This window comes from Rhodococcus sp. Chr-9, assembly GCF_000801125.1.
Taxonomy (GTDB): Bacteria; Actinomycetota; Actinomycetes; order Mycobacteriales; family Mycobacteriaceae; genus Rhodococcus; species Rhodococcus pyridinivorans.
Genome location: NZ_JTIZ01000106.1, coordinates 115,344 through 172,326, shown reverse-complemented (window position 1 = coordinate 172,326; position 56,983 = coordinate 115,344). Strand labels below are relative to the sequence as shown.

Below are 56,983 nucleotides of genomic sequence, written 5' to 3'. Positions count from 1 at the left end.
GAAGTGATCGGCGACGAGTGGGCCCAGCTCACCGCCGACCGCGCCGATCAGCTCGGCGGATACCGCATCCTCGAACTCACCCGGGCGCTCGACGCGCTCGGCGTCGAGCGACCGCGTTTTCTCGGCGGTGCCGGGCACTGGCGCGACTCCGGGATGGCGGGCACCCCGTCCGCCGACAATCCTCGCGCCTGGGTCAACGCCGACCGCGACGAGGCGATCGAGGCGCTCGTCGCCGTGATCCGCGAGACGCGTCCGCACGTGGTCGTCACCTACGACCCGTTCGGTGGCTACGGGCATCCCGACCACATCGCGGTGCACGAACGGGTGACCGCGGCCGTCGAAGCGGCCGGCACCGAGGACTATCCGTCCGCCGGGGCGGCGTGGACCCCCGCGAAGGTGTACTGGACCGTCGCCGAACGGTCCGCGCTCGAACGCGGCATCGCCGCCATGGGCACGCTGCCCGACGGCTGGCGCCGACCGGAGGCCGGCGAACTGCCGAGCGTGCCCGACGACGAGGTCACCACCGTCGTCGACGTCCGCTCGGTTCTCGACGCGAAGCGGACCGCGATGACCGCGCACACGACCCAGGTGCTGGTCGCGGAGGACGGCGAGCAGTTCGTGCTCTCCAACCTCGTCGCCCAGCCCGTCTTCGACCAGGAGCACTTCGTGCTCGTGCGCGGGCAGCTCGGCCTGACCGACTCCACGGGACGAGAGGACGACCTCTTCTCCGGCATCGGCTAGTGTGACCCGAGTCATCAACGAGGCTGTGGGTGGTTCGCGTCACCCGGCCTCGCGTACCACGCAGGCACACCGTCAGGGGGTTGTCGATGTACAACTGGTCCGTCCAGAACCAGATCGTCGCGTTCGTGGAGTCGTTGAGGCCGTACGCCGACGAGATCCGGGCCGACTACTGGCACGCTCTGTACTCCTTCGCCGACCAGCAGAGCGCGCTGCTCACCATGCTCGGATACCCGCCGGTTCCCTGACGTCCCGTGCGTGGGTCGCGGATGGTTCCGCGGACCCCGGTTGTGCTCGGGCGCGTCCGGTAGCGCACCATCGAAGCATGACGGTCGATCCAGCAACCGCTGCACCCCTCGCGTCACCGGTGGACGTCCAACCCCGCCGGGGGCTCGTCGCGCTGCTCGTGCTCGACGGTGCGCTGTGCGCCCTGTTGTCGGTCTTCTATCTCGGCGTGTACATCGCCGGAGTGCCCTTCCCGATCACCATCCTGCTGGCCGGCCTCGTCAACCTGCTGCTGGTGATGGCCCTCCGCGCCGAGACCGGATCCCTGCGCAGCGCGACCCTGCCGCTGCTGGCCTGGGCCGTCGTCTTCCTCGTCTGCCTCGTGGGCGGTCCGGGCGGCGACCAGCTCGCGCTCGGCGACTGGCGGACCCTGCTGCTGCCCGTGGCCGCGCTCGCCCCCGCCGGCGGCTACCTGTTCTCGGCCCGCATCAGGGAGATCACCCAGGCAGTGGGAGGGACGCAGCCCGCGCCGCGTCCCTGAGCACCTCGGTCACCATCTCCTTCGTCAACCGGCCGGTGAAGGTGTTCTGCTGGCTGACGTGATAGCAACCGAACAGGTGCAACGGGTGCTCCCGCGCCTCGGTGGCAGCGAGCAGCACATGTGCGCCGTGCCCGAACTTGGGGCGGGGAACCGGAATCGTCCACCCCGCCGCCGACAGGACCGGCAGTAATGCCTGCCACCCGAACCCGCCGAGCACGACGACCGACCTCAGCGTGGGGGAGAGCAGGTCGAGTTCCTGTTCGAGCCAGTGCCGGCAGGTGTCGCGTTCGACGACCGTGGGGCGATTGGCCGGTGGCGCGCAGTGCACCGGCGACGTGATGCGCGTGCCGAACAGTTCGAGGCCGTCGCCGATGTGCGTCGCGGTCGGTTGCGACGCCAGTCCCGCGTCGTACAGGGCCGCGTACAGCACGTCGCCCGACCGGTCGCCCGTGAACATCCGTCCTGTGCGGTTCCCGCCGTGCGCGGCGGGCGCCAGCCCGACGATCAGCAGGGACGCATCGGCCGGGCCGAAGCCCGGGACGGGCCGGCCCCAGTACTCCTCGTCGCGGAAGGCCGCCCGTTTCTCCCGCGCGACCTGCTCACGCCATGCGACCAGCCGCGGACACGCGTGGCAGTCGACGAGCGCGTCGTCGAGCTCGGCCAGCGTCGCCGGGGGAGTGCCGTGCAGGGGGCCTTTGCCGGATGTCGGCTTCATCGGTCGATCCATGCTTCTCCCATACCCGGTGTGACCTCCTGGACAAGCGCCCACGCCTCGTCCACGGGGATGTCGATCACCTCGTAGCGTCCCGCACCCGCCGGCGTCGCCGCGACGACGGTCGCGAGACCGGCACGGCGCTGGAAGAGGGTCTGCCGCACCGTCCAGCCGATCACACCGTCCGCATCGAGACAGATGCGCTGCCGGTCGATCGAACCGCTGCGGGCGACGAGATGTCCGTCGACGACGGCGTGGCCGAGACCCCGGTAGCGGTCCTGCGCCAGCGCGCACGCCCCCGCGACCAGCACCACGACCACCGTGGCGATCACGGCGAACGGCACGTGCCGGTCGGTGACGCTCAGGGCGACGAGCCCGGCGGCGACCACGACGGCCACCGGCCACAGCGTCCGCGTGTAGCGGCGACGCCGGGCACGGGGACCGTGACTGCGCAGCGGAACGTCGAGCGGCAGCCCCCCGGTGAGCACCTCGGCCGCGACCCGCCGGACCTCCCCGTCGGGCGCCGACGGCAGGACCAGTGACGAACCGCCCTGTTGCGCGGTTCTGCCCGTCATGACGGCGTCGAGCCGTGCGGCGCCGACGAGCCGCAGCGCCAGCGGTTCGTGCAGCGCGATCCCGCGCAGCCGCGCCCGGTCGAGGGTGGTGTGACGGGTCGTGAGCAGGCCGTGCGCGATGCGCAGGACCCGTTGGTCGTCGGTCACCCGCAGATCGCCGTAGAGCAGCAGGTACCGCACGCACGCGGCCGGGCTGGCGACGAGCACGACGACCAGCACGAGGATCACGAGCGCGACCACCAGGCCGAGGTCTTCCGCGGTCTCCACCGCGCGGCGGACGACCTGCGATTCGGCGATCGACCGGCCGAGCCCGAACTGGAAGGCGGCACCGGCGACGGCCGCGACGGCGAGCAGTCCCGTCGTGGAGAACGGCGCGTAGCGCACCCAGGCCGGGTCGAATCGCGCCAGCTGACGCTCGGTGACGGCAGCGGTCGAGGTCGTCTCGACCGGCACGTCGTCCTGTTGCCCACCCCTCAGGAGAACGGCACGGAGCTCGGGGACTGCTGCGATCGGAAGGCCGTTGAGTTCGAACCGGTTGCGATCGGCGCCCCCGCTCTGACCCGTGCCGATCTTCACGACCGCGAGGCCCAGCACGCGATGCAGGAGGCGTTGCTCGACGTCCACCGACCGGATGCGGCTGCGGGGGATCGACAACTCGCGTCGTTGCAGCAGGCCGCGGCGGAGTTCGACGTGCTCTGGTCCTACGCGGTAGGTGGTGGTGAACCAGCGCAGCAGACCGACCAGCACGAGCACGCCCGTCGCTGCGAGGCCCCACACGGGATTGCCGCTGGTGGACCCGATGACGAACGAGCCTGCGAGGACGGGCAGCAGGCGCAGGATCTCCTCGATCGGGTGGATCAGCAGCATCCGGCGATCGAGACGCGACCACGGCACCTCCTCGTCCGTCCCGGCCACGAGGGCGTCGTTCATGTCGCGTCCGTCTCCGAGCTCGCCGCGAGTGCGGTCAGGCGAGCGACGGTCTCGTCGGCGACCCGGCTGTCGAGCCCGACGATCTCCACCGCACCCGCCGCCGAGGCGGTGGTGACGGTGACGGTGGTCAGGCCGAGCCACCGGTCGAGCGGTCCACGCTCGGTGTCGACGGTCTGGATCCGGGAGATCGGTGCGATGCGGTGCTCCTGCGTCCACCAACCCGAACGCGTGTAGACCGCGGTCTCGTCCATCTCCCAGCGATGGACGCGGTATCGCCAGACCGGCACCACCGCGACGTGCAGTCCACCGAGGACGACGGTCGCGGCCGCGGCGGCGACGTGCCACCCGGCGCCCACCGGCGTGACGAGCACCCACACGACCTGCGCGACGACCAGCGGCAACCACATCAGCGCTGCACTCACGGCCCACAGCACACGCGCCTTCGGGCTCGGCCGCCACGACGGTTCCCTCATCACCACGCTCGTCGCTGCCGTGTTGTCGGCCGACCCCGCCGGCGAACTCTCGTCGTCCTCCACCCGCACCTCCTGCTCCATCGGGCCCCGTGTCCGGTTCCACGCTAGGCTGGGATCCGTAGAACCCGGCCGGACTCGCCCGATCCGATCTCACGATCGGGCCCTATCAGGAGGAGATCGCAATGACGGAGTCGAATGCGCTCGGCATCGAGATCCAGTCCGACAACGATTCCGAGGCCGACCGGCTCGAGCAGGCCATTCCCGTCTACGACGATCCTGCCGACGACCTGCCTTCGGACGTGCCCCTCGAAGCCGACCCGGCAGACACCTACGAGCAGTCCCGCGAAGTCCCGGCGGACGACGACTACCCGCGCGGATAGACCCCGAAGTGGCATGGGGGTGCTCGTAGGCGCATGATCGGGCCCATGACCGATTCCGCAGACGACACCCCGCAGTCCGCGATGCTCCCGACCCCCACCGTGCGTCCCGGCGCTGCGCACCGATCCACGGCGACTCCCTCGGGAATGCGTCGAGCGTTGCGTCGGGCTCGCGACGGGGTCGCACTGAACGTCGACGAAGCGGCGGTCCTGCTGCAGGCCCGGGGTGCCGATCTCGAGGATCTCTGTGCGTCGGCGGCGCGGGTGCGCGATGCCGGCCTTCTCGCGGAGGGTCGACCCGGCACGGTCACCTATTCGCGCAAGGTCTTCGTCCCCATCACCCGGCTGTGCCGGGACCGATGCCACTACTGCACCTTCGTCACCGTCCCCGGCAAGCTCCGCGCCGAGGGTCACGGCATGTATCTCGAACCCGACGAGATCCTCGAGATCGCCCGTCAGGGAGCCGAACTGGGTTGCAAGGAAGCCTTGTTCACACTCGGCGACCGGCCCGAGGACCGGTGGCCCGAAGCGAAGCAGTGGCTCGACGAGCGCGGCTACGATTCCACCCTCGACTACGTGCGAGCGATGGCGATCCGCGTCCTCGAGGAGACCGGTCTGCTGCCGCACCTCAATCCCGGGGTGATGAGCTGGGCCGAGATCTCGCGGCTGAAGCCGGTCGCCCCGTCGATGGGCATGATGCTCGAGACCACCTCGGAACGGTTGTTCACCGAGAAGGGGCAGTGCCACTACGGCAGCCCCGACAAGGATCCGGCGGTGCGGCTGCGGGTGCTCACCGATGCGGGCCGACTCGCGGTGCCGTTCACCACCGGCATCCTCGTCGGCATCGGTGAGGACTTCACCGAGCGTGCCGAATCGATCCACGCGATCCGTAAGTCGCACAAGGCATTCGGTCATATCCAGGAAGTAATCGTCCAGAACTTCCGCGCCAAGGACGACACCGCGATGCGCGAGCACGACGACGCCGATCTCGACGAGTTCCTCGCCGCGATCGCCGTCGCGCGGCTCGTCCTCGGGCCGGGAATGCGCATCCAGGCCCCGCCGAATCTCGTCTCGCTCGACGAGTGCCGCGCGCTGCTCGGGGCGGGTGTCGACGACTGGGGTGGTGTCTCGCCGTTGACGCCCGATCACGTCAACCCCGAACGGCCCTGGCCGAATCTCGACACCCTGGCGCGCCTGAGCTCCGAGGCCGGCTTCGAGCTCACCGAGCGGATCGCCGCGCAGCCGAAGTACGTGCTCGCCGGGCAGCCGTGGATCGATCCGCGCATCACCGCGCACGTGCACGCCCTCGCCGATCCGGCCACGGGCCTCGCGCGCGAGGTGATCCCGTCCGGACTGCCCTGGCAGGAACCCGACATCGACTGGGAGTCGTCGGGTCGCGTCGATCTGAACTCCGAGATCGACGTGACCGGACGCAACACCGAGCACCGGTCCGATCTCGGGAGCGCTTTCGGCGACTGGGAGACCGTCCGCGAACAGGTGCTCCAGCTGGGCGCCTCAGCACCGGTGCGGCTCGACAGCGACGTGCTCTCGGCGCTGCGCTCCGCCGAACGGGATCCGGGCGGTTGCACCGAAGCGGAGTACATCGCCCTCGCCAACGCCGACGGCGCCGGTCTCGAAGCACTCGTGGCGCTCGCCGACCAGCTGCGCCGCGACACCGTCGGCGACGACGTCACCTATGTCGTCAACCGGAACATCAACTTCACCAACATCTGCTACACCGGCTGCCGGTTCTGCGCCTTCGCGCAGCGCAAGGGCGACGCCGACGCGTTCACCCTCTCGGCGAGCGAGGTCGCCGACCGGGCGTGGGAGGCGCACGTCGCCGGCGCCACCGAGGTGTGCATGCAGGGCGGTATCGATCCGGAACTGCCGGTGACCGGCTACGCCGATCTCGTCCGCGCCGTCAAGGCGCGGGTGCCGTCGATGCACGTCCACGCGTTCTCGCCGATGGAGATCGTCAACGGTGTCGCGCGCAGCGGCACGTCGATCCGGGACTGGCTCACCGAACTGCGTCAGGCCGGGCTCGACACCATCCCGGGCACCGCCGCGGAGATCCTCGACGACGAGGTGCGGTGGGTGCTCACGAAGGGCAAGCTCCCGACCGCCGAGTGGATCGAGGTGGTGACCACCGCGCACGAGGTGGGCCTGCGATCGAGCTCGACGATGATGTACGGGCACGTCGACCAGCCGCACCACTGGGTCGGCCACCTCGAGGTGATCCGCGGGATCCAGGACCGCACGGGCGGATTCACCGAGTTCGTGCTGTTGCCCTTCGTGCACCAGTCGTCGCCGCTGTATCTGGCCGGCGCGTCGCGTCCCGGCCCGACCATGCGCGACAACCGTGCCGCGCACGCCCTCGCCCGGGTCATGCTGCACGGCCGGATCGACAATATCCAGACCAGCTGGGTCAAGCTGGGTGTCGCCGGGACGCAGGCCATGCTCGAGGGCGGGGCGAACGATCTCGGCGGCACGCTCATGGAGGAGACGATCTCGCGCATGGCGGGCTCGCAGCACGGTTCGGAGAAAACCGTCGCCGAACTGGTCGCGATCGCCGAGGGCATCGGGCGGCCGGCGCGCCAACGGACCACCGCGTACACGCCGATCGAGCTCCCGGTCACCGCGGGCTGACCCGCCTCGACGGTCTGCACTCTGAAGTAGGGGACCCTTACTCCGGTGTGTGGCACGGGCACGGGGGATACTGGAGGACCGTGGGCGCCGAGGGTGCCCGCTCGGGCGAGACCGCGCAGGTCGGCGGGCTTACAGAGAGGCAGGGAGAACAGCAGTGACGTACACGATTGCGGAACCGTGCGTGGACGTGTTGGACAAGGCATGCATCGAGGAGTGCCCCGTCGACTGCATCTACGAGGGCGGTCGCATGCTGTACATCCACCCCGACGAGTGCGTCGACTGCGGTGCGTGCGAGCCCGTGTGCCCCGTCGAAGCGATCTTCTACGAGGACGACGTCCCGGACGAGTGGTCCGAGTACGTCAAGGCCAACGTCGACTTCTTCAACGATCTCGGCTCGCCCGGTGGCGCCGCGAAGCTCGGCAAGGTCGACTACGACCCGCCGTTCGTCAAGAATCTCCCTCCCATGGGCGAAGAGTGACGAACGGACCGGTGGAACTTTCGTGAGCACGCGTGTCCGCCGTTCGGTGGCGAAGAGCCTGCCGGACTTCCCCTGGGATTCCCTGACCGACGCGAGAACGAAGGCAGCGGCGCATCCCGACGGCATCGTCAACCTGTCGGTGGGCACACCGGTCGACCCGGTCGCCCCCGTGATCCGGGAGGCGCTCGTCTCCGTCGCGGAGGAGCCGGGCTACCCGACCACGCACGGCACCGCCGAACTGCGGCGGGCGGCCGTGGGTGCGCTCGAACGTCGCTACGGCATCACCGGTCTCGACGACTCGGCGATCCTGCCGGCGATCGGCACCAAGGAGATGATCGCCTGGCTGCCGTCGCTGCTCGGCCTCGGTGCCGACGATCTCGTCGTGATCCCCGAACTGGCGTACCCGACCTACGAGGTGGGCGGGCTGCTCGCCGGTGCCCGCATCATCCGCGCCGACGGGCTGACCCGCCTCGGCCCCGAGGTCGCGTCGCTGGTCTTCGTGAACTCGCCGTCGAACCCCACCGGCAAGGTGCTCGGACCCGACCACCTGCGCAAGGTCGTCGACTGGGCGCGCAGCCGCAACGCGATCGTCGTCTCCGACGAGTGTTATCTCGGGCTCACCTGGGAGTGTGAGGCCCTGTCGATCCTGCACCCGAACGTGTGCGGGGGCGACCACACCAACCTCCTCGCGGTGCACTCGCTGTCGAAGACCTCCAATCTCGCGAGCTACCGGGCCGGTTTCGTCACCGGCGACGCCGACCTCGTCGCCGACCTGCTCGAGGTCCGTAAGCACTCCGGCATGATGCTGCCGCTGCCGATCCAGGCCGCGATGACCGCGGCACTGAACGACGACGAACACGAGAACGCGCAGCGCGAGAAGTACCGCAAGCGTCGCGAGGTGCTCCTCGAGGCCGTGCGCGGCGCCGGCTTCACCGTCGACCATTCGGAGGCGGGCCTGTACCTGTGGGCGACCCGCGGTGAGGGATGCCGCGCGACCGTCGACTGGTTCGCCGACCGCGGCATCCTCGTCGCACCCGGCGAGTTCTACGGTCCCGGAGGTGTCCTGCACGTCCGGATCGCGCTCACCGCGACCGACGACGCCATCGACGCCGCCGCTGCCCGACTGCGCCGATAGAGCGCGCCGACGCACCGCTCAGCGAGCAGCTCGCCGGTAGATTGGCCCCGTGAGTTCGTCCGGTGAGGATCCGCTGCTGTGGGTGCTCTACGTCGCCGTGGTGGCCATCGCTGCGGTGAGCGCGTCACGCTCCCATGCGGGAAGTTCCGCGCACGCGACGACGCGATCGTTCTGGTGGCCTCCGCCGGTCGCGGCGACGATCCTGTGGTCGGTGGTCGCGGTGGCCTCGCTCGCGCGACTGGTCTTCCCGGGACTGCTCGACGTCTTCCGGCGGCAGCCGGTCCGCACCCGGGACTCGGGGGAGTGGTGGCGTGTCCTCACCGCAGGTCTGATCGAGGACGGCGGCGTGCTCCTCACCGTCGTGAACCTGCTGTTGCTCGCGGTGGTCGCCATCGCGATCGTGCGGGTGTGGGGGTGGTACCGCGCACTCGGGTTGTTCCTGGTCGGCCAGGTGCTGTGGGGGTTGTTCACCACCTTCGTCTTCCCGTCCGACGGCGCGGGAACAACCGGCGCGACGCTCGCGGCGGCCGCGACTCTCGCGGGACTGTGGCCGGTCGTCGGAGCGACACGCTCGCTGCTCGTCGCCTCCGCGGCGACCTTCCTTCTCGGTGTGGTCCTCGTGATCGCGGGCGATGCGCACGGCGTGGCCGTCCTCATCGGAATGCTGCTGGGCGCGGTCCTGGCCACCGTGCTTCCCCCGGCACATCTGGCGCGGACATCGATGTCCGCGGCGCGCGGCGACATCCACACCTGACCGCCACACCCGACCGCCCCCGCGAGGCTGCGGCATCGATATGGAATCGTGGCTGTCGTGTCTGCACTGCTTCGTTCGCTGAATCCGCTGGCCGTCGCGCGCGGCGACGATCTCCCGGACGTCGTCCGTATCGACGGCCACACCTTCTCCCGCAGCGGTCTGCTCGGCGCGGCCACCGCCGTCGCGGCGCGGGTGGCGCGCGCCGATCGGGTGGCCGTGCTCGCGACTCCGAGCGCGACCACCGTCGTCGCCGTGACCGGTGCCCTGCTCGCCGGGACGACCGTGGTGCCGGTGCCACCGGACTCGGGGCCCGCCGAACTCGCCCACATCCTGACGGACTCGGACGCGCAGGCCTGGCTCGGTCCGGCGCCGGAGGTGCAGCATCCCGACGTTCCGCAGTTGCCGAGCCTGCCGGTCCGCCTGCACGCCCGCGACTGGCACCACCTGCCCGAGCCGAACCCGGCGCGAATCGCGTTCGTGCTCTACACCTCCGGGACCACCGGCGCTCCGAAGGGTGTGCTGCTGAGCCGCCGGGCGATCGCCGCGGGCATCGACGCGCTCGCCGAGGCGTGGGCCTGGACCGAGCGCGACACGCTCGTCCACGGGCTGCCGCTGTTCCACGTGCACGGACTCGTGCTCGGTGTGGTCGGAGCCCTGCGGGTGGGCAGCCGGCTGATCCACACCGGGAAGCCCACTCCGCAGGCCTACGCCGAAGCGCAGGGATCCCTCTACTTCGGGGTGCCGACGGTGTGGACACGCGTCGTCGAGGACGAGGACTCCGCCCGCGCGCTCAGCGGCGCGCGACTGCTCGTCTCCGGCAGCGCGCCGCTGCCGGTGCCGGTCTTCGAACGACTGCGTGAGCTCACGGGACTGGTTCCGATCGAGCGCTACGGCATGAGCGAGACGATGCTGACGCTCAGCACGCGCGTCGACGGCGAGCGCCGTCCCGGCTGGGTGGGCACGCCGGTGGCCCGGGTCGAGACGCGCCTGCGCGACGAGCAGGGCCGCGACGTGCCCCACGACGGGGAGAGCATCGGCGTCTTGCAGGTGCGTGGACCGATGCTCTTCGACGGCTACCTGAACAGGCCGGAGGCCACCGCGGCCGCGTGGACCGAGGATGGATGGTTCGTCACCGGCGACGTGGCGGCCGTCGACGAGGGTGGATTCCACCGCATCGTGGGTCGCGAGTCGACCGATCTGATCAAGACCGGTGGGTTCCGGGTGGGTGCGGGGGAGATCGAGACCGTTCTGCTCGGTCATCCCGCGGTGCGGGAGGTGGCCGTGGTGGGCCTGCCCGACGACGACCTCGGTCAGCGGATCGTCGCGTTCGTGGTGCCCGCCGCCGACGGCCCCCAAGTCGACGGGTCGGAACTGATCGACCTTGTCGCACAACAGCTTTCCGTGCACAAGCGGCCCCGGGAGGTGCGTGTGGTGGGTGACCTTCCACGCAATGCGATGGGCAAGGTGCAGAAGAAGAAACTGGGCTGACAGGGTCGGTGGGGGGCGCCCGCGGGCAGGTTCCTGTCACCGGAACTTCGTGGAAAATCGGTCACAGGGGTTGCATGTGTCACACTGCGAGGCGGATTCTCTACTGCACCGTATGTAGATCTACTCACTTCGATGGGGGTTCGAGGGATGTCTGTAACGGATCAGGTCCGGGTGACCGGGCACGATCGTCGGGGGGACGGTGACAACGCTCCGCTCTTCCTGGTGGACGGGAAGCCCGCGTCCGTTCCGCTGCGCGATCTGCCCGCCGTGGCTCGCAAACTCGTGGCGCACTTCGCCGACAACGTGGCGCCGTGTTCGCTGCGACCGGGCGAATCGCTGCGCGGTGACGTCACCGAGGTCACCGTGCGCTGCCTGCGCATCGCGATCCATCTCCTCGACTCCGGAGAACTACCCTCCGACGCGGAACTCGCCGACCTGCGCAGCAGCGCAGCCCAGTGGGCCCGCGCCGGCTTCCGGCTCGAATACATGCTCCGGATCTATCACGAAGGCATCCGTCTCGGGTGGGAGCTGGTCACCGATCGGGCCCGGGAGGGCGATGTCTCCTCCGTCGCCGACGCGTCCCGCCTGTGGATGGCGCTGCTCGAGAAGGTCACCGTCGCCGCGACCACCGGTTTCGTCGCCGAACTCGACGCCATCCGCCGTGAACGCGACGTCGCCGCGCAGGAACTGGTCGCCGCGCTGCTGAGCGGGCAGGACGCCGCGGCCGTGGCGCAACGCTCCGGGCTGGTGCTCGCCGACACCTACACCGTGCTCGCGGTCTCGCTCACCCGACATCCCGACGAACGCAATCCGCACGTGCGGCCGGAGGTCGTCGCGCGGCGCACCCTGCGCCGGGTCGAGACCGAACTCGAGGCGATCTGCGAGGGCCGCCACCTCGCGATGCTCGGCCCCGAGGGCGGCACCGTCCTGCTCCCCGAATCGCCCTCGACCGAGGCGATCGAGGAATTCCGGCAGCGCATCGAGACCGTCGCGGGCGTGTCCGTCACGATCGCTCTCGTCCACGCCCCCGTACGGGAGGTGCCCACCGCGGCGAAGCAGGCCCACGAACTGCTCGATCTGGTGCGACGGCTCGGCCGTGCGGTCGGGGCCTACGGTATGCAGGATCTGGCCCTCGAATACCAGCTCACGCGGCCCGGACCGGCGCGCCGTCACCTCGCACGCGTCCTCGACCCGCTCGACGAATCACCCGAACTCGTCGAGACGCTGGAAACGCACATCGCCCACGACCTGAGCCGCCAGCTCACGGCCAAGACCCTGCACGTCCACGCGAACACTGTCGACTACCGCCTCAAGCGGGTCGCGCAACTCACCGGATTCGATCCCACCCGGCCCTCCGGACTGCGCCAGCTGCAGGCGGCGCTGATCGCTCGACGACTCGAACTGGAGAGCTCCGAACAGGGCTGATATCGCGTCGGATTCGGCTTCCCGAGGCGTGCCGGTCTATATCATCGGTCTCGGGCGACCGAGGGTCGTCACCCGGAGTGAGCACGAGGGGGCCGACGCATGGCGGGGGAGTCCGGACCGTCCGAGTCGGATCCGCCGAGCCGTCGTGGCGGCGTGAGTGGGGATGCACGGCCGGGCGAGGGTCGGGCGCGCTGGTTCGTCGTCGCCGTGATCCTCGTCCTCGCGGCCGGATCCGTCGCCTTCCTGTTCGTGGAGCGACGGAGTGGGTGCGACGACTCCGAGCGCTACACCGTGGCGGTCACCGCCGACCTCGCACCGGTGATCGAGGGGACCTCGGTATCCGGATGTACGGAGTTCGAGGTCGTCGAACAGGAACCGGGGGAGGTGTCGGCGCGACTGGCGACCGACGACGTTCCCGACCTGTGGCTCCCGGCGGGCGGTTGGTGGGCGTCGTGGGCGGGTGAGACCGCCACGGGCCCGGTGCGCACGGTGTCGACACCGCTGGCCACCACGCCGCTCGTGATCGCGGGTGCGCCGGGCACCGTCGAACCGGCGGCCGACTGGCAGGAGGCCCTGTCCGATCCCGGTCTCGTCTTCGGCAATCCATTGCGCTCCGGTCCCGCGGCAGGTGCCATCCGCGCCGTGCTGGCCGAGGCCGCCGACGATCCCGTCGCGATGGGCACGGTCCGTCCCGTCATGGCGCCGCTCGCCGAGCGGGAGGGGGTTCGCGACGAGGAGGTACCTACCGGATCGACCTTGCTCGAGGAGACCGTCGCCGATGGTGGGACGGTGGTGAGCACCGAACAGCAGGTCGAGACCTATCGCAGCGTCCACAAGCGCGAACTGGGCATCGAGGTACCCGTCACCGGGACGCTGCTCGTGGACTATCCGGTGGTCGTGACGGCGCGCGGAGAACGGCACGACGCCGCGGCGGCGGCCGCCACGGCGCTGACCGACGCGCTGCACACGTCCGAAGGACTCGACAGGCTGACCCGTCACGGCTTCCGGGACGGAGGCGGACGACCCCTGCCCGACGGCCGCGGTGCGGGAGCGGTGCCGGTGCTCGAACTCGACGACGAGACCGTCGCCGAGGAGGCGATGAACGTGTGGGCGTTGCAGGCGCTTCCCGTGCGCACCGTGTTCGCGGTGGACGTCTCCGCGTCGATGAACCGTGATCTCGGCGACGAGAGTCGGATCGAACTGGTCCGGCGCGCCGCGACCGCCGCCAACGAGGTCCTGCCCGGGAACGTCTCAGCGGGCCTGTGGTTCTTCGGTGGGGGAGTGAGCGACTACGCCACATTGCCGAACGACCGCGCCGAGGCAACGGGGGACTACATCGTGGCGGCACCGATCCGGCGCTTCGATGCGGTGGTGGACGACGGTACCCAACGCGACCTGCTCACCTCGCTCGTCGCGCAGATGGCCGGTACGGCCGACGAGACCACCGCGCTCTACGACACGATCCTCGCGGCCTTCCGGTACGTGCAGGACAGCTACGATCCGCGCGCGGCCAACAGTGTCGTCGTGGTGACCGACGGCGCCGACAACGGTTCCGCGATGTCGAAGGACGAACTGCTCGCGGTCCTCTCGAACGAGAACGATCCGTCCAGGCCGGTACGGATCGTGACGATCGGACTCGGTGAGGACGTGGACACCGCAACCCTCGAGCAGATCGCCGCGGCGACCGGAGGGGTGAGCTACCGGACGAGCGATCCGCTCGACATCACCGAGCTCGTGCTCACTGCGCTGGCCGATCGGACGGGTGGCTGACCGTCTTGTCGTCGTGGGTGCGGTGCCAGAGCAAGCCGAGCGCCGTGATGATCAGGAACAGCACGAAGGTCGACGCGAGCTGGACCCGGGCCGCGCTGTCGGACAGCATCAGCACGATGAAGCCGATGAGCATCGCGAGCGTGAACCAGCTGAGATAGGGGAACAGCCACATGCGCAGGCGGATGGTGCCTTCGCGCTCGAACTTGCGGCGCAGCCGCAGATGCGAGACGACGATGAACAACCAGATCGCGATGAGCGCCGATCCGACCGCGTTGAGCAGGATCCCGAGGATGGTGTCGGGCAGCAGCCAGTTGAGCCACACGCTGACGAAGCCGAAGAACACCGAGACGAGCACCGCGTTGCGGGGCACTCCGTGGTGGGTGAGCTTACTGAGCCAGGCCGGTCCGTCGCCGCCGCGTGCCAGCGAGTAGGCCATGCGGGAGGTGCCGTAGACGTTGGCGTTGAACGCCGACAGCAGCGCGATCACCACGACGAGTTCCATGAAGCCGGACACGTAGGGGATGCCGGCGATGTCGAGCACCGAGACGAACGGGGAGGTCTCACCGCTCGCCGCGGTCCACGGCAGCACGAGCACCATGATCGAGATCGACCCGAGGTAGAAGACCGAGATCCGCCAGACGACACTGCGCACGGCCGTCGCGATGGACCGTTCCGGATCCTTCGATTCGGCCGCGGCGATCGTGACGATCTCGATGCCGCCGAACGCGAAGGCCACCGCGAGCAGACCGGCCGCGACACCGGCGATCCCGTTGGGCGCGAAACCGTCGCCGTCGCCGAGCAGGTGCGTGGTGCCGACGGGTTCGGTGCCCGGAAGCAGACCGAACACGAGCAGGATGCCGATCACCAGGAACCCGAGGATGACCGCGACCTTCAGTGCCGCGAACCAGAACTCGAACTCACCGAAGTTGGCGACCCTCGCCAGATTGACCACCGCGAAGAAGGTGACGAACACCAGCGCGACCACCCATTGGGGTACGCCCGGCAGCCACGACTGCACGATCGCGGAGGCACCGGTGATCTCGACACCGAGCACCATGATCAGCATGAACCAGTACAGCCACCCCATGCTGAATCCGGCCCAGCGGCCGATTCCGATGCGCGCGTAGTGCGAGAACGAACCGCTCACCGGCAGCGCGGCACCCATCTCGCCGAGCATGCGCATCACGAAGATGATCATCACGCCGGCGAGCAGGTACGAGACGATGATGGCCGGACCGGCTGCGGCGATACCCACTCCGGAACCGAGGAACAGGCCCGCGCCGATGGCGGAGCCGAGTCCCATCATGGTCAGATGGCGGACCTTCAGGCCGCTCCCGAGATGTTCGGCCTCGGACGCGGGCCGCTGGGTTTCACTCACAGTTTCTCGGTTCCGAATCTGTTGTGGGTGCAGAGTCAGTCGTTGGCGTGCAGAGCCGCGTTCAGTTCGACTCCGCTGCCCTTGTTCGGCACGACCTCGACCGCGCCGCTCACCGAGTTGCGTCGCAGCAGGAGGTTGGACGCGCCGCTGAGGGTCGCGGCCTTGACGACGGTGCCGTCAGGGCCGGTGACCTTGGTACCGGCGGTGACGTACAGGCCGGCCTCGACGATGCAGTCGTCGCCGAGCGAGATGCCCACGCCCGCGTTCGCACCGAGCAGGCAGCGCTTGCCGACGGAGATGACCTCCTTGCCGCCACCGGAGAGGGTGCCCATGATCGAGGCGCCTCCACCGACGTCGGAACCGTCGTCGACGACGACACCCGCGGAGATGCGGCCCTCGACCATCGAGTTGCCGAGCGTGCCGGCGTTGAAGTTGACGAAGCCCTCGTGCATCACGGTGGTGCCGGACGCGAGGTGCGCACCGAGGCGGACGCGGTCGGCGTCGGCGATGCGGACACCGGCCGGAACGACGTAGTCGACCATGCGGGGGAACTTGTCGACACCGAAGACCGTCACCGGTCCGCGGATGCGCAGACGGGAGCGCACGGTCTCGAAGTTCTCGAGCGAGCACGGGCCGTAGTTGGTCCACACGACGTTCGCGAGCATGCCGAAGATGCCGTCGAGGCTGAGCCCGTGCGGCTGGACGAGACGGTGCGACAGCAGGTGCAGGCGCAGGTAGACGTCGTGAGTGTCGACGGGCGGCTTCGACAGGTCCGCGATGTCGGTGCGCACCACGACCTGCTGGACCTCGCGCGCCTCGTCGTGACCGGCGAGCAGGGCGAGATCGGACGGGATGTCCGTGCCCTCGAGTCGCGTCGTTCCGGTTTCGCTCGGCTCGCCGAGGGCGGGTGCCGGGTACCACGTGTCGAGGACGGTCCCGTCCTCCGTGATGTTCGCGATGCCTACTGCTGATGCTCCGTGTGCACTCACGGGTGAGAAGCGTACGCGAGGCGGTCCTGCGCCTGTGTCCCCCCTGAGAGAATCGTGTGCGGGGTCTGAGGAGCAGGCGCGTTTCGTATCGTGCAGGTATGCCCGTACCGCAGCTGGACCTGCACGCCGACCCCGTCGAACTGACCGCCGCGCTCGTCGACATCCCGAGCGTGTCGCAGAACGAGACGCTCATCGCCGACGCCGTGGAGACGGCCCTGCGCGAGCAGACCGACGGCTTCGAGGTCGTGCGCAACGGCAACTGTGTCCTGGCGCGGACGAACCGCGGACTCGGCAGCCGTGTGATGCTCGCCGGCCACCTCGACACCGTCCCGATCGCCGACAACGTGCCGTCGCGGCGCGACGGCGACCTGATGTGGGGCTGCGGCACCTCCGACATGAAGGCCGGCGATGCCGTCTTCCTGCACCTCGCGGCGACCGTCACCGATCTCGCTCACGACCTGACGATCGTGATGTACGACTGCGAGGAGATCGCGGCCGCGTACAACGGGCTCGGACGGATCGAGACCGAACTGCGCGACTGGCTCGACGCGGACGTCGCGATCCTCGGCGAACCCACCTCGGGTGAGATCGAGGCCGGTTGCCAGGGCACCCTGCGGGTGCGCATCACGACTGACGGTGTGCGGGCGCATTCGGCGCGCTCCTGGCTCGGCGACAACGCGATCCACAAGCTCGCTCCCGTGCTCGACCGTCTGGCCCGCTACGAGGCACGGTCGGTCGACATCGACGGTTGTGTGTACCGGGAAGGACTGTCGGCCGTGCACATCGAGGGCGGTGTCGCCGGCAACGTGGTGCCCGACGCCGCTGCGCTCGACGTGAACTTCCGGTTCGCCCCGGATCGCAGCCCCGACGACGCACTCGCGCACGTCCGCGAGGTCTTCGACGGTCTCGCGATCTCGATGGAACTCACCGACATGTCACCCGGCGCGCTGCCCGGACTGTCGAACCCGGCCGCGGCGGCGCTCGTCGAGGCCGCGGGCGGGAAGTTCCGGGCCAAGTACGGTTGGACCGACGTCTCGCGGTTCGCCGCGCTGGGGATTCCGGCTGTCAACTACGGGCCGGGCGACCCGAACCTCGCGCACAAGCGCGACGAGCACGTCGAGGTCGGGCGGATCACCGAGGTGACCTCCGTTCTGCGCTCCTATCTCACCCGATAACGTGGCCGCCATGTCCGGCGACAACTCCTCCTCCGAACGCGGCTCCCGGCGCGAGGTCGTGCACCAGGGCCCGGTGCAACTGCGCGGCTCTCTCGCCCGCGAGGCGACGACGATGGACCAGCGGCTGCTCGATCGCCGCGGCCCGTCCGACTGGGTGCACACCGATCCGTGGCGTGTGCTGCGGATCCAGAGCGAGTTCGTCGAAGGCTTCGGTGCGCTCGCCGAGGTGCCCCGCGCCGTCACCGTCTTCGGATCGGCGCGCACCCCGGCCGGTCACGAGGAGTACGAGATCGGCCGCGAGCTCGGCGCCGCACTCGTCCACGCCGGATACGCCGTCGTCACCGGTGGCGGTCCGGGCGCGATGGAGGCGGCCAACCGCGGTGCCAGCGAGGCCGGGGGACTGTCGATCGGACTGGGGATCGAGCTGCCCTTCGAACAGGGCCTCAACGAGTGGGTCGATCTCGGCCTGAACTTCCGGTACTTCTTCGCGCGCAAGACGATGTTCGTGAAGTACTCGCAGGCGTTCGTGTGCCTGCCCGGGGGTTTCGGGACGCTCGACGAGCTGTTCGAGGCACTGACCCTCGTGCAGACCCGCAAGATCACGCAGTTCCCGATCGTGCTGTTCGGTTCGGAGTACTGGAACGGTCTGGTGGGCTGGCTGCGCGAGACCCTGGTCCGCGGCGGCAAGATCTCGCCCGCCGACCTCGACCTGCTCTTCGTCACCGACAGCGTCGAGGAGACGGTGGACATCATCCTCGAGGCGCATCGCGGCGAGGACGAGAACGAACTGTACGGAAACGGGAGTGGATGGTAACCGAAGCTCTGTCGGTCTGTGTGTACTGCGCGTCGGGCCCTGTTGACCAGAAGTTCCTCGAACTCGCCGCCGCTGTCGGCACCGAGATAGGCCGACGGGGCTGGCAGCTGGTCTCCGGCGGCGGCAACGTATCGATGATGGGCGCGGTCGCCGACGCGGCCCGCGCGGCCGGCGCGCACACGATCGGGGTCATTCCGAAGGCACTCGTGCACCGCGAGGTCGCGGACGTCGACGCCGACGAGTTGATCGTCACCGAGACGATGCGCGAGCGCAAACGCATCATGGAGGACCGCGCCAACGCCTTCCTGACCCTGCCCGGCGGCATCGGAACCCTCGAGGAACTGTTCGAGACGTGGACCGCGGGGTATCTCGGTATGCATGACAAGCCGGTCGTCCTGCTCGATCCCACGGGCCACTTCGACGGCCTGCTCGGCTGGCTCGGGTCGATGGTCGACACCGGCTTCGTCGCGCAACGCGCACTCGACGGTCTCGCGGTCACCACCGACCTCGCCGACGCGCTCGACCGTTGCGCTGCGCCGTACGCGACGGTCTGAGGTGTTCCACTTCGCCGCGCGCTTATCTACTCTTCGGTAAGTTCGGGGGAACGCCGTGGGTGTCGCCCGAGCGAGCCCGCCCGTCCCCAACGTCGCCGTGAGGAAATCTGTCGTGACCACTCGATCCGATCGAGGCAATGTCCCCGTCGTGTCCCTGCCCGGACTCGTCTCGAAACTGCCCCGGATGGCTACCGATCTCCCCATCGTGCTGCGCGGAGCAGCCGGGATGACCCGGAAGCCGACCGCCCGCGAGACGATCGGGTCGGTCTTCCAGAAGCTCGCCGAGCGTCACCCGGAGCGGCCCTTCATCCGGTTCGAGGGAGCCTCCATCGGGTACGGCGAGGCCAACGCGCAGGTCAACCGGTACGCAGCGGTGCTCGCCGATCGCGGTGTCGGCATGGGCGACGTCGTGGGCATCCTCATGGGCAACCGGCCCGAGACCCTGCTGGTCGCGCTGGCCGCGGTCAAGCTCGGTGCGGCCGCCGGCATGCTCAACATCAACCAGCGTGGTGAGGTGCTCGAGCACAGCCTGTCGCTGCTCGACAGCGCCGCCCTCGTGATCGGGGAGGAGTGCGAGGAGGCCGTCGACTCTCTCGGTGGCGAGCCGCAGGCCCGCACCGTGCTGCGCTTCGACGATCTCGACACCGCCGCCCGCGACGCCGACGCGTCGAATCCCGCAGTCACCGAGGAGCTGCAAGCGTCCGAGACGGCCTACTACATCTTCACCTCCGGCACGACAGGACTGCCGAAGGCCAGCCGCATGACGCACTTCCGGTGGCTGAAGTCGATGTCGGGCCTGGGCAGCCTCGGCGTGCGCCTGCGCCGGACCGACGTCCTGTACTCCTGCCTGCCGCTCTATCACAACAATGCCCTCACGGTCGCGTTGTCCTCGGTGCTCGCCGCCGGCGCCACGCTCGGGCTCGGCCGGAAGTTCTCGGCGTCCAACTTCTGGAACGACGCGGAGCACAACGGCGCCACGGCCTTCATCTACATCGGCGAGATCTGCCGCTACCTGCTCAACCAGCCGCCGCGGGAGGACGACGCCGACCACGGGATCCGCCTCGCCGTCGGCAACGGTCTGCGCGCAGAACTGTGGGACGAGTTCACCGAACGCTTCGGTATCGACCGCGTCGCGGAGTTCTACGGTGCGAGCGAATGCAACATCGCCTTCATCAACGCGCTCGACCAGAAGCGCACCGCCGGCATCTGCCCGCTGCCCTACGCCGTCGTCGAGTACGACCCCGATTCGGGCCAGGCACGTCGCGGCGACGACGGCCGGTTGAAGAAGGTCGGCAAGGGCGAGGTCGGACTGCTCCTCGCGAAGGTCACCTCCCGCGCACCCTTCGACGGGTACACCGATCCCGAGGCCACCGAGAAGAAGCTGCTCCGCGACGCGTTCTCCGACGGCGACGTCTGGTTCGACACCGGCGACCTCGTCCGCAACCAGGGCTGGATGCACGTCGCGTTCGTCGACCGGCTCGGCGACACCTTCCGGTGGAAGGGCGAGAACGTCGCGACCACGCAGGTCGAAGCCGCGGTGTCGTCGCACGAGACGATCGCCGAGGCCGTCGTCTACGGCGTCGAGGTCGACGGGGCCGACGGCCGCACCGGGATGGCCGCGATCACCTTGAAGGAGGGCGCCGAGCTCGACGGAGCGGCGCTCGCGAAGTCGCTGCACGGCGCGTTGCCGGACTACGCGGTTCCGCTGTTCGTCCGCATCGTCGACGAACTCGAGTACACGACGACCTTCAAGAGCAGGAAGGTCGATCTGCGCAAGCAGGGCTACAGCGAGACCGGTGAGGACGAGGTGTACGTCCTCGCGAGTCGCAGCGAGGGTTACCGGCCGATCTTCGACGGCTTCGTCGACGGCGTCGCGCGAGGAGAATTGCCCGGTCGCTGAGCATGTCAGGATGGGATCATGAGCGGCCCCGCGACCGATGTCGACGAGCAGACCCCCGTGACCCGTCCCGGTCCGGCACCGTCCACCCTGTGCGGGCGCCCCGTCGCCACCGACAGGGCGCTCGTCATGGCGATCGTCAACCGCACCCCGGACTCGTTCTACGACCGGGGAGCGACCTTCGAGGACGACATGGCGCTCGCGGCCGTCGACCGCGCAGTGGCCGAGGGTGCCGACCTCGTCGACATCGGCGGGGTGAAGGCCGGGCCGGGTGAGGTCGTCGACAGCGACGAGGAGATCCGGCGCGTCGTGCCGTTCGTCGCCGCGATCCGCGAGCGCTATCCGGATGTGCTCATCAGCGTCGACACCTGGCGCAGCGAGGTCGCGCGTCGCGCTGTGGGCGAAGGCGCCGATCTGATCAACGACACGTGGGCCGGTGCCGATCCCGAGCTCGTCGCGGTCGCCGCGGAACTCGGGGCCGGCATCGTCTGCTCCCACACGGGCGGCGCCGTCCCGCGCACCCGCCCGCACCGTGTGCGGTACACCGACGTCGTCGGGGAGGTGGTGCGGGAGGTCGTCGCGGCCGCGGATGCCGCCGCCCGCGCCGGCGTCGCGAGCGACTCGATCCTCATCGACCCGACCCACGATTTCGGAAAGAACACCCATCACGGACTCGCTCTGTTGCGGCACGTGGACGTTCTTGTAAAAACCGGGTGGCCTGTGCTTATGGCGCTGAGCAACAAGGACTTCGTGGGGGAGACTCTGGGAGTCGAACTCGCCGACCGGTTGGAGGGCACATTGGCAGCGACAGCTCTGGCGGCAGCGGCCGGCGCACGAATGTTCCGGGTACACGAGGTGGCAGCCACACGTCGGGTGGTCGACATGGTCGCGGCGATCACGGGTACACGCCCGCCGGCGCGCACGGTGAGGGGGTTGGCATGAGTGCACCTGCACGCACGTGGAACGAAGCCAACAGCTGGGATCGGCCCGCCTGGGCGATCGACGAGCTGATCGCGGCCAAGGCCGGCCGCACAGTGACCGTGGTGCTGCCCGCCCTCAACGAGGAGGAGACCGTCGCGAGTGTGATCGACACGATCCACCCGCTGCTCGGTGGTCTCGTGGACGAACTGGTGGTCCTCGATTCGGGTTCCACCGACGAGACCGCCACCCGGGCGCGGGCGGCGGGTGCCCGTGTCATGTCCAGGGAGGAAGCGGTGCCGGGCATCGAACCGGTCCCCGGCAAGGGGGAGGTGCTGTGGCGGTCGCTCGCGGCGACCTCCGGCGACATCATCGCCTTCGTCGACTCCGATCTGATCGATCCCGATCCGGCCTTCGTGCCGAAACTGCTCGGACCCCTGCTGCTCGGCGACGGTGTGCACCTCGTCAAGGGGTACTATCGGCGCCCGCTGCGCACCGGTGGGGGCGAGGACGCCCACGGCGGTGGCCGCGTCACCGAGCTTGTCGCACGGCCGCTGCTCGCGGCACTGCGACCGGAGCTGACCTGCGTGCTGCAACCGCTCGGCGGTGAGTACGCGGGGACGAGGGAACTGCTCGAGTCGGTCCCGTTCGCACCGGGTTACGGGGTGGAGATCGGGTTGCTGCTCGACACCTACGACCGGTTCGGTCTCCACGCGATCGCGCAGGTCAACCTCGGGGTCCGCAAGCACCGCAACCGGCCGCTGTCCGAACTCGGGGCGATGAGCCGGCAGATCGTGGGCACGATGCTCGCGCGCTGCGGGATCCCCGATTCGGGTGCGCCGCTCACCCAGTTCCTGGTGGAGGGCGATGCGTTCGTGCCGTTCGACACCTCCGTCGATCTCACCGACCGCCCCCCGATGGCGACGGTCACCGGCTGACCCGACCGTCCGGCACCGGTCCCGGCCGGTGTCGGCCGCTCGTGCCAAGATCGGAGCATGCTCACGGTTCTGCTGTACGTGCTCGTGATGGCGGGCGTCGCCGCGGTGCTGTTCTTCGTCGCGAGCGCCGTCTTCGGCCGGGGCGAGACGTTGGCGCCGCTGCCTCCGGGCACCACCGTCACGGTGTTGCCGGCCACCGACGTCACCGGCACCGACATCCGCGACCTGCGGTTCCAACAGACTGTGCGGGGTTACAAGATGAGCGAGGTCGACTGGGCGCTCGATCGTCTCGCCCGCGAGGTCGACGATCTGCGGGTCCGCCTCGCCGACGCCGAGGCCCGCGCAGAGGAGCAGCCGGTCGACGGCACCGGAAAGGGCGACGGCACCGGAAAGTGCGGCGGAGCAGAGGACGTCGGAGCAGAGGACGTCGGAGCAGCCGACGTCGATGGGGAGAACGTCGCCGAGCGGGCTTCGTCGGAGTCGACGGGGGAGTCACGATGACGGCAGACGGGCAGGGTCCCGTGGTCGATACCGACGGGCAGGGTCCCGTGGTCGATACCGACGGGCAGGGTCCCGTAACCGATACCGACGGGCAGGGGCCCGTAACCGATACCGACGACCGCGTGCGGTGCCCGTGGGCCGTCGACGGTCCCGGTTCGTCGCTCTACCGCGACTATCACGACTACGAGTGGGGTCGGCCGCTCCACGGCCGCGACGAGATGTTCGAGCGGCTCTCCCTCGAGGCATTCCAGTCGGGACTGTCGTGGCTGACGATCCTGCGCAAGCGGGAGGCCTTCCGCGCGGCTTTCCACGGCTTCGACGTCGAGGCGGTCGCCCACTTCACGGAGGCCGACGTCGAGAGGTTGCTTGCCGACTCCGGCATCGTGCGCAACCGCCGCAAGATCGAGGCGGTGATCGCCAACGCGCGGGCCGTGCTCGAACTGTCCACCGATCTCGACGAGCTGCTGTGGTCGTTCGCACCGCCGCGACGCGCGCGACGTTCGGTAACGGTCGAGGAGATTCCGGCGGTGACGCCGGAGTCCACGGCGATGGCCCGTGAGCTGAAGCGCCACGGCTTCCGTTTTGTGGGCCCTACCACTGCGTATGCGCTGATGCAAGCTACCGGAATGGTCGACGATCACCTCGAATCGTGCTGGGTGTCACTCGACTCGTAGAACCCGGAGGAGTGTCTTACCCAGGAGTCAGCTACGCGCACGTATTCCGGATAGGGAAGAATGAGAAGGTGCGCGTCGCCGCGACCGGCGATGCAACCACACGGTAACCCACGCGCCCGGCGGTCGGGTGCAGATTTGGAGGGAGCAGAGGATGGCGGCCATGAAGCCCCGGACCGGGGACGGTCCCCTCGAAGCAACCAAAGAGGGACGAGGAATCGTCATGAGGGTTCCACTCGAGGGCGGCGGACGTCTGGTCGTCGAGCTCACGCCGGAAGAGGCTGCGGCACTCGGCGACGAACTCAAGAGTGTCACCAGCTGATCGGCCCCTCTCAGGGCACTCCGGGCCCCGCGCTCCTCGGCGCGCGGGGCCCGGTGTCGTCCTGAGAGCAGGATCGGAGGCGCGATGCTCGCCGACGTGATCGATCTTCTCGCGTGCCCTCACTGCGAGTCCGCGCTCGACCTCGACGACAACGTCGTGGTGTGCGATCGCGGGCACAGCTTCGACGTCGCACGCCAGGGCTACGTGTCGCTGCTCGCCGGCGGTTCGACGCCGTTCACCGGCGACACCGCCGACATGATCGCGGCCCGCGCCGATTTCCTCGGTGCCGGGCACTACGACCCGATCCGGCGCGCGGTGGCCGACGCATGCCTCGACACCGCCGATACGGTGGACACCGATGCGGTAGTCGCAGCCGCCGGCGCTGCGATCCTCGAGGTCGGGGCCGGTACGGGGCAGTACCTCGCGTCCGTGCTCGACGCCCTGCCGGCGGCGCGCGGCATCGGGCTCGACGTCTCCAAGCCCGCGGTGCGGCGCATCGCCCGCAGTCATCCCCGGACCGGAGCGATCCTCGCCGATGCGTGGCAACGACTGCCTGTGAAGTCGGCATCGCTCACCCACGTGCTGTCGGTGTTCGCGCCCCGCAACGCCGCCGAGAGTCATCGCGTGCTCGTCCCCGGAGGCACGCTCGTCGTTGCTACACCCACCTCGGAGCATCTGCGCGAACTGGTCGCGTTGCCCGGCATGGTGAGTGTGGACGACCGGAAGACGGAGCGGCTCTCGTCCGCGCTGTCGGGACGTTTCGAGCGAACGGGACGGACGGACGTGCGCTTCACGGCCGCACTCCCGTGCGAGGCGCTCGGTCTCGTCGCGGGGATGGGACCGTCCGCCCATCATGTGACGTCCGACCGGCGTGCGGAGTTGCTGGCCTCCCTGCCCGATCCGTTCGAGGTGACGGTCTCGGTCACCGTCACCTCGTGGCGACGGGTCGAGACGGCCGACGAACCTAGCGCGTCGTGAGCACCTGCTGGTAGACGGCGACGGTCTGGCGGGCGATCTGCGCCCACGAGAACTCGTTGACAGCGCGGTCGCGTCCGGCCCGGCCCCACCGGGCGGCACGGTCGCGGTCGCGCGCGACGTCGTCGATCGCATCGGCGAGCGCACGCTCGTAGGTCTCGATGTCGAAGGCGTCGTAGTGCACCAGTCGCCCGGTGACCCCGTCCTGCACGACCTCCGGGATGCCTCCGACGTCGGACGCCACCACGGCGGTCTCGCAGGCCATCGCCTCGAGGTTGACGATCCCCAGCGGCTCGTACACCGACGGACAGACGAAAACCGTTGCAATCGAGAGTAGTTCGCGGACCGATTCGGTGGGCAGCATCTCGCGTACCCAGTGCACCCCGTCACGGGCGTCCTGCAGGGCGGTCACCGCCCGTTCGGTCTCCGCGGCGATCTCGGGGGTGTCGGGCGCGCCGGCACACAGGACGAGCTGGATGTCGGGGTCGAGATGGTGCGCCGCGGCGATCAGGTGCCCGACGCCCTTCTGCCGGGTGATGCGGCCGACGAACACGACGATCGGACGATCCGGATCGAGACCGATGCGGGTGACGACGGACTCGTGGCCGGGCTCGGCCGGGCCCGGATGCCAGACGGTGGTGTCGATCCCGTTGCGCACCACGTGGACCCGAGCGGGATCGACGAACGGATAGGCGTCGAGCACGTCGAGGCGCATCCCGTCGCTGACCGCGATGATCGCGTCGGCGTACCGGACGGCGTTGCGCTCGGACCAGGAGGAGATGCGATAACCGCCCCCGAGTTGCTCGGCCTTCCACGGCCGTCGGGGCTCGAGGGAGTGCGCGGTGAGGATGTGCGGGACGTCGTGGAGTTCGGCGGCCAGATGACCGGCCAGCCCGGTGTACCAGGTGTGCGAGTGCACCACGTCGACTCCGGCCGCGGCGTGCGCCATGCGCAACCCGGCCGACAGGGTCGTCAGGGCAGGATTGGCATCGCGCAGTGCCGGGTCGGGGGAGTGCACGAACGCGGTATCGCGCGGTGCGCCCGTGCAGTGCACGTCGACCTCGACCAGTCGACGCAGTTGTTCGACGAGTTCGGTGACGTGGACCCCGGCCCCGCCGTACACCTCAGGCGGATACTCCCGCGTCATCATTGCCACCCTCACCGCCTCAAAGTAGCGGGCCGCGCAGGTTCCGGCCACCCGGCCCCGACACTCCGAAGGGCGTCGAGATCGCGCTTCGCTGGCGGCGGCCTGGGTCGGGGGATAGGTTGAAGCGTGTGAGGAGCCAGCCCCATGTGCTTGGAATCGTTCTCGCCGGCGGCGAGGGCAAACGTCTGTATCCGCTGACCGCGGACAGAGCCAAGCCGGCAGTGCCGTTCGGGGGCGCATACCGCCTCATCGATTTCGTGCTCAGCAATCTCGTGAATGCCGGTTACCTGCGCATCTGCGTTCTCACGCAGTACAAGTCGCACTCCCTCGACCGGCACATCTCGCAGACCTGGCGCCTCTCCGGCTTCACCGGTGAGTACATCACCCCGGTGCCGGCCCAGCAGCGGCTCGGTCCACGCTGGTACACCGGCAGCGCCGACGCGATCCTGCAGTCGCTCAACCTGGTCTACGACGAGGATCCCGAGTACATCGTGGTCTTCGGCGCCGACCACGTGTACCGGATGGACCCCGAGCAGATGGTGCGCCAGCACATCGAGTCGGGCGCCGGTGTCACCGTCGCCGGTATCCGCGTCCCGCGCAGCGAGGCATTCGCGTTCGGCTGCATCGACAGCGACGAGAGCGGCAGGATCACCCAGTTCCTCGAGAAGCCCGCTCATCCGCCCGGGACACCCGACGACCCCAACGTCACGTTCGCGTCCATGGGTAACTACGTCTTCACCACGAAGGTCCTCGTCGAGGCGCTGCGGGCCGACTCGGAGAATCCCGACTCCGACCACGACATGGGGGGCGACATCATCCCCGCGCTCGTCGAGCGGGGCGAAGCTCACGTCTACGACTTCAACGACAACGTCGTCCCGGGCGCGACCGAACGCGATCGTGCCTACTGGCGCGACGTCGGTACGCTCGACGCCTTCTACGACGCTCACATGGACCTCGTGTCGGTCCACCCGATCTTCAATCTCTACAACCGGCGCTGGCCCATCCGCGGTGCCGCCGAGAACCTGCCGCCCGCGAAGTTCGTGCAGGGCGGTCTGGCGCAGGAGTCGATCGTCGGCGCCGGCAGCATCCTGTCGGCCGCCACGGTCCGCAACTCGGTGCTCAGCTCGAACGTCATGGTCGACGACGGCGCGACCGTCGAGGGCAGCGTGCTCATGCCCGGTGTGCGCATCGGCAAGGGTGCGGTCGTGCGACGAGCGATCCTCGACAAGAACGTCGTCGTCGGCGACGGCGAGATCATCGGCGTCGACCTCGAGCGCGACCGTCAGCGGTTCGCGGTGAGCAACGGCGGTGTCGTCGCCATCGGCAAGGGCATCTGGATCTGAGAGCGTGCTGCCCGCCCGGAGGCGGCTGCGCGGATCAGCTGAGGCGCACCGCGCAGAGCAGGCCGTCGCCGAGCGGCAGGACCACCGGAGCGAGACGCTCGTCGTCGGACACCGCGCGGGTCGCCTCGCGCACCGCGAGCACCGTTGCGTCGCGGGCAGCGGGGTCGGCGACGCGTCCGTCGAGCAGGGCGTTGTGCAGCACGATCACCCCACCCGGCCGGAGCAGACGCACCCCTTCGCGCACGAAGTGCGGATGGTCGGCCGGGGTCGCATCGACGAAGACCATGTCGTAGCCGGAGTCGGCGAGTCGCGGCAGCACGTCCAGCGCGCGGCCGTTGATGAGCCGGGTGCGCGACGCCACGACACCCGCCTCGCGGAAGGCGATCTTCGCGGCCCGCTGATGCTCCGGCTCGCTGTCGATGGTGGTGAGCACGCCGTCCTCGCGGAGGCCGTGCAGCAACCACAGTCCGCTCACACCCGCACCGGTCCCGATCTCCACTACCGTCCTGGCGTCGAGCATGCGGGCGAACATCGCGAGGGCGGCTCCGACGGAGGGGGACACCGGGTCGGCGCCCAGATCTTCGGCACGGTCACGCGCCGCGGCGAGCTCGTCGTCCTCGACGACGATGTTCTCGGCGTGGGTCAGGATGCGATCGGCGTTGGTCTGCACCTCACTGAGGCTATCCTCGGCGATTCGTTCGCGCAGGCAGGCGCGCACGGAGTGGTGCCGCCAGTTGTGTGATTCAGGCGGATGACCACGCCCGAACCGATTTTCTCAGGGACGTTTCAGGTTACTCATACGGCGGCCACATCGCCGCGAGGAAAACTGACAATCGGCGAACCGGACGATCGCACCGGTTCACGACTTCGAGGACGCACCGCTCTCGGGGAACGCTCCTGTGAAGGAATATTCCCTGCAGATCGAGTGTTGATAGGCCCTGAAGCAAGTACCACTGCGGTCCCGACGAGGAGGATCCACCGATCCACATGACCCGAGCCCACACTGTTCCCGAGAACGACGCCTCGGCGCTCGAGGCGGACCTGAGCGGCACCGCGGCGTTCGACGCCACCGGGGACCACGCGGCCATGCCGTCGTGGGACGAACTCGTTCGTGAGCACGGCGACCGCGTCTACCGCCTCGCCTACCGTCTTTCCGGCAACGCCCAGGACGCCGAGGATCTCACGCAGGAGACCTTCATCCGCGTCTTCCGGTCGTTGCAGAACTACCAGCCCGGCACTTTCGAGGGTTGGTTGCATCGCATCACCACGAACCTCTTCCTGGACATGGTGCGCCGCCGGAACCGCATCCGGATGGAAGCGCTCCCGGAGGACTACGATCGTGTACCGGCCGCAGGGCCGAACCCCGAGGAGATCTACCACGACGCGCGTCTCGGCGCCGACCTGCAGTCCGCTCTGGACTCGCTCGGACCCGAGTACCGTGCCGCGGTGGTGCTCTGTGACATCGAAGGTCTGTCCTACGAGGAGATCGGTGCCACACTGGGGGTGAAACTCGGTACGGTGCGTAGTCGTATCCACCGAGGCCGCCAGGCACTCCGCGAGTACCTGCGCGAGCATGGAAAGGTCGAAAACGGTCGCGTCGATGCGGGGTAGCCGCCGGGAGGTAGTGATGACGATGGTGCAACCACCTCGCAGGTTCGGCTCCACGGAACACCTCGCCAGCGAGGCAATTGCCGCATTCGTCGACGGCGAACTGCGCATGGCGGCCTACATGCGGGCCGCCCAGCATCTGTCGATGTGTCCGGAGTGTGCCGCCGAGGTCGAAGCCCAGCAGCAGGCCCGCCACGCGCTGCGGTCCGCTGCCGATCACATACCGCGTATGCCGAGTTCACTGCGCGGTACGCTCAGCAACATCCCGTCCCACCTGTGCGACCCGACCCCGCGCCCTCAGGCGGAGGAAGGCTTCGCCGCGCGCCGCTGGTCGATTCTCCGGCGCCGGTGACCGGACGGGCGGTAACAGGTGATCCGATGCCATCGGTGATACTGGGCTGCGTGACGGACCTAGACGGGGGAGACGGGCACGCGTGACGGCCGAATCTGCGCAGCACACCGGACGGCGGGGCGGCGACGATCGTCGTCGCGACGACGAGCTGCCCCATGCCTCGTCGGGTAAGGACTCCTCGGGCGGAGACTCGTCCGGCAGAGGCTCGTCCGGCAACGCCTCGTCGGGTCTCCCCGACGGAGCGATCGCGCGCCCCGACGACGCTCCCCGTCTCGAACCGCGGCCCGTCTACCGGCCCACCGTCGACCCGGCATCGGCCCGTGTCTTCGGGCGCCCGGCCGGCGCCGAGGGATCGTTCGACTCCTCGGCCCATCCCCGCGTCGTCGACCCGCGCGTCCAGCAGGCACCTCCGACCGATGCGATCCTGGCCGAGGCCTACGGACGGCCGTCCGACGTCGACGAGACGCTCCAGCGTCCCCCTTCGCAGCCCGCGGCCGAGACCGAGGACGACACCGAACCCGATCCCTGGCGCGACCCCGACTCAGCGGTGCGGCTCGGTCCGCCCCTGGCCGGGCAGACCGAGGAGAAGGAACTTCCTCCGGCTCCCGGACTGACCCTGCGTGAGGTGTTGTTCGACCGCCGCGTCCAACCCCGCGCACTCGCGACCCTGGCCGCTGTGGCTGTCGTGATCGGCATGGTCGGCGGACTCGTCGTCGCGCTCGCGACCGCCGACAACGGTTCGCTGACCAGTCGCGGAGTGACGCTGAGCCAGTCGGGTCCCGACGAGGAACTGCCCACCGGCGCGGTCGCGCGTGTCGCCGACACCGTGCTGCCCGCGGTCGTCTCCATCCAGACCACCGTCGGCGGCGACGCCGGCACCGGCTCGGGCGTGGTGATCGACGGTGCCGGTTACATCGTCACCAACAACCACGTCGTTTCGATGGCCGCCGGCAATCCCGATGCGAAGGTACAGGTCACCTTCGATGACGGCACGAAGGTGCCCGCCTCGATCGTCGGACGCGACATCAAGACCGACTTGGCCGTGCTCGCCGTCGAGAACGTCGACAACCTGGTCGTCGCCGAGCTGGGCCGCTCCGAGGACGTCCAGGTGGGCGAGGACGTCGTCGCGGTCGGTTCGCCGCTCGGCCTGAGCAAGACCGTCACCCGCGGCATCGTCAGCGCGCTGCACCGGCCCATGCGGCTCAGCGGGCAGGGCACCGACACCGACGCGGTGATCGACGCCGTCCAGACCGACGCTTCGATCAACCCCGGCAACTCCGGCGGCCCCCTCATCGACATGGAGGGTCGCGTGATCGGTATCAATTCCGCGATCAAGTCGGAGACCGGCGGTTCGGTGGGCCTGGGCTTCGCGATCCCCATCGACGACGTCACCGAGGTGGCGCAGGAGCTGATCCGCACCGGCGAGATGCGGCACCCCGACATCGGCGTGAACGCACGCTCGGTGGTCAACGACGTCGCGAGCGGCGCGGAGGTCGCCAACGTCCGTCAGGACAGCCCGGCCCAGCGCGCCGGCATCGTCGAGGGCGACGTCATCGTCAAGGTCGGCGACCGCGAAGTCACCAGCGCCGACGAGCTCGTCGTGGCGGTCCAGCAGCAGGAGATCGACGAACCGATCACCGTCCAGCTCGTGCGCAACGGCCGTCTCGTCGACGTCGAGGTCACCCCAGTCTCCGACTGAGCGGCCCCTGTCTCGGACAGAACGTCCCAGCCGTGTGATGTGACCTTCCACGTAGGTGCTGCGATCCGGACGAGACCACGTACCCTGGATGCGTGTTCGGCAACATCGGTTGGGGCGAGTTCCTGGTACTCATCGTGGCGGCCCTCGTGGTCCTCGGCCCGGAGCGCCTCCCCGGCGCCGTCTCGTGGGTGGCCAAGTCGCTGCGTCAGGTACGCGACTACGCCACGGGTGCGCGCGACCAGCTCGAGCAGGAATTCGGACCGGAGTTCGACGACCTGCGGCAACCGCTGTCCGAGCTGAACCAGCTGCGCGGCATGACACCGCGGGCCGTGATCACGAAGCATCTGCTCGACGGCGACGACTCGATTCTCACCGGCAATTTCGACAAGCCGTCCTCGGCGGCTCCGGGAACGCCCACCAACGGCGCGGCCCGGCCGAACCTGTCGAAGCCGCTCGCTCCGGACGAGAAGCCGCCGATCGATCCCGACGCCACCTGNCCCCCGCCGTGAAGCACGGCGGGGGCTCGATCGATATCGGGTTCTTACAGGTGACGCGTGGTGTCGATTCCCAGCGACATGCCGGCCAGTCCGCGCCTGCGCACGGCGAGCTTGTCGGAGATCTCCTCGAGCGCCACCGCGGGCGCCGAGTCGGGCGCCGCGAGGACGATCGGGGTACCGGAGTCGCCGGCCTCGCGCACTGCCGGGTCGAGCGGGATCTGGCCGAGCAGCGGCACCGTCGCGCCCACCGCGCGGGTGAGCCGCTCGGCGACGGCCTGACCGCCGCCGCTGCCGAAGACGTCCATTCGGGTGCCGTCGGGCAGCTCGAGCCACGACATGTTCTCCACCACGCCGGCGATGCGCTGACGCGTCTGCAGCGCGATGGAACCGGCGCGCTCGGCGACCTCGGCGGCTGCCTGCTGCGGCGTCGTCACGACGAGGATCTCGGCGTTGGGGATCAGCTGCGCGACGGAGATGGCGACGTCACCCGTGCCGGGCGGCAGGTCGAGGAGCAGGACGTCGAGGTCGCCCCAGAAGACGTCGGCGAGGAACTGCTGCAGCGCGCGGTGCAGCATCGGGCCACGCCACACCACCGGGGTGTTGCCCTCGGTGAACTGGGCGATGGAGATCGTCTTCACGTCGTGCGCGATCGGCGGCATGATCATCCGCTCGACCTGCGTGGGCTTGGCGGACGTGCCGAGCATGCGGGGGATCGAGTGACCGTAGATGTCGGCGTCGAGCACACCCACCGACAGTCCGCGCGCGGCCATCGCCGCGGCGAGATTGACGGTGACCGACGACTTGCCGACACCACCCTTGCCGGAGGCCACCGCGTAGACGCGCGTGAGCGAACCGGGCTGGGCGAACGGGATGACGGGCTCCGTGGAGTCGCCGCGCAGCGACTTGCGGAGCTCGGTGCGCTGCTCGTCGCTCATCACGTCGAGGGTCACCCGGACCTCGCCCACGCCGGCGACGTCGGCGACGGCCTTGGTGACGCGCTCCGAGATCTCGGTGCGCATGGGGCACCCGGCGGTGGTCAGATAGATCGCCACATCGACGCTGCTGTCGGCGCCGATCTCGATGCTCTTGACCATTCCGAGATCGGTGATGGGCTTGCGGATCTCCGGGTCCTGGACCCGTGCGAGCGCACTGCGGACGTCGGACTCACTGACTGCCATGACGCCCATGGTAGGCGGCACGCCGCTCGCGACCGGATACGGGTCGACGGTGACCCGACGACCGCCTTCGGTCCGGGGTGACCCGACGACCCTCTCCGGACCTCAGTGGATGCGGGGGAGATCCGCGGGGCTCGGGTCGATGCCGGTGGAGTAGGCCGTCGACCAGGCGAGCACGTTCGCCACGTAGGCCATCGAGTTGTTGTAGCGGTGGATCGCCTTCGTCGAGTGCGCGAGGTTGCGCATGTCGAGGCCACCGTCGCACAGGTACTTCGCGGTGGTGAGTGTCGAATCGTACAGGTTCTGGGGATCGGAGACTCCGTCGCCGTTGCCGTCGCCCGCGTACTGGTTCCACGTGGTGGGGATGAATTGCATCGGCCCGACCGCGCGGTCGTAGACGGTGTCGCCGTCGAGGGCGCCGCCGTCGGTGTCGTGGATGACGGCCTGGCCGGGCAGGCTGCCGTTGAGCGGCAGTCCGATGACGGGCTCGAGCAGGTTGCCCTTGGCGTCGGCATGACCACCGTTGGCGTGTCCGGACTCGACGCGGCCGATGCCGGCGAGGAGCGTCCAGTGCATGCCGCAGGCGGGATTCTCCTCGGCGAGGATGCGCTCGGCGTTGCGGTAGGCGGCGTAGTTGATGCCGGGGATGCCGAGGGGGCCCTCGTGGAGGACCTCGGGCTCGGGTTCCGGCTGGGGGGCGGCCTTGAAGGTGCGCACGGGTGCCGGTTCGGGCTCGAGCATGATCGTCTGCACGGCGGCGACCGCTTCGGGAATCGCGTTCGCGAGGTCGGCCGAGTCGGTCGACGACGCCGTCGGCTCGGTCTCGTGGTGAGCTGCACCCATCAGCGCTCGCGGCGACGCACCCGCGGTGGTCGCGGCTGCGGCGACCAGTCCGACCGGAACGAGTCCGGTCATCGCGATGACGGAATTTCGCCGAAGCTTCGAATCCGACGGTTTGGCGTGGCGGCCCAATGGATAACCCTCCCTCGGGTGCCTCGGAACGAGACACCTTCGTTACGTGCCGGGCCGAGGCTACAGCATTCGATGCCTTTCCGTTACTCAAACGTGATGTAACGGGGGTGTATGCGTACTGCTGTGGCCCGTCCGTGCTGGTCCGGTAGGTCGGGTGGGGTGAAAGAAAAAGATGACGACACGCGTGTCGCGCGTGGCGTCACCTCACGTGTGTGCCGGGAGTTATTCGCAGAAGGCGGGCACCAGGCAGGGGAGTTCGGGCAACTCCGGCATCGGCGGCGGAGCCGGGATGTTCTGTTCGGGTGCCTGCTGAGCCGGAGTGTCGGCGGGCGCTTGCTGGGGCGGCTGAGGTGTCGCCTCCGGAGCGGGCGCGGTGACCGCCGGAGCCGGCGCGGGGGCCGCGACATCCGCGGCGTTCGGAACGGGCCGCGCCGGGATCGGAGCGAGATCGGCGGGAGCCACCTCGGCGGCCTTCGAATACGCACCGGACCAGTGCCGGACGTTCGCCAGATAGTCCGGTGACGGATCGACCGACGCCACCGCCCGCGCCTCCCCGTCCGGCTCGCGCAGGTTTCCGCCCTCCGCGCACATCCGGGCACCGGCGGCCAGGGTCGCGTCGAAGATGTTCTGTGGATCGGCGGTGCCGTCCGCGTTGCCGTCGGCCGAGTACTGCTCCCACACCGCGGGGGCCAGGCGCATCGGCCCGAGCAGCCCCTCCGGGGTGACGACCGGCGCGGTCAGCGTGCCCAGGATGTCGGTGCGTCCCCCGTCCGCGTGTCCGGAGTTCAGGCGCCCGACGGCGGCGAGCAGATTCCACGGCAGGCCGCAGTCGGGAGAGTCGATGGCCAGCTGCATCTCGGCCGCGCGATAGGCGTAGAAGACGAGTTCGGGTATCGCGAGCGGCCCGTCGCCGAGGGCCGCCGCACCCCCTGCCGCGGCCACGGCTTCGGGCGGAAGCTGGGTGAGCGGGTCGCTCGGGCTGCGCAGCGGTTGCGCCTCGCGCACCTCGCCGGGGAGCACGCCCACCGCCGGAGCGGCGCTCGGCTCGGTCTCGGCGGACGTCGTCTCCGCCACCACCGTCGCCGACGACGCTGTCGCCGCGAGTCCGGCAGCGACGATCACCGGCATCGCCAGCGCGACCTTCCACCGCACGCGATCACCCTCCTCCGATCGTCCGTCCGACTGATGTGACGAAGGTTACAGAAGGGTGTCGGGTTGTGTGCAACGGGGCGTGCCGGACAACAGGACGGGGTCCCTCAGTGACGGGGCCCGCGGGTGCGTGGAGTGCCGGCGTCGTCCTCGTTCTCGTCGTCGATCAGCAGGGCGCGCAGATCGTCGAGTTCGCGACGCAGATAGTCGCGGGTCGCGACCTCACCCACCGCGAGTCGCAGAGCCGCGAGTTCGCGTGCCAGGAACTCGGTGTCGGCCTTGGTCTGCTCGGCGCGGGCGCGATCCTCCTCGAGAGATACGCGGTCGCGGTTCTCCTGCCGGTTCTGCGCCAGCAGGATCAACGGCGCCGCATAGGCGGCCTGCGTCGAGAAGGCCAGGTTGAGAAGGATGAAGGGATAGGGATCCCACTGCAGTCCGACCGCGGCGATGTTGAGGGCGATCCACACGATGACGACGATCGTCTGGATGGCGAGATAACGGCCCGTTCCGAGGAACCGGGCGATCGACTCGCTGACCCGGCCCACCGCCTCGGCGTCGAAGTTGAAGCGGAACCTCGACGCCTGTGGGGTCTCGAGGCGCGAGCGGCCCTGCGTGCTGCGGTCACTCATCCTCGATGTCCTCCTCGCGCCAGTCCTCCGGCAGCAGATGGTCGAGCACGTCGTCGACGCTCACCGCGCCGAGCAGGTGCCCCTCGTCGTCCACCACCGGACCGCAGACCAGGTTGTACGTCGCGAAGTACCGGGTGACGGTGGTCAGGGCGTCGTCGGGGGCCAGGCGCGGCAGGTCGTCGTCGACGACCCCTCCCACCAGGCTCGCAGGCGGTTCCCGGAGCAATCGTTGCAGATGGACACAGCCGAGGTACTTGCCGGTGGGCGTCGCGGTGGGCGGCCGCACGACGAAGACCATCGACGCCAGGGCGGGACTCAGATCCGGATTACGGGCGCGGGCGAGCGCTTCGGCCACCGTGGTCGCCGGCGTCAGCACGACCGGCTCGGGGGTCATCAGACCACCGGCGGTGTCGGGGGAGTGCTCGAGCAGGCGGCGCACCGGCTCGGAGTCCTCGGGGTCCATGCGTTGCAGGAACGACTCGGCGTCCGTTGCGGGCAGCTCACCGAGGAGGTCGGCGACGTCGTCGGGATCCATCGCCTCGAGCACCGCGACCGCCCGGTCGAGGCCGAGCTGGGTGAGCAGGTCGGTCTGATCGTCGGAGGGTAGCTCCTGCACGATGTCGGCGAGGCGTTCGTCGTCGAGCGCCGCGGCGACCTCGGTGCGTCTCTTGATCGGCAGGTCGCGCAGGGCGTTCGCGACGTCCGGCGGGCGCATGTCCTCGAACTGCAGGAGCAACTGCGCGACACCCTGTCCAGGCATCGACAGTGCCTGCTGGGTGAGTCCGTGCACGTGCGGCCATTCCACGATGTGGATGGGGGAGCGGCGCGCGAGCCGGCCGCGATGGCGACGCACCGCCACGCGGGCGACGACCCAGTCGCGGGTGCGCATGAGCTCGAGCCCCAGATCCACCACGACGGCGTCGACACCCATCAGGTCCGGCAGCTCCGGGTCGTCGACGCGCACACGCGAATCGAGGACCTGACCGAGGGCGAGCACTTCCGAGGGCCGCTGGGTGAACCGGCGCAGACTGACGTTGCCGGTGACGAGGGTGACCGCACCGGGTTCGATCGCGGTCACGCGCAGCATCGGGACGAAGATCCGCTTGCGGGTGGGCAGTTCGACGACGAGCCCCAGCGCACGAGGAGGCTGACGCCCCACTCGTATGGTCAGCACGACATCGCGGACGCGGCCGATGGACTCGCCGTCGGGGCCGAGAACGACCAGTCCGGCCAGCCGCGCGACGAAGACCTTGCTCACTGCTGCCATGATTGCCAGGCTAGAGCGTGCCCACGCTGTTCCCGGAACTCGGAGGTCTGGTCAGGTCATGTCGTTTTCGTTCAGGCCCCGAAGATCGGTACTCGCGGTTCCCGGCAGCAGCCGGAAGATGATCGACAAGGCCAAGGGCCTTCCCGCCGACGAGATCTTCCTCGATCTCGAGGACGCGGTGTCGCCGCTGGCCAAGGAGCAGGCCCGCAGCACCATCGTCGAAGCTCTGAACGAGGACGGCTGGGGCGACCAGATCAAGGTCGTGCGCGTCAACGACTGGACCACGGACGCGACCTATCTCGACGTCGCGACGGTCGTCGGTGGTGCCGGCGCGAATCTCGACGCGATCCTGCTGCCGAAGGTGCCCGACGCGAGCCACGTGAAGGCGCTCGACCTGCTCCTCACGCAGGTCGAGAAGGCCCACGGTCTCGAGGCGGGACGGATCGGTATCGAACCGCAGATCGAGAACGCCATCGGGTTGACGAACATCAACGAGATCGCGACGGCGAGCCCGCGCGTGCAGACACTCGTGTTCGGTCCGGCAGACTTCATGGCGAGCATCAACATGCGCACCCTCGTCGTCGGTGAGCAGCCCGAGGGTTACGACGTCGGCGACGCCTACCACCACATCCTCATGACGATCCTCATGGCCGCGCGTGCGCACGGGCTGCAGGCCATCGACGGCCCCTACCTCCAGATCCGCGACGTCGACGCCTTCCGCCGGTCGGCGCAGCGCACCGCCGCCCTGGGCTTCGACGGCAAGTGGGTGCTGCACCCGAGCCAGATCGACGCGGCCAACGAGGTCTTCAGCCCCCGGCAGGAGGACTACGACAAGGCCGAGATGATCCTCGACGCCTACGAGTGGCACACCTCGGCCGAGGGCGGCGCCCGCGGTGCCGCGATGCTCGGTGACGAGATGATCGACGAGGCGAGCCGGAAGATGGCCCTCGTGATCTCCGCGAAGGGCCGGGCCGCGGGGTTGCAGCGCACCCAGAAGTTCGAGCCGCCGGCCTCCTGACGGGAACGACCAGGAAAAAGAACATATCGGGCGAACCATCGCGGCGTGCCGGTCCCCGTCGAGGCAGAATGGAGACCGGCGCCGCGACCGTCGGCGCGCATCGCGAAGGAGCCGAAACGACATGACGAATCCCCTCGGACCCGGTCGCCAGGTACCCGGTCTGCCGACACCTCCCACGGGCTGGCCCGTCGGTTCGTACCCGACCTATGCCGAGGCGCAACGGGCGGTCGACCACCTGGCCGATCAGAACTTCTCCGTCGAGGACGTCACCATCGTCGGTGTCGATCTCATGCAGGTCGAACGGGTCACCGGTCGGCTCACGTGGCCGAAGGTGATCGGCGGCGGCATCGTCTCGGGCGCATGGCTCGGCGTGTTCTTCGGTCTCCTGCTCGGCATCTTCTCCACCGACTTCCTCGGCCCGCTGCTCGTCGGCCTCGTCGGCGGCATCATCTTCGGCCTCATCTCGGCGAGCATCCCGTACGCCGCGACCCGCGGTCAGCGCGACTTCTCGTCCACCATGCAGCTCGTCGCCGGCCGCTACGACGTGCTGTGCCAGCCGCCCACCGCCGAGAAGGCGCGCGACATCCTCGCCAAGCTCGCCATCTGATCGTCTCGCGGTCGCGCGTTCGCCGAGAACGGCACTCGTCGTGATCGGCCTCGCGCCACTACTGTCGATCCCATGCCCGACCTCGATTCGGTGGCCGATGCCCTCTACGGCCTCGACCCAGGAGACTTCGTGGCGGCCCGCTCCGAATTCGCGGCGCAGGCACGCGAAGCGGGCGACCGCGAGCTGACGGCGGCCATCGGCAGACTGCGCAAACCGACGGTCGCGGCCTGGATGGTCAACCTGCTCGCCCGCGAACGGGCCGACGAACTCGCGGCGTTGCTCGACATCGGATCCGCCCTGCGCACCGCGCAACGACGACTGTCCGGCAGCGAGATGCGGAAACTGTCGGAGCAGCGTCGCCGGGTGGTCGCCGCGCTCGAGCGCGACGCGGGTCGGCTCGCCGCCGACCGCGGCCGCACCGTCTCGGAGAGCGCACTGCGTGAGGTGGGGCGCACCCTCAACGCCGCGTTGTCGGATCCCGGCATCGGGGAGCAGGTCCGGCAGGGCCGGCTCGACGCGATCGTCGAGTCCGACGGTTTCGGCGACCTGTCGGCGATGCCGCTCACCGTCGTCCGCGGAGGGTCGGAGGAGGACGACGAGGACGACCGGACGGCAGCGGGCAAGTCTGCACGCAAGAGCAAGGGCGAGCGCGAACCCACGGAGCGTGAGAAGGCGGAGCAGGCGGCTCGTGAGGCGGAGATCGACGAGGCCGCTGCCGCTCTCGACTCGGCGCACAACGCGGCCGAGGAAGCGCGCGAAGCCGCGTCGGCGGCAGAGCAGGAGCTGGCCCGTCACGAGGAGGAGGTCGCCGAGCTGCGGGCGAAGCTCGAACACGCAGAGCAGCAACGCACCTTCGCGCGCCGCGCCGCCGCCGAGGCGAAGAAGCGGGTGGTCGCCGCCGAACGTGCCGTCTCGGCCGCCGAGGTCGACCTCGCCCGGACGAAGAACTGAGCTGTCAGGTATGCGCCTTCGCGTGCGCGACGAATTTACGCTGCCAGGGCGTCTCGACCGCGCGCGGATGGTAGTGCCGCCGAACGAAGTCGACCGCCTCCTCCGGGGAGAGCCCGTCGAGGACGGCGAGGCACGCCAGTGCGGTGCCGGTGCGGCCGCGTCCACGCCCGCACGCGATCTCCACCCGCTGTCTTCCCGCGCGGATCCACGCCTCGTACAGGATGGCGAGAGCGTCCTCCGGGTCGCGTGGCGTGCGGAAGTCGGGCCAGTGGATCCACCGCGACTCCCATTCGAACGGTGCTGCCGGGGGGCGGCCGAGGAGATACACCCCGAAGTCGGGAAACGGCTCGCCGAACACCGGTCTGCGCATCCCGCGTCCCCGCACGAGTCGGCCGGAGGGCAGCTGCAGCACCCCGGTGTCTGCTGGATCCCACTCGCGTCGCACGCTGGAAACCTACCCGCCCGGAGCCGGTGTACCGAACGTCACGGCCGTTCACCCGCGGTGCAAGTTCGCGGTCGATAGTGTCGTTCCATGGGTGAGCGAACGGAACCGGAGATCAGAGTTCTGGAGTCGGAAGCCGAACTGCGGGAGGCGTCCGCGCTGTTCCGCACGGCGATGGTGGGTCTGCCCTCGTGGCCCGAGGTTCCCGACGGGACGGTGAGCCGCTACCTCGAGGCCGGCCGCACGTGGGGTGCTTTCCTCGACGGCATGCTCGTCGGGACAGTCGACGCCACGAGCGGAAATCTCACCCTGCCCGGCGGCGCCCGGGTGCCGCACGCGGCGGTCACCCACATCGGTGTGCTGCCCACCCACACGCGTCGCGGCGTGATCTCCGGACTCGTGCACCGGCAGTTGAGCGACGCGCGCGACCGCGGTGAGATCCTCGCGACGCTGCGTGCCTCCGAAGCGACCATCTACGGCCGGTTCGGCTACGGCGTCGCCTCGACTTCGGTGTCCGTCGACGTCGACGTGCGTGGTGCCGCACTGCGTCCCGACGTGCCCGAGTCCGGAGCGGTGCGTCTGCTGACCTATCCGGAGGCGTGGGACGTGCTGGCGCAGATCCATTCCCGTCATCTGCCGCCGCGCCCCGGCATGATCGATCGGTCGGAGTACTGGTGGAACTCGCGCCGGTGGCGGGCCGACTCGCTCACCGATCCGATGTACGTGGCGGTGCACGGCGAACCGGGACAGGAGGACGGTTTCGTCCGGTACCACCCCGTCGACACGCAGGGGTGGTTCACCAGTCGCAACCGCACCGTCGTGGTCGACGACTTCTTCGCCCCCTCGCCCGCGGCGTACGCCGGCCTGATCCGGTTCCTGCTCGACCTCGACCTGGTCGACACCTTGCGGTTCGCGGCACTTCCGCAGGACGATCAACTCCCGCTCATGCTCGGCGACGCGCGTGCCGTGCACTTCCGCTCGGTCTCGGACGAGACGTGGTTGCGCATCCTCGACCTCGATCGGGCGCTGTCGGCGCGGAGTTACCGAGGCTTCGGCTCGGTGACCGTGGAGGTGACCGATCCGGTGCTGACCGACAACGCCGGTGTCTTCGAGATCTCCGCCGACGGCGTGGCGCGCACCGCGGGACCGGCCGACCTGACGATCGACATCGCCGACCTCGGTGCGCTCCTGCTCGGCCGGCAGGGCTGGCACCGGATGGTCGACGCGGGGCGCGCCCGGGTGCACCGGCCCGAGGCCGTCGACACCGCTGACCTGCTGTTCTCCTGGCCCCAGGCACCCTTCTCGGGGACCTCCTTCTGACCTCGTCGTCGTGCCGATTCCGTTCCGGATGTACGCCCTGCTCGTTTTGCTACGGCTGGCCGGTACGGGCGTTATCGTCGGATCACGAGGTCCCCGATGCGAGCGGAGTCGCGCATGAGACGGTCGGGCAAGAGTCGGCGGACGAGCCGAGCGGTCACAGCTTCCGCGGCTGCTGTGCTCCTGGCATCGGGGCTGGTCGCGTGCGGCAGCGACGACGAGGGTGTCGTCCTGTCCTTCTACACGGCCGCCGACGGTGCCGAGCAGTACGCGCAGGCCGCGGAGGTGTGCACCGCGGAGGCGGGCGGCCGATATCGCGTGCAGCAGAGGACACTTCCGAAGAACGCCGACGACCAGCGACTGCAGTTGGCGCGGCGGCTGACGGGTAACGACCCGGGGCTCGACCTCATGACCCTCGACGTCGTGTGGACGGCCGAGTTCGCCGAGGCCGGGTGGGCGCTGCCGCTGCCCGACGATGTTGCAGCCGCGGTCTCCGAGGGCACCCTCGAAGGTCCCCTCGAATCGGCGACCTGGCAGGACCGGCTGTACGCCGCACCGCTCAACACCAACACCCAGTTGCTCTGGTACCGAAAGGATCTCATGCCGGACGGGCAACCTCCGGAGACCTGGGACGAGATGATCGAGATTGCGAGCGGCCTCGCCGAGGAGGGCCGGCCGTCGTGGATCGGTGTGCAGGGCCGGCAGTACGAGGGGCTGATGGTGTGGTTCAACACCTTGCTCTCGAGCGCCGGAGGCTCGGTGGTGGGGGAGGACGGTGTCACCGTCACCCTCACCGACAACGACGCGGCGGTGACCGCGCTCGACATCATGAAGCGCGTTGCGACCGCGCCCGGCGCCGATCCCTCCCTGAACCAGGCCGACGAGGCGGCCGTCCGTCTCGGTATGGAGAGCGGGCGCACCGCGTTCCAGGTCAACTGGCCGTTCGTCCTGCCGGGCATCATGGAGAACGAGGGGGCCCTGCCCTTCATCGACGAGAACGGCAATGTCACCTCGGAGAACACCGGCAACACGGTCCTCACCGTCGACGGTGAGCAGAATTTCCTTCCCGCGCCGTACCCCTCGGTGACCCCCGGCGAGCCCGCCCAGGTCACCATCGGCGGGTTCAACATCGCCGTCGCCCGCACGAGTACCCACCCGGATCTCGCGTTCGAAGCGATGCAGTGCCTGCGCAACGAGGAGAACCAGCGCAACAACGCCATCGGTGGCGGCGTGCCGCCGACGCTCGCGGCGCTGTACGACGACCCCGATTTCCAGGAGGCCTATCCGGCCTGGCGTGAGGTCCGCGCCGGTCTCGAGAACGCCGCGGTGCGTCCCGCTTCACCGGCCTACCAGAGCATTTCGACACTGGTGACGGCCACCCTCAACCCGGTCGACCAGATCGATCCGCCCCGCACCGTCGAGGAACTCGCCGAGCAGGTGCGCAAGGCGGTCAATTCGGAAGGACTGATCCCGTGACCGCCGTCGAATCGACACCGACCGACGAGACCCCGAAGGGACCGTCGACGAAGACGAAAGCAGCGCTGTCCGAGGGGAAGAAGGCCGAACGGCGACTCGGTCTGCTGCTCGTCGCACCCGCCGCGATCGTGATGCTCGCCGTCACGGCCTATCCGGTGGGATACGCCGTCTGGCTCAGTCTGCAGCGTTACGATCTGCGCTTCCCCGACGAACGGCGCTTCGTCGGACTGTCGAACTATATCGCGGTGCTCAGCGACGGATTCTGGTGGCAGGCCTTCATGGTCACCTCGCTCGTCACCCTGGTCTCCGTCGCGATCGAGTTCGTGCTCGGCCTCGCGATCGCACTCGTCATGCACCGCACCATCGTCGGCAAGGGCATCGTGCGCACGGTGGTGCTGATCCCGTACGGCATCGTCACCGTCGCCGCCGCCTACAGCTGGTACTACGCGTGGACCCCGGGCACGGGCTATCTCGCGAACCTGCTGCCCGACGGCAGCGCCCCGCTCACCGACCAGATCCCGTCCCTGGCGATTATCGTGCTCGCCGAGGTGTGGAAGACCACGCCGTTCATGGCACTGCTGCTCCTCGCCGGCCTCGCACTCGTCCCCGACGATCTGCTCAAGGCGGCGCAGGTCGACGGCGCCGGAGCGTGGACACGTCTGGTGCGGATCATCGTGCCGCTGATGAAACCGGCGATCCTCGTCGCCCTGCTCTTCCGCACGCTCGACGCCTTCCGCATCTTCGACTACATCTATGTCCTCACCCGCGGTGCCAACGGCACCGGATCGGTGTCGATCCTCGGTTACGACAATCTGTTCCGGGCCTTCAACCTCGGCATCGGGTCGGCGATCAGCGTCCTGATCTTCCTGTGCGTCGCGATCATCGCGTTCGTGTTCATCAAGTTGTTCGGTGCATCCGCGCCCGGCTCGGACGAAGGGGGCCGATGATGGCCGAGACCAGGAAACGGACCCTGTCGTGGTCGGCGGTGAACCTGATCGTCCTGCTCTACGCACTCGTCCCGGTGCTGTGGATCGCGAGCCTGTCGTTCAAGCCGCCCGGCACCATCCAGGACGGCCGGTTCATCCCGCAGCAGTGGACGCTCGACAACTACCGCGGCATCTTCCGCACCGACGCGTTCACGAGCGCGCTGATCAACTCCATCGGCATCGGCCTGATCGCCACGGTCATCGCGGTGATCCTCGGGACGATGGCCGCCTACGCGATCGCCCGGCTCGACTTCCCCGGTAAGAAGATTCTGGTGGGCGTGGCGCTGCTCATCGCGATGTTCCCCCAGATCTCCCTCGTCAGCCCGCTGTTCGAGATCATGCGTGGCCTCGGACTGTTCGACACGTGGGCGGCGCTGATCCTGCCGTACATCACCTTCTCGCTACCGCTCGCGATCTACACCCTGTCGGCCTTCTTCAAGGAGATCCCGTGGGAACTCGAGAAGGCCGCGAAGATGGACGGCGCGACACCGGGTCAGGCGTTCCGGAAGGTCGTGGCCCCACTCGCCGCTCCCGGCATCATCACGGCGGCGATCCTGGTGTTCATCTTCTGCTGGAACGACCTGCTGTTCGCGATCTCGCTGACCTCCACCGAGCGGTCCATCACCGCACCCGCCGCGATCGCGAACTTCACGGGTGCATCGCAGTTCGAGGAACCGACCGGCTCGATCGCGGCGGCGGCCGTCGTCATCACGATCCCGATCATCGTGTTCGTCCTGATCTTCCAACGTCGAATCGTCGCCGGACTGACCTCCGGCGCAGTGAAGGGATAACTATCGTGGCCGAGATCGTGCTCGACAAGGTGACGAAGGAATATCCGGACGGAGCGAAGGCCGTCAGCGACGTGGATCTCGAGATCGCCGACGGCGAGTTCATCATCCTCGTCGGCCCGTCCGGGTGCGGAAAATCCACGACGCTCAACATGATCGCCGGTCTCGAGGACATCTCCGACGGCGAGCTGCGCATCGCGGGTGAGCGTGTCAACGAGCGGGCACCGAAGGACCGCGACATCGCGATGGTCTTCCAGTCCTACGCGCTGTACCCGCACATGTCGGTGCGCGACAACATCGCGTTCCCGCTCACCCTCGCGAAGGTGTCCAAGGACGAGATCGGCCGCAAGGTCGACGAGGCGGCCCGGATCCTCGATCTCACACAGCATCTCGACCGCAAGCCCGCCAACCTGTCGGGCGGTCAGCGGCAACGCGTGGCCATGGGTCGTGCGATCGTGCGCAGCCCCAAGGCGTTCCTCATGGACGAGCCGCTGTCGAATCTCGACGCGAAGCTGCGCGTGCAGATGCGCACCGAGATCGCGCGCCTGCAGAAGCGTCTCGGGACCACGACGGTGTACGTCACGCACGACCAGACCGAGGCGATGACGCTCGGCGACCGCGTCGTCGTGATGCGCGGTGGGATCGTGCAGCAGGTCGGGGCGCCGCAGGAGTTGTACGACCATCCGCGGAACCTGTTCGTCGCCGGCTTCATCGGATCGCCGTCGATGAACTTCGTTCCGGGGCAGATCGAGAACGGTTCGATCCGCACCTCGTTCGGCGAGTTCCGGTTGCCCGACGAGCGGTGGGAGACCGTGCGTCGCAACAATCCGTCGCGCGAGGTGGTCGTCGGTATCCGTCCGGAGCACTTCGAGGACACCGACCTGCTCGACCCGACCCAACGGGAGACGGGCGTGACCTTCTCCGCCGAGGTCGACGTGCTCGAGTCGATGGGCTCCGACAAGTTCGCGTACTTCACGGCCGAGGGGCCGGGCGTGCACTCGAAGGACCTCGACGAACTCGCCGCCGACGCCGGCGCCGACATGTCGGCCGAATCGCTGGTCGCGCGATTGTCGGTGGAATCGCAGGCCACCAAGGGCGGGACCGTGCAGTTGTGGTTCGACAGGGCGAAGATCGCCTTGTTCGATCAGGAGACCGGCGCGAACGTCACCCTCTGACAAACCGGCTTCGGTGGATCCGACCCCGGAAAACGGGTCCGGATCCACCGAAGCCGTCAGCGGGGTGCGCGGCTACGGAGCTCGTCGACGATCTCTTCGCTCCACACGTGCCGCCGCACGAGCCGGTACCGCTCGCTCGCGATCCACAGATACACCTCGGCGTCGGTGCGTGAGCGCAACATCCCCGCTTCCCGGGCCATCGCGACGACGGGGACGAATTCCTCCTCGTACCAGCGCCGCGCGACCTCCTCGCGGGTGAGGTACTCGCCGAGATCCTGCATCAAGCGGAAACCCCACGCCTCGACGGCCTCGGCCAGTTCGGCGTATCCCCACGGGTCGGACACGCGGATCGTGTCCTGGGCCGCGCCGTGCAGGGGAACGCGGCCGAGAAACATCCTGAAGTGGTCCTTGCGCACGAGATCGGGACGGGCGGTGATGCCCTCCGCGGGCACCTTCGTGGTGATCTCGGTGACGTAGGCGTCGATGGTGCGGTCGCCCTGCGCGTAGGCGATGGACACACGGTGGTGCCCGTCCTGCACGAAATGCATCGGTCCCACCCGGTACACGGAGATCGGGGGCATGGCCTCGCCGCGCCGCCGCGCGGCCGCGATGCGTTCCCACCTGGCGCGCAGGCGTGCCGAGGTGGGGCGGAAACGGCGGTCGAAGTCGTCGGCACGGTCGACGCTGCCGACGATCGAGGCGACCTCGATGATCTGCAACCCGAGTCGCCGTTCACCGAGGCGTCCGAGGGCTGCGACGACGTCGTCGAAGGGCAGCACCGTGTTGACGTCGGCCGGTTCGCGGCGCAGCCATGCGATCAGCCGGGCGTACTCGGCGCGCCGGCGTTGCCGGGCGAAATCGTCGCCGGCATCGGAGACCGGAAAACCGGTGTCGCGAGCCACGCTTCGACGGTACCGCGCGGTGCACAGGTCCGGGTGTGAACCGCATGTGCGGGGACGGGGACTACATTGCAGGGGTGACCGACGCAGTTCTCGCCACCGTCCGCAGCCACCTCACCGAGCATCTGACCGTGCCGGGGGATCCTGAGCCGGAATCGGCGTCGGTGACCTTCCTCGGTCTCGAACCGATCGAGGTCCTCCGCTTCCGTGGTGCAGAGCTCCTGCGGTACGCCACTCTGGGGTGCTCACGGCATCCGATGGGCGATCCGACCGACATGGTGGCCGACCCGACGCGCGGGCCGCGGGCCGAACTGGTCCTCAGCCTGCGCGACAACGAGGGCGTCACCGCCGGTGTCCACCGCACCCTCGCGGTGCTCGCTGCGCTGCCCGCCGTGGAGGGCGTGGTCCTCACCGACGACGCCCTGCTCGATCTCGGGGAGCCGCTGTGGCCGGGCGCTCCGTTCACCGCGGTGTTGCTCGAGACGGCCGACGTGCCGTCGCTGGAGTTGCCCGAGCCCTCCGATCCGGTCCACTTCTTCGAGGCCCGCCCGATCACCGGTACCGAGGCGGCCTGGAAGCGGCTGAAGGGAACCGAGGCGCTGCGCGAGGCGTGGGAGGAAGCGGGCATCGACCTGAGCGACCCGCGCCGGGCGCAAGCACGTCTGTGACCGTCCCGGTTCTCACGGACCGCGCGCTCGGACGCGCCACGCTGGCCCGCCGTCACCCCCGCGGCACGACCACTCCGAGCGATCCGGCACCGAGGCACACGGTCGTGCCGGGGGTGGACGAGCGCGCCTGCAACGCCGACCCGTCCCCGGAGACGCGGACGTACACCGTCCCGAGTCCTTCGGTGACGGGGACCGGAACGGATGCGCGGCCGGGGAAGCCGAGGTCGATCGTGCCGTCGGCGGAGGCCCGGTAGTTCACCTGCACGGTCCACTCCCAGTCACCCGCGGGGGAATCGAGCGGCACGGCCGTGACGGCGTCGGTGGTGACGCGATGGCCACAGTCGGGCTCGGGGCCGGGCGGGACGAGGCGCAGCGGCAGCAGGTCGGCAGGAGTGCGGTGACCGAGATCGTCGAGGACCCACAGGTCGGTCGCGTGGTCGCGGATGTCGGACCGGACGGGCAGCGCGGAGAAGACGGACCCCACCAGGTTGTGCGGGTAGGTGACGGGCAGCAGGATCCATACCGACACCGGGTGATCGAGCACGGGCTCGTCGGGCCGGGCCGTGAGCGCCGCCTTCGCCGCCCCGAGATAATCGCCCGTCGGATTGTCCGACCAGCTGCGCGCGAACGTCACGGTCGACCACAGGGAGCCGACGGTGAACACGGCCGCGCAGGTCCAGGCGGCCGCACGCACGGCACGAGGACGGGACGTCGTGCCTCGTCGCGGGGCGCGCAGGATCAGCGCCGCGGCGATCGCTACGACCACGGCGGAGTCGGCGAAGTAGCGCAGAGTGCGCGCGAGTTCGTAGGTGGTCTCCGGACCGAAGCGGGTGCTGATCATCGCCGCGAGCGAGGCCAGGATGTAGGCGATCACAGCGAACCACACGGGCCCCGTCCGCCGTCGCCGGCGCACCGTCCACGCTGCGGCGCCCGCGACAGCGAGCCACGCGACCACGACGAGCACGAGCGGGGGATCGGCCCAGGGCGGGCTCGGATTCCACCGCTCCCATTCCCAGGGACCCCCGAGCAGCGACGGCAACAGCCCGTAGGAGATGCCGTGATGGGTCAACCCGGCCACCATCGACCACGGCGGGATCCCGAACCGGGATTCGACGATCGTCGAGTAACAGACCGCCCACACGACCAGCACGGCCGCCGAGCCGAGCCACAACGGCCGGGCCTGCGCCCACGTGCTGCGGATCGGCCGAACGAGTCCGTCGACGTGGTGTGCGAGGGCGACCGTCGCGAACGCGGCGAACGGAACGAGGACCGACTTCTCGAAGAACACCAGCGCCACAGCGGTGACGACGAGGGCGCTCACGATATGACGGCGCCGGCCGGTCCTGCTGTACTGCAGCGCATCTCCCGCCACCCAGGCCAGTGCGGCCTGCAGCGGCAACGCGTTGAGCGCGGCCGACCACCACGCGAAGGCCGGAAGCGTCAGCGGCGTGAGGAGATAGAACAGCAACGGTCCCCACAGAGCGCGTCGCGGGCCGAGCAGCAACCAGAGCACCCGCAGCACCGCCAGCGAGGCGAGCAACTGACCGATCACGAGCGAGGCCGCCGCCGGCCACCATTCCAGCGGCGCGATCGCCGTGGCGATCCCCGCCACGAGGAAGGCGGCGGGCATCAGGTGACCGTCGTGGTCATACCGCAGGAAGGCGTCGGACAGCAGCGGATACGACCCCGCGCGCCCGACGAGGATCAGGTCGTCCCAGTAGAACTCGCCGGTCGCGGCCACCACGGTCCGGAGGATCGTCTGCAGCAGGATCAGCGCGAGGGCGACGGCGAGCACGTGGCGCCGAGGAGATCGCGCAGCCTGCGCAGCGCGTGTCGAGGGGCGGTCGAGTTCGGTGGTCACAACCAGTTGTTGCGCCTGAAGGTGACGAACAGTCCCACGGTGATCGCGACGATCGCGGAGAGCACGACGTAATAGCCGTATTGCCAATGCAGTTCGGGCATGCGATCGAAGTTCATGCCGTAGATCCCGGCGATCATCGTCGGCACGGCGGCGATCGCGACCCACGCGGAGATCTTGCGCATGTCGGTGTTCTGCTGCACGGTGACCTTCGCGATCGCCGCGTCGAGCAGCGTGCCGAGCGTCTCGTCGAAGGCCGCGATGCGGTCGGACACCGTGGTGTGGTGGTCGGCGACGTCGCGGAAGTAGCGCCGGACGTCCTTCGGGATCGGGTTGCCCGGCGCCCGGATGAGTTGCTGCAGTGGTTCGGCGAGCGGCACGACGGCGCGGCGCAACTGCACGATCTCGCGCTTGAGCATGTAGATCTGGTCGACCGCGATCCGCGTGTCGGGGGTGAACACGAGTTCCTCGATGTCGTCGACGTCGGGTTGCACGGCCGTGGTGACGGCGAGATAGGAGTCGACCACGTGGTCGGCGATCGCGTGGAGCACGGCCGCCGGACCGCGGGACAGATGATCGGGGTCGCGTTCGAGGCGCTTGCGCACGTGCGAGAGCTCGGAGTGGTCGCCGTGCCGCACGCTCACGATGAAGTCGGGGCCGGTGAACAACATGATCTCGCCGGTCTCGACGATGTCCTTGGTGGTCGTCACCGACTCGTGCTCGATGTAACTGACGGTGCGCAGCACCAGGAACAGCACGTCGTCGTAGCGCTCGAGCTTCGGGCGCTGGTGGGCGTGGACGGCGTCCTCGACCATCAGCTCGTGGAGTCCGAAGGTGTGCGAGACGTTCGTCATCTGCTTCTCGTCGGGGTGGTGCAGCCCGAGCCACACGAATCCCGTACCGCGCCGACGTACCTCTGCCACCGCCTCGGTGTGGCTGTAGCGGCCGGGCAGGCGGTGCCCGTCGACGTAGACCGCGCAGTCGACCACCGCTTGCTCGGTGGGGACCGGGGGAGTGGGGCCGCGACGGGTGGCACGAGAAGGCTGGTGCGGCATGTTGTCCTTCCTCACGGCATGCCGCTGGGACGCGGCCCGGTCGCAGGCCCGCGGCGCGGCGGTCGCCCGTCGACGGGGACCGGGCGGGGCAGCTCCAATCATGCTAGCCCGCCGACCTGACAGACTGGTGGCGTGCGTATCGATCTCCACACCCACTCGTCCGCATCGGACGGCACCGACCGTCCCGCGGAACTGGTCCGTGCCGCTGCCCGGGCGGGTCTCGACGTCGTGGCCCTGACCGACCACGACACGACCGCGGGATGGGACGAGGCCGCAGCGGCCTTGCCGACGGGCCTGCGTCTCGTCCGGGGAATGGAGATGTCCTGCACGGGACGCGGGGAGGACGGCGCCCCGGTCGCCGTGCACCTGCTGGCCTATCTGTTCGACCCGCACGATCCGGTCTTCGTCGCCGAACTCGAGCGGCTCCGTGGTGAACGGGTGTCGCGGATCCGGGCGATGGGTGTGCGGATGGCGGACGATGGTCTGCCGATCGACATCGACGCAGTGCTTGCCGAGGCGGGCCCCGCCGCGGGCCGGCCCCATCTGGCGCGGGCGCTCGTCGCCGCCGGTGTGGTGCCCACGGTGGCCGACGCCTTCACCGAGCTGCTGTCGCCGCGCGGCCGTTACTACGTACCGAAGGCTGATACCCCGCTCGCCGACGCCGTGAAGATGGTGACGGCCGCGGGCGGTGTGCCGGTGGTGGCGCACGCCCGGGCACGTGCGCGTGGGCGGCTCCTCGCCCTCGACCACATCGAGGAACTCGCCGAACTCGGGCTCGGCGGTGTCGAGGCCGATCATCCCGATCACGACGAGCAGGATGTGCGGACGATGCGCGATCTCGCGCGGTCGCTCGGGGTCGTCGTCACGGGATCGTCCGACTATCACGGCGACAACAAGACCATCAGGCTCGGCAGCTTCACCACGGCTCCGGCGGCGTACGAGGCGTTGCTCGACTGCGCGACCGGTGTGGAGGTGCTCGAGGGATGAGGCGACGGGGTGCGCGGTATCCGGACGAGGAGTACGGGTCGCCGAACGACGAAAACTACTACGACAGTGAGTACTACAACGAACCGTATTACCCGGACGAGGGGTACTACGCCGATCCGTACGAACCCGCATCGCGCCGCGCGAGTCTGCCCGTCCGCGCCCTCCGCGCTCTCTCCGGTGTGGTGTGCGGGGCGGTGCTGGTCCTGACGTTCGTGGTGTGCGGGGCCCAGTACCTCGCCGGCGACCGCGGTTTCCCCGGCCCGGGCGCCACCTCGGTCGCCGCGCACGTCGTCGCCGCGCTCGTGGCCGTGATCGCCCAGGTGACGGCGGATCGACGCTCGGGTGGCACAGCACTCCTGTCGAGCCTTGTGGTGATCTTCACTGCATCGATTCTGATGATCACTCAGTGGTGGGGATGACGGCCCCGAGTGCCGTCTCGGCTACCCGTCGGTAGCCATCGTGTAACTGCGGAAATTCATCGCGGTGCGCCCGCGGCGCGGTGTTCACGGCACGTAAACTCACAGGTGAGGCGACAAAACCGTGAGACCTTCGCAATCGATGCCGATTTGATTGTTCGTCTGCGAAGGTGGCAAACTTGCGGCAATCCGAAAGCCGGAATACCCCGGAATCGGACGAAGGATGGCAGACCCACCCAGGGCTAGATCACCCAGGGCTCGATGCCAGGGCCACCCGCCCCGGCTCCATCACGTTCCGGAAGCCGTACAGCGTTGTACAGCGGCAGTCGTGATCGCGCCCGGAAGCTTCAATCCAATGTCCTTGGCGAAGCGCTGCAACTCGATGCATGCACGTGTGTGAGATGCATCGAACTGCGGTGTTTTCGCAGCAACCGAGTCCAGAGGTCGACTCGGAACACGCAGGAGTGTCATCGTGTCAATTGTGTCTGATGCACCTACCCCTCAGAAGCTCGAGTTGACGGACGAGGAGATCTTCTCGAGTCACGTCGACGGCAAGCTGTCGGTCGAACTGACCGCGCCGCTCGAGAACCAGCGCGATCTGTCCATTGCATACACCCCCGGTGTCGCCCAGGTCTGCCGGGCCATCGCCGCCGACGAGACCCTCGTCGACCGTTACACCTGGACCAACCGCCTGGTCGTCGTCGTCTCCGACGGCACCGCGGTCCTCGGTCTCGGCAACATCGGCGCACGTGCCTCGCTGCCGGTGATGGAGGGCAAGTCCGCGCTGTTCAAGAAGTTCGCGGGCCTGAACTCCATCCCGCTGGTGCTCGACACCACCGATCCCGACGCGATCGTCGAGACCCTCATCCGGCTGCGTCCGTCCTTCGGCGCCGTCAACCTCGAGGACATCTCGGCTCCGCGCTGCTTCGAGATCGAGAAGCGCGTCATCGAGGCGCTCGACTGCCCGGTCATGCACGACGACCAGCACGGCACCGCCATCGTCGCCCTGGCCGCCCTCAAGGGTGCGGTGAAGGTGCAGGGCCGCGACATCGCCGACCTGCGCATCGTGATCTCCGGCGCCGGAGCTGCCGGCGTGGCGTGCACGAACATCCTGCTCGCCGCCGGTGCGCGCGATGTGGTGGTGCTCGATTCGAAGGGCATCATCTCCTCCGGCCGCACCGATCTCGGTGAGATCAAGGCCGATCTGGCCTCCCGCACCAACCCGGAGGGCCGCAAGGGCGGCATCGCCGAGGCGCTCGACGGCGCCGACGTCTACCTCGGCGTGTCGTCGGGCACCGTGCCCGAGGAGATCGTCGCGACGATGGCCGACGACGCCATCATCTTCGCGATGTCGAACCCGGATCCGGAGATCCACCCCGACATCGCCCACAAGCACGCCGCGATCGTGGCGACCGGTCGCAGCGACTTCCCGAACCAGATCAACAACGTGCTGGCCTTCCCCGGTGTGTTCAAGGGCGCTCTCGACGCAGGTGCCCGCCGCATCACCGAGGGCATGAAGCTCGCCGCCGCCGAGGCCATCCTCTCGGTCGTCGGTGACGAACTGGCCGCGGACAAGATCGTCCCGAGCCCGCTCGATCCGCGCGTGGCGCCCGCCGTCGCCGAGGCCGTCGCGGCCGCGGCGAAGGCCGAAGGCGTCACCGACTAGGGATTCGCTCCCGGCGAGATCGCACCGAACGCCCCGATCCGAACCGCACAAGGGTTCCGGACCGGGGCGTTCGGCGTCTCGGCGGGCCGGACGGTCGGGCACGTGCGGACCGTGGCGCACCGGTGGGCGACAATGACCGCCGTGGCGAACGAAGCGAGACGGATCCGGCCGGTCGCGGCGACGGTGCTCACCGCATGCGCGGCGGCGGCCGTGCTCCAGGGGTGTGCGTCGCCCGTTCTCGACGAGGCGGCACCGTCGACGACGGTGATCGTCGGGGCGGGGGAGCGGCCCGACGAGGAACTGCTCGCGCAGCTGTACGCGGGAGCGCTGCGCAGTAGCGGGATCGACGTGCAGGTCCGCTCCGGTGTCGCCGATCCGACCCCAGCGCTCGACGCCGCCGATCTCACGCTGATCCCCGGCTACACGGGACGGCTGCTCGCGTCCTACGATCCCGGTGCCGACGCGACCGACGCCGAGGACGTCTTCGAAGCGCTGGCGCGCGCACTGCCCGACGAACTGACCATCTCCGATTACGCCTCGGCGCAGGACCGCGCGGTGCTGCTCGCCGACCGCGAACGGCTCACGCAATGGTCGGTGAGCCGCGTGGCCGACCTCGCCGGCCGCTGCGCCGACCTGACCTTCGCGGTGACCGAGGACTTCGACACCGCCGGTGGACTCACCGCCCTCGAACGCGCCGACTGCCGCCCGCGCGAGGTGCGACGGATCGAGGATGCACAGTCCGTCGCCGTCGCGTCGGAACCCGACACGGTCGTCGGAACCACCACGACGTCGTCCGCCCTCGCGGAGATCGACGCGGATTCGCCCGTGAGCACCGTGCCCGACGCACCCGACCGCAGCCCGCAGGACGACACGAACGCCGACGATGCGCCCGCCCCGGTCCTGCCGGCCCAGAACGTCGTCCCGGTCTTCCGCAAGGGCACCCTCGACGAGGCACAACTCGACGCGTTGCGGACCATCGCGGGTGAACTGACCACGAGCGATCTCACCGAACTGCGTGCGCGTGTCGAGGAGGGAGACGATCCCGAGACCGTGGCCCGCGAATGGATCGACGAACACGCCGGAGCGTGAACGGCACCCCGCGAGTACTCAGCCCGCGCGGGTGCCCATCCGGTCGCGGAGGAACACACCGAAGTCGGAGATCGCCGCGGCGGCCTCGGGAACGAGCGACGCCTGCAACGGCGCGACGTGCCACAGCTCGGGTTGTTCGACGAGGGTGACCTCGACGCCCGCCGCCCGGAGCTTCTCGGCGTACTGCCGCACCTGTGGGTGGAACATCTCCGCGGTGCCCACCTGGATGAGCGTCGGCGGCAGACCCGTGGGATCGGCGTGGATGGGCGCGTAACCGGGATCGGTGGGATCGCCTCCGGCGAGATACGCCTCGGCCGAGGAATACACCCAGCCCTTGTTCAGAACGACGTCGTTCACGTCGGGCAGGTCGCGGGCGGCCGGATCGGTCCACGGCGACAACAATCCGAGCGCCGGCGGGGTGATCCCGTGACGGTCGACGAGCCGGTGTGTGGTGGCCGCGGCGAGGCCACCGCCGGCCGAGTCGCCGGCGATCGCGATGCTCGACACCTCGAAGCCGTGCTCGCTGACGAGTTCGAGATAGGCCGCCTCGGCGTCGTTCAACGCCGCCGGATAGGGATGCTCGGGCGCGAGCCGGTAGTCGAGGACGTACACGGCCGCTCCGGACGCGGCGGCGAGATGCGCCGCGAGCGAGCGGTGCGTGGCGAGCGACCCGCCGGTGTATGCCCCGCCGTGCAGGTACAGGATCGCCGTGGTCCGCTCGGTGGCGCCCACCGTGATCCGCTCGGCGGGGCGTCCTCCCAGACGGATCGGGCGCACCACGGTGTCCTTCGGGAGGAACTGCAACGGCGCCGCGAGGTCGAGCAACCGGCGCTGCGTGGCGAACGACCAGCGCGGCGACAGCAGGGCACGGAAGAGAGGACGCAGGGCGGTACGCGCCACCCGCGGTGACAACTGCGGTGTCGGAGGCATGCCGCAGCCTATCCCCTCGGCACGACCCGGGAGGTCACGGTGGCGACGACACGCTGATAGGCCGGTCCGGCAACGCGGACGAAGGCGTCGAGCAGCTTCGCATCGGCGCCGATCAGTACACGCGCCTTGTTCTTCCGCACACCGGTGAGGATGGTCTTCGCCGCGTCCTCGGGGGTCGTGCGTGCGAGCTTGCGGTCGAAGAACTCCGCGAAGGTCGCCTGGTCGTCGCCGTCGGGGACGGCGGCGTTGCGCGCGATCGCGGTTTTGATACCACCGGGATGCACGCACGTGACCTGCACGGGATGCCGCGCGACGAGCATCTCCTGCCGCACCGCCTCGGTGAAGCCGCGCACGGCGAACTTCGCCGAGTTGTACGCCGCCTGACCCGGGATGCTCAGCAGACCGAACAGGCTCGAGACATTGATCAGGTGGCCGTCGCCCGACGCGATGAGATACGGCAGGAAAGCCTTGGTGCCGTTGACGACTCCCCAGAAGTCGACGTCCATCACGCGCTCGATGTCCTTGAACTCGGTGCGCTCGAGGTCGCCGTGATAGGCGATGCCCGCGTTGTTGTACACCTGGTGGACCGCGCCGAAGTGGGCGGCGACCTGCTCGGCGTACTCGAGGACCTTCTCGCGCTGGGTGACGTCGAGATGGTCGGCCTTCACCTCGGCGCCGAGTTCCCGTGCGCGACGCGCGGTCTCCTCGAGCCCTGTGGTGTCGACATCCGAGATCGCCAGGCGGGCGCCTCGGGCCGCGAGGGCGAGGACGAGGGCCCGGCCGATCCCGGAACCCGCGCCCGTGACGACGACGACCCGGCCTGCGACATCACTCATCGAACTGCTGCCTCTCGGGACGTGCGCTCCTGCGCGGGACGGTCGGTGGCGACGGGGAGATCCGATTCGGCGACGCTACGGTACGCCTCGAGGTCGAATCTGCGGGTGATACGGCGGAATTCGAAGGTGAATCCCGGCCACAGCGTGGTGTTGTTGCCGTGCTTGTCGAGATACCAGCTCGCGCACCCGCCGTTGTTCCACACGCTCGACCGCATCGCGCGCTGCAGGTCGCGGTTGTACTCGTCCTGCACGTCCTCGCGGACCTCGACCGTGCCGATGCGGTTGCGATCGATCGTGCGAACGGCGTCGACGACGTATTCGAGCTGCGACTCGATCATGTACACCATCGAGGTGTGCCCGAGTCCGGTGTTCGGTCCGACGAGGAAGAACAGGTTCGGGAATCCGGCGACCGAGCTGCCCTTGTACCCCCGCATGCCGGTCTCGTCGAAGACCTCGGCGAGCGAACGGCCTTCCTTGCCGAAGATGCCGGCGAAGGTCGGCGAGTCGGTGACGTGGAAGCCCGTCGCGACGACGATCGCGTCGACCTCGCGTTCGGTGCCGTCCTTCGTGACGATGCCGCGC

Annotated in this window: 57 protein-coding genes and 1 pseudogene (2 of these 58 only partly in view); 39 read left to right on the top strand and 19 right to left on the bottom strand. The window is 69.2% G+C overall.

What is annotated here, in order from left to right; genetic code table 11:
- The 3 genes from mshB to QR64_RS16910 all read left to right on the top strand — a co-directional run.
- Positions 1–741: the 3' portion of an N-acetyl-1-D-myo-inositol-2-amino-2-deoxy-alpha-D-glucopyranoside deacetylase gene (gene mshB, locus QR64_RS16915; RefSeq protein WP_052040055.1), read on the top strand. 183 nt of this gene lie to the left of the window's left edge; only the last 741 of its 924 coding nucleotides appear in the window; its start codon lies off the left edge, out of view; the stop codon is at positions 739–741.
- An 86-nt stretch (positions 742–827) separates the two neighbouring features.
- Entirely contained in the window at positions 828–986 is a 159-nt protein-coding gene (locus tag QR64_RS27190; protein WP_006550580.1) for a hypothetical protein, read from the top strand.
- Between the two features lie 77 nt (positions 987–1,063).
- On the top strand, positions 1,064–1,504 hold the full coding sequence (locus QR64_RS16910) for a hypothetical protein (RefSeq protein WP_006550579.1): 441 nt from the start codon (positions 1,064–1,066) through the stop codon (positions 1,502–1,504).
- Here QR64_RS16910 and QR64_RS16905 read toward each other — a convergent pair.
- From QR64_RS16905 to QR64_RS16895, 3 genes are read right to left on the bottom strand one after another with little or no spacing between them, the layout of a single operon-like run.
- On the bottom strand, positions 1,461–2,219 hold the full coding sequence (locus QR64_RS16905; RefSeq protein ID WP_019288045.1) for a uracil-DNA glycosylase: 759 nt from the start codon (positions 2,217–2,219) through the stop codon (positions 1,461–1,463). The genes QR64_RS16910 and QR64_RS16905 overlap by 44 nt on opposite strands.
- Positions 2,216–3,721, bottom strand: a complete 1,506-nt coding sequence (locus tag QR64_RS16900; RefSeq protein ID WP_039586322.1) for a PH domain-containing protein — start codon at positions 3,719–3,721, stop codon at positions 2,216–2,218. The genes QR64_RS16905 and QR64_RS16900 overlap by 4 nt, the downstream gene beginning before the upstream one ends.
- Positions 3,718–4,275 carry a PH domain-containing protein gene (locus tag QR64_RS16895; RefSeq protein ID WP_006550576.1) on the bottom strand — a complete coding sequence of 186 codons (558 nt, stop codon included), beginning with the start codon at positions 4,273–4,275 and terminating at the stop codon, positions 3,718–3,720. The genes QR64_RS16900 and QR64_RS16895 overlap by 4 nt, the downstream gene beginning before the upstream one ends.
- A 101-nt stretch (positions 4,276–4,376) precedes the next feature.
- Here QR64_RS16895 and QR64_RS16890 point away from each other — a divergent pair, with 101 nt between their 5' ends.
- The 8 genes from QR64_RS16890 (at position 4,377) to QR64_RS16855 (ending at position 14,267) form a co-directional block, all read left to right on the top strand.
- Positions 4,377–4,574: a hypothetical protein gene (locus tag QR64_RS16890; protein WP_006550575.1), complete on the top strand. Its 198-nt coding sequence runs from the start codon at positions 4,377–4,379 to the stop codon at positions 4,572–4,574.
- A gap of 81 nt (positions 4,575–4,655) precedes the next feature.
- Positions 4,656–7,217 carry a bifunctional FO biosynthesis protein CofGH gene (locus QR64_RS16885; protein WP_373922193.1) on the top strand — a complete coding sequence of 854 codons (2,562 nt, stop codon included), beginning with the start codon at positions 4,656–4,658 and terminating at the stop codon, positions 7,215–7,217.
- 154 nt (positions 7,218–7,371) lie between these two features.
- On the top strand, positions 7,372–7,695 hold the full coding sequence (gene fdxA, locus QR64_RS16880; protein WP_006550573.1) for a ferredoxin: 324 nt from the start codon (positions 7,372–7,374) through the stop codon (positions 7,693–7,695).
- Positions 7,696–7,717: 22 nt separating this feature from the next.
- The gene (gene dapC / locus QR64_RS16875; protein ID WP_235367193.1) at positions 7,718–8,830 is read left to right on the top strand and encodes a succinyldiaminopimelate transaminase; all 1,113 of its coding nucleotides are present in this window, start codon (positions 7,718–7,720) and stop codon (positions 8,828–8,830) included.
- 49 nt (positions 8,831–8,879) lie between these two features.
- Positions 8,880–9,584, top strand: coding sequence for a hypothetical protein (locus QR64_RS16870; RefSeq protein ID WP_033097290.1), 705 nt, complete (start codon positions 8,880–8,882; stop codon positions 9,582–9,584).
- Between the two features lie 57 nt (positions 9,585–9,641).
- Positions 9,642–11,072 carry an acyl-CoA synthetase gene (locus tag QR64_RS16865; protein WP_033097291.1) on the top strand — a complete coding sequence of 477 codons (1,431 nt, stop codon included), beginning with the start codon at positions 9,642–9,644 and terminating at the stop codon, positions 11,070–11,072.
- Positions 11,073–11,243: 171 nt separating this feature from the next.
- On the top strand, positions 11,244–12,497 hold the full coding sequence (locus QR64_RS16860) for a PucR family transcriptional regulator (protein ID WP_006550569.1): 1,254 nt from the start codon (positions 11,244–11,246) through the stop codon (positions 12,495–12,497).
- Between the two features lie 153 nt (positions 12,498–12,650).
- Positions 12,651–14,267 (top strand): substrate-binding domain-containing protein, encoded by a 1,617-nt coding sequence (locus QR64_RS16855; RefSeq protein WP_235367192.1) that lies wholly within the window; start codon positions 12,651–12,653, stop codon positions 14,265–14,267.
- Here QR64_RS16855 and QR64_RS16850 read toward each other — a convergent pair.
- The gene (locus QR64_RS16850; protein WP_220577881.1) at positions 14,236–15,573 is read right to left on the bottom strand and encodes an amino acid permease; all 1,338 of its coding nucleotides are present in this window, start codon (positions 15,571–15,573) and stop codon (positions 14,236–14,238) included. The genes QR64_RS16855 and QR64_RS16850 overlap by 32 nt on opposite strands.
- Positions 15,574–15,680: 107 nt before the next feature.
- Positions 15,681–16,634, bottom strand: a complete 954-nt coding sequence (dapD, locus tag QR64_RS16845) for a 2,3,4,5-tetrahydropyridine-2,6-dicarboxylate N-succinyltransferase (protein WP_006550566.1) — start codon at positions 16,632–16,634, stop codon at positions 15,681–15,683.
- 98 nt (positions 16,635–16,732) lie between these two features.
- Between dapD and dapE the strand changes: the two genes are divergently transcribed.
- The 10 genes from dapE to QR64_RS16800 all read left to right on the top strand — a co-directional run bounded on the left by dapE (position 16,733) and on the right by QR64_RS16800 (position 25,402).
- Positions 16,733–17,809, top strand: coding sequence for a succinyl-diaminopimelate desuccinylase (gene dapE / locus QR64_RS16840; protein ID WP_006550565.1), 1,077 nt, complete (start codon positions 16,733–16,735; stop codon positions 17,807–17,809).
- Between the two features lie 10 nt (positions 17,810–17,819).
- Complete coding sequence (locus tag QR64_RS16835; RefSeq protein ID WP_006550564.1) at positions 17,820–18,623, top strand: TIGR00730 family Rossman fold protein; 804 nt, start codon at positions 17,820–17,822, stop codon at positions 18,621–18,623.
- Complete coding sequence (locus tag QR64_RS16830; RefSeq protein WP_019288053.1) at positions 18,617–19,177, top strand: TIGR00730 family Rossman fold protein; 561 nt, start codon at positions 18,617–18,619, stop codon at positions 19,175–19,177. Before QR64_RS16835 ends, QR64_RS16830 begins: the two co-directional genes overlap by 7 nt.
- Positions 19,178–19,325: 148 nt before the next feature.
- Positions 19,326–21,077 (top strand): long-chain-acyl-CoA synthetase, encoded by a 1,752-nt coding sequence (locus QR64_RS16825; protein ID WP_039586316.1) that lies wholly within the window; start codon positions 19,326–19,328, stop codon positions 21,075–21,077.
- Between the two features lie 18 nt (positions 21,078–21,095).
- On the top strand, positions 21,096–22,016 hold the full coding sequence (gene folP, locus QR64_RS16820) for a dihydropteroate synthase (RefSeq protein ID WP_006550561.1): 921 nt from the start codon (positions 21,096–21,098) through the stop codon (positions 22,014–22,016).
- Positions 22,013–22,930, top strand: coding sequence for a glucosyl-3-phosphoglycerate synthase (locus QR64_RS16815; RefSeq protein WP_006550560.1), 918 nt, complete (start codon positions 22,013–22,015; stop codon positions 22,928–22,930). Before folP ends, QR64_RS16815 begins: the two co-directional genes overlap by 4 nt.
- A 57-nt stretch (positions 22,931–22,987) precedes the next feature.
- Complete coding sequence (locus QR64_RS16810; RefSeq protein ID WP_039586313.1) at positions 22,988–23,431, top strand: DivIVA domain-containing protein; 444 nt, start codon at positions 22,988–22,990, stop codon at positions 23,429–23,431.
- On the top strand, positions 23,428–24,105 hold the full coding sequence (locus QR64_RS16805; RefSeq protein ID WP_235367190.1) for a DNA-3-methyladenine glycosylase I: 678 nt from the start codon (positions 23,428–23,430) through the stop codon (positions 24,103–24,105). The genes QR64_RS16810 and QR64_RS16805 overlap by 4 nt, the downstream gene beginning before the upstream one ends.
- Positions 24,106–24,256: 151 nt before the next feature.
- On the top strand, positions 24,257–24,424 hold the full coding sequence (locus QR64_RS26010; RefSeq protein WP_006554284.1) for a DUF3117 domain-containing protein: 168 nt from the start codon (positions 24,257–24,259) through the stop codon (positions 24,422–24,424).
- A gap of 84 nt (positions 24,425–24,508) precedes the next feature.
- Positions 24,509–25,402 (top strand): putative RNA methyltransferase, encoded by an 894-nt coding sequence (locus tag QR64_RS16800; RefSeq protein WP_039586311.1) that lies wholly within the window; start codon positions 24,509–24,511, stop codon positions 25,400–25,402.
- On the opposite strand, the gene glgA is transcribed toward QR64_RS16800, so the two are convergent.
- A complete protein-coding gene (glgA, locus tag QR64_RS16795) occupies positions 25,389–26,561 on the bottom strand; it encodes a glycogen synthase (protein WP_039586422.1) in 1,173 nt (390 codons plus the stop codon). The two genes, QR64_RS16800 and glgA, sit on opposite strands and share 14 nt — an antisense overlap.
- 113 nt (positions 26,562–26,674) lie before the next feature.
- Here glgA and glgC point away from each other — a divergent pair, with 113 nt between their 5' ends.
- Positions 26,675–27,889, top strand: coding sequence for a glucose-1-phosphate adenylyltransferase (gene glgC, locus QR64_RS16790; protein ID WP_006554287.1), 1,215 nt, complete (start codon positions 26,675–26,677; stop codon positions 27,887–27,889).
- Positions 27,890–27,923: 34 nt separating this feature from the next.
- Here the strand turns inward: glgC and QR64_RS16785 are convergent, their stop codons facing one another.
- Positions 27,924–28,559 carry an O-methyltransferase gene (locus QR64_RS16785; protein ID WP_006554288.1) on the bottom strand — a complete coding sequence of 212 codons (636 nt, stop codon included), beginning with the start codon at positions 28,557–28,559 and terminating at the stop codon, positions 27,924–27,926.
- A 317-nt stretch (positions 28,560–28,876) separates the two neighbouring features.
- On the opposite strand from QR64_RS16785, the gene sigE reads away from it, so the two are divergent.
- From sigE to tatB, 4 genes and pseudogenes are all read left to right on the top strand, one after another.
- A complete protein-coding gene (gene sigE / locus QR64_RS16780; RefSeq protein ID WP_039586309.1) occupies positions 28,877–29,500 on the top strand; it encodes an RNA polymerase sigma factor SigE in 624 nt (207 codons plus the stop codon).
- 16 nt (positions 29,501–29,516) lie between these two features.
- A complete protein-coding gene (locus tag QR64_RS16775) occupies positions 29,517–29,849 on the top strand; it encodes an anti-sigma factor family protein (protein ID WP_019288062.1) in 333 nt (110 codons plus the stop codon).
- An 82-nt stretch (positions 29,850–29,931) separates the two neighbouring features.
- Positions 29,932–31,548: a S1C family serine protease gene (locus QR64_RS16770; RefSeq protein ID WP_039586307.1), complete on the top strand. Its 1,617-nt coding sequence runs from the start codon at positions 29,932–29,934 to the stop codon at positions 31,546–31,548.
- A 92-nt stretch (positions 31,549–31,640) separates the two neighbouring features.
- Positions 31,641–32,044 (top strand): annotated as a pseudogene (gene tatB, locus QR64_RS16765) (Sec-independent protein translocase protein TatB); the annotation flags it as partial.
- A gap of 45 nt (positions 32,045–32,089) precedes the next feature.
- Here the strand turns inward: tatB and QR64_RS16760 are convergent.
- From QR64_RS16760 to QR64_RS16740, 5 genes are all read right to left on the bottom strand, one after another.
- Positions 32,090–33,223, bottom strand: a complete 1,134-nt coding sequence (locus tag QR64_RS16760) for an Mrp/NBP35 family ATP-binding protein (RefSeq protein ID WP_024103442.1) — start codon at positions 33,221–33,223, stop codon at positions 32,090–32,092.
- Between the two features lie 102 nt (positions 33,224–33,325).
- Positions 33,326–34,192, bottom strand: coding sequence for a lytic transglycosylase domain-containing protein (locus QR64_RS16755; RefSeq protein WP_006554294.1), 867 nt, complete (start codon positions 34,190–34,192; stop codon positions 33,326–33,328).
- Between the two features lie 222 nt (positions 34,193–34,414).
- A complete protein-coding gene (locus tag QR64_RS16750; RefSeq protein WP_039586303.1) occupies positions 34,415–35,344 on the bottom strand; it encodes a hypothetical protein in 930 nt (309 codons plus the stop codon).
- A gap of 104 nt (positions 35,345–35,448) precedes the next feature.
- Entirely contained in the window at positions 35,449–35,970 is a 522-nt protein-coding gene (locus QR64_RS16745; RefSeq protein ID WP_006554296.1) for a DUF1003 domain-containing protein, read from the bottom strand.
- A complete protein-coding gene (locus QR64_RS16740) occupies positions 35,963–37,237 on the bottom strand; it encodes a magnesium transporter MgtE N-terminal domain-containing protein (RefSeq protein WP_006554297.1) in 1,275 nt (424 codons plus the stop codon). Before QR64_RS16740 ends, QR64_RS16745 begins: the two co-directional genes overlap by 8 nt.
- A 58-nt stretch (positions 37,238–37,295) precedes the next feature.
- Here QR64_RS16740 and QR64_RS16735 point away from each other — a divergent pair, with 58 nt between their 5' ends.
- The 3 genes from QR64_RS16735 to QR64_RS16725 all read left to right on the top strand — a co-directional run bounded on the left by QR64_RS16735 (position 37,296) and on the right by QR64_RS16725 (position 39,813).
- Positions 37,296–38,255, top strand: coding sequence for an HpcH/HpaI aldolase/citrate lyase family protein (locus tag QR64_RS16735; protein WP_006554298.1), 960 nt, complete (start codon positions 37,296–37,298; stop codon positions 38,253–38,255).
- Between the two features lie 121 nt (positions 38,256–38,376).
- A complete protein-coding gene (locus QR64_RS16730; RefSeq protein ID WP_006554299.1) occupies positions 38,377–38,862 on the top strand; it encodes a general stress protein in 486 nt (161 codons plus the stop codon).
- Between the two features lie 72 nt (positions 38,863–38,934).
- A complete protein-coding gene (locus tag QR64_RS16725) occupies positions 38,935–39,813 on the top strand; it encodes a hypothetical protein (protein ID WP_039586302.1) in 879 nt (292 codons plus the stop codon).
- A gap of 4 nt (positions 39,814–39,817) precedes the next feature.
- Here the strand turns inward: QR64_RS16725 and QR64_RS16720 are convergent, their stop codons facing one another.
- Positions 39,818–40,258: a protein-tyrosine phosphatase family protein gene (locus QR64_RS16720; protein WP_039586300.1), complete on the bottom strand. Its 441-nt coding sequence runs from the start codon at positions 40,256–40,258 to the stop codon at positions 39,818–39,820.
- An 87-nt stretch (positions 40,259–40,345) separates the two neighbouring features.
- On the opposite strand from QR64_RS16720, the gene QR64_RS16715 reads away from it, so the two are divergent.
- The 5 genes from QR64_RS16715 to QR64_RS16695 all read left to right on the top strand — a co-directional run bounded on the left by QR64_RS16715 (position 40,346) and on the right by QR64_RS16695 (position 45,997).
- On the top strand, positions 40,346–41,575 hold the full coding sequence (locus QR64_RS16715) for a GNAT family N-acetyltransferase (RefSeq protein WP_006554302.1): 1,230 nt from the start codon (positions 40,346–40,348) through the stop codon (positions 41,573–41,575).
- 114 nt (positions 41,576–41,689) lie between these two features.
- Positions 41,690–43,048, top strand: coding sequence for an ABC transporter substrate-binding protein (locus QR64_RS16710; protein ID WP_052227348.1), 1,359 nt, complete (start codon positions 41,690–41,692; stop codon positions 43,046–43,048).
- 65 nt (positions 43,049–43,113) lie between these two features.
- On the top strand, positions 43,114–43,995 hold the full coding sequence (locus tag QR64_RS16705) for a carbohydrate ABC transporter permease (RefSeq protein WP_152640967.1): 882 nt from the start codon (positions 43,114–43,116) through the stop codon (positions 43,993–43,995).
- Complete coding sequence (locus QR64_RS16700) at positions 43,995–44,825, top strand: carbohydrate ABC transporter permease (RefSeq protein ID WP_006554305.1); 831 nt, start codon at positions 43,995–43,997, stop codon at positions 44,823–44,825. The genes QR64_RS16705 and QR64_RS16700 overlap by 1 nt, the downstream gene beginning before the upstream one ends.
- Positions 44,826–44,830: 5 nt before the next feature.
- The gene (locus QR64_RS16695; protein ID WP_006554306.1) at positions 44,831–45,997 is read left to right on the top strand and encodes an ABC transporter ATP-binding protein; all 1,167 of its coding nucleotides are present in this window, start codon (positions 44,831–44,833) and stop codon (positions 45,995–45,997) included.
- A 56-nt stretch (positions 45,998–46,053) separates the two neighbouring features.
- On the opposite strand, the gene QR64_RS16690 is transcribed toward QR64_RS16695, so the two are convergent.
- Positions 46,054–46,899: a hypothetical protein gene (locus tag QR64_RS16690; protein WP_006554307.1), complete on the bottom strand. Its 846-nt coding sequence runs from the start codon at positions 46,897–46,899 to the stop codon at positions 46,054–46,056.
- A gap of 74 nt (positions 46,900–46,973) precedes the next feature.
- Between QR64_RS16690 and QR64_RS16685 the strand changes: the two genes are divergently transcribed.
- Positions 46,974–47,564, top strand: coding sequence for a suppressor of fused domain protein (locus QR64_RS16685; RefSeq protein ID WP_024103453.1), 591 nt, complete (start codon positions 46,974–46,976; stop codon positions 47,562–47,564).
- Positions 47,565–47,616: 52 nt separating this feature from the next.
- On the opposite strand, the gene QR64_RS16680 is transcribed toward QR64_RS16685, so the two are convergent.
- Both QR64_RS16680 and QR64_RS16675 read right to left on the bottom strand, forming a co-directional pair.
- Complete coding sequence (locus QR64_RS16680) at positions 47,617–49,425, bottom strand: hypothetical protein (RefSeq protein WP_006554309.1); 1,809 nt, start codon at positions 49,423–49,425, stop codon at positions 47,617–47,619.
- Positions 49,422–50,477: a magnesium and cobalt transport protein CorA gene (locus tag QR64_RS16675; protein WP_037215783.1), complete on the bottom strand. Its 1,056-nt coding sequence runs from the start codon at positions 50,475–50,477 to the stop codon at positions 49,422–49,424. The genes QR64_RS16680 and QR64_RS16675 overlap by 4 nt, the downstream gene beginning before the upstream one ends.
- 132 nt (positions 50,478–50,609) lie before the next feature.
- Here QR64_RS16675 and QR64_RS16670 point away from each other — a divergent pair, with 132 nt between their 5' ends.
- From QR64_RS16670 to QR64_RS16655, 4 genes are all read left to right on the top strand, one after another.
- Entirely contained in the window at positions 50,610–51,464 is an 855-nt protein-coding gene (locus QR64_RS16670) for a PHP domain-containing protein (RefSeq protein WP_006554311.1), read from the top strand.
- Positions 51,461–51,883: a hypothetical protein gene (locus tag QR64_RS16665; RefSeq protein ID WP_006554312.1), complete on the top strand. Its 423-nt coding sequence runs from the start codon at positions 51,461–51,463 to the stop codon at positions 51,881–51,883. The genes QR64_RS16670 and QR64_RS16665 overlap by 4 nt, the downstream gene beginning before the upstream one ends.
- Before the next feature lie 469 nt (positions 51,884–52,352).
- Positions 52,353–53,546: an NADP-dependent malic enzyme gene (locus QR64_RS16660; RefSeq protein WP_039586293.1), complete on the top strand. Its 1,194-nt coding sequence runs from the start codon at positions 52,353–52,355 to the stop codon at positions 53,544–53,546.
- Between the two features lie 132 nt (positions 53,547–53,678).
- A complete protein-coding gene (locus QR64_RS16655; RefSeq protein ID WP_019288076.1) occupies positions 53,679–54,635 on the top strand; it encodes a glycine betaine ABC transporter substrate-binding protein in 957 nt (318 codons plus the stop codon).
- Positions 54,636–54,653: 18 nt separating this feature from the next.
- On the opposite strand, the gene QR64_RS16650 is transcribed toward QR64_RS16655, so the two are convergent.
- The 3 genes in view from QR64_RS16650 to QR64_RS16640 are tightly spaced (at most 8 nt apart) and all read right to left on the bottom strand, a layout consistent with a single transcriptional unit that may run on beyond the window.
- Entirely contained in the window at positions 54,654–55,565 is a 912-nt protein-coding gene (locus QR64_RS16650; protein WP_052040056.1) for an alpha/beta hydrolase, read from the bottom strand.
- Between the two features lie 8 nt (positions 55,566–55,573).
- Positions 55,574–56,401, bottom strand: a complete 828-nt coding sequence (locus tag QR64_RS16645; protein WP_019288078.1) for an SDR family NAD(P)-dependent oxidoreductase — start codon at positions 56,399–56,401, stop codon at positions 55,574–55,576.
- Positions 56,398–56,983: the 3' portion of a flavin-containing monooxygenase gene (locus tag QR64_RS16640; RefSeq protein WP_039586291.1), read on the bottom strand. Its footprint extends 977 nt past the window's final position; only the last 586 of its 1,563 coding nucleotides appear in the window; its start codon lies beyond the right edge, outside the window; it ends in the stop codon at positions 56,398–56,400. Before QR64_RS16640 ends, QR64_RS16645 begins: the two co-directional genes overlap by 4 nt.

What these genes read in the sequence shown, in the direction of transcription:
- QR64_RS27190 (WP_006550580.1), top strand. Translation starts at nt 828, where the DNA reads ATGTACAACTGGTCCGTCCAGAACCAGATCGTCGCGTTCGTGGAGTCG.
- QR64_RS16910 (WP_006550579.1), top strand. Translation starts at nt 1,064, where the DNA reads ATGACGGTCGATCCAGCAACCGCTGCACCCCTCGCGTCACCGGTGGAC.
- QR64_RS16905 (WP_019288045.1), bottom strand. Translation starts at nt 2,219, where the DNA reads ATGAAGCCGACATCCGGCAAAGGCCCCCTGCACGGCACTCCCCCGGCG.
- QR64_RS16900 (WP_039586322.1), bottom strand. Translation starts at nt 3,721, where the DNA reads ATGAACGACGCCCTCGTGGCCGGGACGGACGAGGAGGTGCCGTGGTCG.
- QR64_RS16895 (WP_006550576.1), bottom strand. Translation starts at nt 4,275, where the DNA reads ATGGAGCAGGAGGTGCGGGTGGAGGACGACGAGAGTTCGCCGGCGGGG.
- QR64_RS16890 (WP_006550575.1), top strand. Translation starts at nt 4,377, where the DNA reads ATGACGGAGTCGAATGCGCTCGGCATCGAGATCCAGTCCGACAACGAT.
- QR64_RS16885 (WP_373922193.1), top strand. Translation starts at nt 4,656, where the DNA reads ATGCTCCCGACCCCCACCGTGCGTCCCGGCGCTGCGCACCGATCCACG.
- QR64_RS16850 (WP_220577881.1), bottom strand. Translation starts at nt 15,573, where the DNA reads ATGATGGGACTCGGCTCCGCCATCGGCGCGGGCCTGTTCCTCGGTTCC.
- dapE (WP_006550565.1), top strand. Translation starts at nt 16,733, where the DNA reads ATGCCCGTACCGCAGCTGGACCTGCACGCCGACCCCGTCGAACTGACC.
- QR64_RS16835 (WP_006550564.1), top strand. Translation starts at nt 17,820, where the DNA reads ATGTCCGGCGACAACTCCTCCTCCGAACGCGGCTCCCGGCGCGAGGTC.
- QR64_RS16830 (WP_019288053.1), top strand. Translation starts at nt 18,617, where the DNA reads ATGGTAACCGAAGCTCTGTCGGTCTGTGTGTACTGCGCGTCGGGCCCT.
- folP (WP_006550561.1), top strand. Translation starts at nt 21,096, where the DNA reads ATGAGCGGCCCCGCGACCGATGTCGACGAGCAGACCCCCGTGACCCGT.
- QR64_RS16815 (WP_006550560.1), top strand. Translation starts at nt 22,013, where the DNA reads ATGAGTGCACCTGCACGCACGTGGAACGAAGCCAACAGCTGGGATCGG.
- QR64_RS16810 (WP_039586313.1), top strand. Translation starts at nt 22,988, where the DNA reads ATGCTCACGGTTCTGCTGTACGTGCTCGTGATGGCGGGCGTCGCCGCG.
- QR64_RS16805 (WP_235367190.1), top strand. Translation starts at nt 23,428, where the DNA reads ATGACGGCAGACGGGCAGGGTCCCGTGGTCGATACCGACGGGCAGGGT.
- QR64_RS26010 (WP_006554284.1), top strand. Translation starts at nt 24,257, where the DNA reads ATGGCGGCCATGAAGCCCCGGACCGGGGACGGTCCCCTCGAAGCAACC.
- QR64_RS16800 (WP_039586311.1), top strand. Translation starts at nt 24,509, where the DNA reads ATGCTCGCCGACGTGATCGATCTTCTCGCGTGCCCTCACTGCGAGTCC.
- sigE (WP_039586309.1), top strand. Translation starts at nt 28,877, where the DNA reads ATGACCCGAGCCCACACTGTTCCCGAGAACGACGCCTCGGCGCTCGAG.
- QR64_RS16775 (WP_019288062.1), top strand. Translation starts at nt 29,517, where the DNA reads ATGACGATGGTGCAACCACCTCGCAGGTTCGGCTCCACGGAACACCTC.
- QR64_RS16760 (WP_024103442.1), bottom strand. Translation starts at nt 33,223, where the DNA reads ATGGCAGTCAGTGAGTCCGACGTCCGCAGTGCGCTCGCACGGGTCCAG.
- QR64_RS16745 (WP_006554296.1), bottom strand. Translation starts at nt 35,970, where the DNA reads ATGAGTGACCGCAGCACGCAGGGCCGCTCGCGCCTCGAGACCCCACAG.
- QR64_RS16740 (WP_006554297.1), bottom strand. Translation starts at nt 37,237, where the DNA reads ATGGCAGCAGTGAGCAAGGTCTTCGTCGCGCGGCTGGCCGGACTGGTC.
- QR64_RS16735 (WP_006554298.1), top strand. Translation starts at nt 37,296, where the DNA reads ATGTCGTTTTCGTTCAGGCCCCGAAGATCGGTACTCGCGGTTCCCGGC.
- QR64_RS16730 (WP_006554299.1), top strand. Translation starts at nt 38,377, where the DNA reads ATGACGAATCCCCTCGGACCCGGTCGCCAGGTACCCGGTCTGCCGACA.
- QR64_RS16725 (WP_039586302.1), top strand. Translation starts at nt 38,935, where the DNA reads ATGCCCGACCTCGATTCGGTGGCCGATGCCCTCTACGGCCTCGACCCA.
- QR64_RS16715 (WP_006554302.1), top strand. Translation starts at nt 40,346, where the DNA reads ATGGGTGAGCGAACGGAACCGGAGATCAGAGTTCTGGAGTCGGAAGCC.
- QR64_RS16710 (WP_052227348.1), top strand. Translation starts at nt 41,690, where the DNA reads ATGAGACGGTCGGGCAAGAGTCGGCGGACGAGCCGAGCGGTCACAGCT.
- QR64_RS16700 (WP_006554305.1), top strand. Translation starts at nt 43,995, where the DNA reads ATGGCCGAGACCAGGAAACGGACCCTGTCGTGGTCGGCGGTGAACCTG.
- QR64_RS16675 (WP_037215783.1), bottom strand. Translation starts at nt 50,477, where the DNA reads ATGCCGCACCAGCCTTCTCGTGCCACCCGTCGCGGCCCCACTCCCCCG.
- QR64_RS16665 (WP_006554312.1), top strand. Translation starts at nt 51,461, where the DNA reads ATGAGGCGACGGGGTGCGCGGTATCCGGACGAGGAGTACGGGTCGCCG.
- QR64_RS16655 (WP_019288076.1), top strand. Translation starts at nt 53,679, where the DNA reads ATGACCGCCGTGGCGAACGAAGCGAGACGGATCCGGCCGGTCGCGGCG.
- QR64_RS16650 (WP_052040056.1), bottom strand. Translation starts at nt 55,565, where the DNA reads ATGCCTCCGACACCGCAGTTGTCACCGCGGGTGGCGCGTACCGCCCTG.
- QR64_RS16645 (WP_019288078.1), bottom strand. Translation starts at nt 56,401, where the DNA reads ATGAGTGATGTCGCAGGCCGGGTCGTCGTCGTCACGGGCGCGGGTTCC.